Here is a 47,478-nt window from a genome sequence, read left to right on the forward strand (position 1 = left end):
GCCGTACCGGCCGCGCCGGCGCCGGGCAGCATGAGGGCGGCGAGCGGGAACAGCGCGGCCAGCGCGACGGCGGCCCCGGCGAGCCTGCGGATGCCCCGGGTCTCCCAGTCCCGCCCGTAGACGTGCTGCGCGACGCGTTCCAGCTCGTCGACGAACGCAGCCGCGCCGTACGGCCGGTGTTCCGGGTCCTTGGCCATGCCCCGGGCGACCAGCGGACGCAACGGCTCCGGCACCGTCTCCACCGGGACGGGCGCGGTCAGGTGCGCCGCGCGCAGCGCCTCCGGGTTCCCGCCGAACGGCCTGCGGCCGCTCACGCACTCCACGAACACGCACGTCGCCGCGTACACGTCCGCCGACGGCGAGGCGATCTGGCGGGCCCACTGCTCGGGCGCCATGTAGAGCGCCGTGCCCTCCCCCTCGGCGACCTGCCCGGCGGGGATCGCGATGCCGAAGTCGACGAGCTTGCTGCACCCGTCCTGCGGGACGACGACGTTGGCGGGCTTGTAGTCGCGGTGGACGACGCCCAGTTCGTGCGCCGCCGCCAGCCCCAGCAGCGACCCCTTGAGGACGGTCAGCGACGCCTCGGGGCCCAGCGCCCCGTGCCGCGCCAGGATCTCCTTCAGCGACGCGCCGTTCACGGCCTCCATGATGATCGCGGTGCCCTCGGGACGTTCGACGAGCTGGTAGAGCCGGGCGACGTGCGGGCTCTGCACGCGTCCCAGCATCTGGGCCTCGTGCCGCAGCCGCTCCCGGGCCTGCTCACCGGCGTCCGCCGCCAGGTACTTGATCGCCACCGGGGTGCCGGTCTCGTCGTGGACGGCCAGCACCACCCGGCCCTGCGCCCCCGCACCGAGCTGCCGCACCTCACGGAACCCGGAGACCTGCCACTGCGCCGTCACGCGCCCTCCTCTGCCAGCCGATCGACCGCACCGGGACTTAAAGACGACATGAAAGCCGTGTCGGTTCGATCTTGCAGGCGCGGTTTCGGCGGCCGGCCGTTCAGAGGACCTCGGCGGCGGCGCCCCGGAGGGCCTCCAGGGCGGCGCGCAGGGCGGGGCGGCGGGCGGCCTCCTCCCGCCACAGCCCGTAGACGCGGCGGGTCAGCGGCGTCTCCAGCTCGACGAGCCGCACGCCCTCGGGCACGTCGCAGCGGCCCAGGCGGGGCAGGATCGTGTTGCCCAGCCCGGCCGCGACGAGGGCGAGCTGGGTGGCGAACTCGTAGGCCATGTGGTCGATGCGCGGCTCGGCGTCGATGGACCGCAGGGTGGTGGTGAGCCAGTCGCAGCAGATGCTGCCGGGGGTGGAGGCGATCCACGGGTCGCCCGCCAGTTCCTTCAGCTCGACCCGTCCGCGTCCGGCCAGGGGATGGTCGGCGGGCACCGCGACGTCCGCCACGTCGTCGCAGATGGCGCCCTTGTGCAGCCCGTCGGGGATGGGCAGCGGCGCGTTGTTCCAGTCCTGGACGATCGCCATGTCGAGGTCGCCGCGCAGCACGAGCGGGATGCTCTGCATGGGGTCCTCCTCGCGCAGCCGCACCCGCAGCCCCGGGTGGTCGGCGCGCAGGCGGCGCAGCGCGGCGGGCAGCAGCCCGCGCGCGGCCGTGGGGAACGCGGCGACCGTCACCTGCCCGACCACGGCCCCGCGATGCGCCTCCAGGTCGGCCTGCGCCCGCTCCACCAGCGACAGGATCCGGTCGGCGTGGTCGACCAGCAGTTCGGCGGCGTCGGTGAGGCGCACGCCGCGCCCGTTGCGTTCCAGCAGCTTCTGCCCGGTCTCCCGTTCCAGCTTGGCCAGCTGCTGGGAGACGGCGGAGGTCGTCACGTGCAGGACGTCGGCGGCGGCGCTCACCGACCCGTACGTGGCGACGGCGTGCAGTGCCCGCAACCGTTCCAGGTCAAGCATGAAGCAATGCTAAACCGTCGAACCGTCGACCGCTAGACGAACCTAAACTCGCCGCGCCGCCGCCCGGCGGAACCGCCCGGCCACCGTGTGGAACGCCTCCTTCGGCTCCCAGTGCCACGCGGACTCGGGATCGAACGGCTCGTCCCGGATCGTCTTCACCAGGCTGTATCCGGCCATGTCCAGGTCGTAGCGCGGCTCGGCGCGGTGCGGCAGCTCGGGGCTGACGAACTGGTAGACCATCGCCGCGTACAGGCTCATCGAGTCGAAGACGTCGAGCACCTGGCCGAGGTATTCGGCCTGCGTCCGCTCGCTGCGCACCAGATTCCCCCGGATCTCCGGCTCCGGCTTGGTGTAGTCGATGGCGTACCAGCCCATGCCGCCGTCCTGCGGCGCCCCCTCGTACGTGCACGACCCGCACTCGGAGATCGCGACCGGCTTGCCCCAGCGCCGGTGGTTCCGCAGTTCCCGGACGTAGTCCTCGCGACGCTCGTGGTAGGCGTAGTAGTTGACGCTGACGACGTCGAACAGGCTCCAGTCGACCTCGTCGTCCGCGGCCGCCCCGTACGTCAGCGGCCCGTTGAACACCGACCTGCCGACCGCCGCCGCCCGCGCGATCACCTCGCGCAGCCGCCGCGCCATGTGCTCGGGATCGAAGTTCCCCTTCATCACGTTCTCGACGCGTTCGAGAACGTTGTCGCCCGGCACGATCCCCGGCACGAAGAGCAGGAACTCGGCGCCGACGCTCAGATGGACCCCGGCGCCCTGCCGCCGCATCCGCTCGGCGACCCGGCCGGCCTCCGCCAGGTGCTCCATGATCTCCGTCTCCGGACGGTCCCCGAGCCGCGGCTGCAGCCACACGTTCAGGCCCCGCTCCGCCGCCTCCGAGGCCGTCGCGGCGAGCCGTTCGACGCCGTTCCCCGCGATCACCACGGAATCGGCGTGCAGCCCGTGCCTGATCGCCCGCATGTCGCGGCGCATCCGCACGGCGTTCCACGCGGTCGCCGCGGACTCGCCGTCCCCCACCTCGTAGAACACGCCCCGGTAGGTCAGCCCGCGCCGCGCGCCGTCGGCCGCCGCCGTCCCGCCGCCGAAAGCCCCCGCCGCCGCCGCGCCTCCGACGACCGCCGCCGCCCCGGCCAGGAACCGCTTCCGGCTGATCCCCTCGTCCCGCACCCGTGCCTCCTCGGACGTCACGTCTCATGACGCGACCCAGCCTGTTGTCCGGGGGCGCCGCCGGGCGTCGGCCGAAGGTCTAGCACCGCGGAACCAATGGACGATCTCCCGCATCCCAACGGGCAGGCCCATGGTCGACGTTCGTCGGCCGAGTCCGGTGGCCGCGGCGGCCGGCGCCGCACGGTCACCATGGCGGCCTTGCCGAACAGGAAAGGGCGGTGAACGCGAGTGCCCCCCGTGCAGCACAGCTTCCACGTGGATCTGCGCGGAGTCGTCGATCTGCTCAGCCGCCATCTCTACAGCAGCCCTCGCGTCTACGTGCGGGAACTGCTGCAGAACTCCGTCGACGCGATCACCGCGCGCCGGCGTGCCGACGCGGCGGCGCCGGCGGTCGTCCGCATCGAGCCGCGTGAGACGACCGGCGACGGATCGCTGCGGATCCACGACACCGGCATCGGCCTCACCGAGCCGCAGGTCCACGAGCTGCTCGCCACGATCGGGAACTCCGCCAAGCGCGATCCGCTCGGATTCGCCCGGCACGACTTCCTGGGGCAGTTCGGCATCGGCCTGCTGTCCTGCTTCCTCGTGGCCGACGAGATCGAGGTGATCACGCGCAGCGGGGACGCGGAGACGGTCGTGTGGCGCGGGCACGCCGACGGCCACTACACGGTGGAGCGCGGGCCGGCGCGGGAGGAGCCGGGCACCACCGTCGTCCTGCGGGCGCGCCGCGACTTCGAGCACTGGCTCGGCGCCTCCACCGTCACCGAGCTGGTGCGGCACTACGGCGCGCTGCTGCCCTACGACGTGCGGGTCGGCGACGAACCGGTCACCGACGGCACGCCGCCGTGGCAGGCGGAGCATCCGACCCCGGACGCCCGCCGGGACGCCCTGCTGCGGTACGGCGAACGGCTCATCGGCACGGCGCCGTTCGACGTGATCGACCTGGCGGTCCCCGAGGCGGGCCTGACCGGCGCCGCGTTCGTGCTGCCGCACGCGACCGACCCCGGCGAGCGGGCCCGGCACCGCGTCTACCTCAAGCGGATGCTCCTCGGCGACCGGGTCGACGCGATCATGCCCGACTGGGCGTTCTTCGTCCGCTGCGTGCTCAACACCGACGAGCTGCGTCCCACCGCGAGCCGGGAGCAGCTGTTCGAGGACGACCTGCTGGCCGCCGCGCGGGAGGCGCTCGGCGCGCAGCTGCGCGCCTGGCTGGTGCGTCTCGCGGCGACCTCGCCCGAGCGGCTGTCGGCCTTCCTGGGCGCCCACTACCGCGGCGTGATGGCGCTGGCCCTCCACGACACCGAGATGCTGCGGATCGTGGACGAGTGGGTGGAGTTCGAGACCAGCGAGGGATCGGTGCCCCTCGGCGAGTTCCGCCGGCGTCACCGGACCATCCACTACACGCCGAGCATGGAGGAGTTCCGGCAGCTGGCGGGCATCGCGGCCGCTCAGGGCATGGGACTGGTCAACGGCGCCTATACCTACCACGCCGACATCCTGCGGCGGCTCCCCCGGCTCGACCCGGATCTCGTCGTGCGGCGGCTGGACCCGGACGACCTGGCCACCCGGTTCGCCGCCCTGGACGCCGCCGCCGAGTTCGCCACGCGGGACTTCCTCGCCGCCGCCCGCGCGGCCCTGGCGTCCCGGGACTGCGAACCGGTGCTGCGTTCCTTCTCTCCCGCTTCGCTGCCGGTGCTGTACCTGGAGGGCTCGGACGCCCGGCTCGCCGCCGACATGCGCGCCGCCCGCGAGGAGGCGGACGGCGTCTGGGCCGAACTCATCGAAGCGGACGCCCCCGAACAGGACGAGCAGGCCCGGCCCCTGCTCGTGTTCAACTACCGCAATCCGCTCGTCGCACGCCTGACCAGCACCGTGGACACCCGGGTCGTGGAGCTGTCGGTCGAGGCCCTGTACGGGTACGCGATGCTGGCGGGCAACCGGCCGCTGCGTCCCGACGACGTGGCGGGCGTCAACCGCGCGTTCCTCGGCCTGGTCGAGCACGCCATCCACCCGGGACGGTGACACGATGCTGCTCGACCGGAACGAGATCGAGGCCAGGCTGGAAGCCGCCGGAAAACTGGACTCCGAGGACGGCGGCCCCGGCGGCGAGGTCTACGTGGAGGCGATGCGCGACATCCTCCCCCACGCCGAGGCCCTCGGCGATCCCGACCTGCTCATGCACGCCAGGCTGGGTTTCACGTGGGCGACGCTGCGCTCGGACAGGGAGGCCCAGGAAGTCTTCCGCGTGATCCTGCCCGTGCTGCGACGCTGCCTGCTGGACTGGCACGCCGCACCGCACCGCTTCCGTCCGGGCCTGGTCGAGGCCATGTGGAACCAGTTCTTCAACATCTGCGACTGCTACGTCCGTCTCTTCCCCGAACCGGCACGGCGGATCCACCGCTTCCTGGACGAGCTGGAACGGTACTGCCCGCCGACCCGGCGATCGACGCGCTACGCCATCGACCAGTACCGGATGAAGGTCGAAGCGCGCCGCGGGGACCGCGACGCGGTGGAACGGCTGTGGCGGGAACTGCGCGCCCAAGGCGAGCCGGAAGAGCACTTCCACCTGGACGGCAAGATCGGCGGCGATGCCTTCATGTGGCAGCGACTCGGCCGTGACGACAGGGCCGTCGAGGTGATGGCCCCCGTGCTCGCCGGACAGATCGAGGTGCGGAACGGCCGGAACCGTTCCGACGCGCTGCTCCTGCCGTACCTGCGCGCCGGACGCCTCGACGAGGCGGTGGCGGCGCACCAGTCCACCTACACCCGGCACCGCATGAGACTGGAGGAGCTCGGCGCGCATCTCCAGTTCTGCGCGCTCACCGGCAACGAGGAACGCGGGCTCGACGTACTGGACCGCAACGTCGACCGCTTCTTCACGCGCACCGGCGGCGTCGAGTGGCTGTGGACGGCGGCGGCCGCCGTGCTCCTGTGCCGCCGCGTCATGGAGAAGGATCTCGACCGGCAGTGGTTCCGGTCCTGCGAATGCGACGAATCGCGATGCCACCACGGCGCGGTCATGTCCTACGCGGATCTGGGCGCGCGGCTGCGCTGGGCGGTGGTGGACTTCTCCCTCGAACTGGACGAGATGGACGAGTCGACCTTCATGAGCGAGCAGGTCTCCAAGATCATGCACGCCGAACCGATCATGGAGAGCCTGGCCCTGCCGCCCGGCACCGCGGTCCCCCGTCACCACGAGACACCACCCGCCGCGCACCTCCCCTCCGGCACGGATCCGGCCCGCGCCCTGGACGAGGCCGCCACGCTGGACACCTGGACCCGGTTCATCCGGCTCCAGCGGCTCCTGCGGGCCACCCCCGCCGGGGACGAAACGGACATCCGCCTCGCGCTTCTGGACGAGCTGATGTCGCCGGAACTCCACGCGGAGACCTCTCACTGGCGCCACCAACTGTTCGCCACCCTCGCCGAGCTCGCCCGGTCGCATGACGCGCACCCGTCGCTGCTCGGCGCCGACCGCCTGGACCGGATCTGGCGTGCGGTGCCCTTCACCCTGGACAGCGTCCTGACCCACCCGACCGTGCACGCGGCGCAGATCCGCGGGCTCCTGCGCACGCTGGAGCCGCACTGCCGCCCCGGCACCGACGACCTGCACCACCTGCGCTGGTTCGCCGTCGAACTGCAGGTGCGACGCGGCGACCTGGACGCGGCCAGGGCCGCGTGGGCCGCGTTCGCCGACCTGCCTGCCAGCGACGCCTACACCACCCGGCCGAACATCCTGCGCCGCACGCTCTGGTGGCTCGACCTCGGGTGCGACGACGAGGCGGTCGATTCCATGGCGCTCCTCCTGGACGCCCCACCCGGCGCGGAGGACAGGGAGGACTACCTCCTGCTGCCCTACCTGCGCGCCGGCCGGCTCGACCGGGCGCGTGAGGTCCACGAACGCACCTACCGGACGGCCCTAGGGGCACCCGAACTGGCGGCGCACCTGGAGTTCTGCGCCCGGACCGGCGAACTCGACCACGGGCGGGAGCTCATCCAGCGCCACCTCGGCTACTTCCACGCCTGGCGGGCCGACCACGACTGCCCCATCGACCGCGTACGGGCCTACGGGGCGGCGGCCCGGCTGAGCGACCGCCTCGTGGCGGACGGCCTCGACGAGACCTGGACGCGCCCCGCCGACGAGTGCTGTGAGGCCGAGGACGGCTGGAGCTACGCGAGGTTCGCCGCGTCCACCCGCTTTGAAGGCGATCTCTTCGTCACCCGATGGGACGAGCTGATGGGCACCACCGCCACCCGGACGCTGGTCGCGCGCTTCGACCACCCCTGAGCACGGCCGGCTCGCCGTCCCGCCCGAAAGCACGGTTATCCTGCGAGAACACAGCCCCCCGGCCGATGTCGCGCATGGGAGCGGGGGCGATGACCACCAAGCCCTTCGACTACGAGGCGCTCCTTTCCACCACACCGACCAGGTGGCGGGAGCTGGGCCTGCACTGGCACTGTTACACCTGGCGCGGCACCGGTGAGGAGTGGGACGACGAGGCACAGCGGCAGGACCTGTCCTCGTCCCTGCCGCCCACCGCGGTCAGGGGCTGGCTCGGCAAGCCCGCCAGGATGATGCGCGCCGTCGAGCACACCCCCGAAAGCGCCGTCGCCTGGCTGCGCGCGCAGTGGACCCCGCTGACGCCCGACGCCCTCCACGGCGACCCGGAAGGCTTCCTGACCAGCGAGACCCGCTGGCGCCTCGCCCTCTACGACCTGCGCTCCGGCGTGGACGTCTACTGGACCCTGTGGACCACGGGCCCCTCCCTCCACGCCTTCGCAGTCATCGGCACGTCCACCCCCTGCCACCCCACGTGGTCAAGAGCCCGTTGACCCTGTCTCGTCCGGCGAGGCCGCGGCGGGCGGTGAGCGCCTCCTGAAGAAGGCCGCTGTAGGAGCGCTAAACGGTGGGGTCGACGGATTCTCGATTGTCCTCAAGAGCGGCCGCGAGGACGATCGACGGCATGACGTTGTGTGGGCTGCATGTGCCCGTGGTGACGCCGTTCACGGCCGCCGGGCGGGTGGACGCCGGGTCGCTGGAGCGGCTGGCGCGGCGTTGCCTGGACGCGGGCGCCGAAGGGCTGGTCGCGCTCGCCACCACGGGCGAGGGCGGGCTGCTGGACGAGGGTGAGCGGCGCCAGGTGCTGGAGGTGTGCCGGGCGGTCACGATCGAGTACGGGGCGATCCTGACCGTGGGCGCGGGGACCATGGGCACCGAGGAGTCGATCGCGCAGGCGCGGGAGCGGGCGGCCATGGCCGACGCGCTGCTGGTGGTGGTCCCGTACTACCTGCGGCCGACCGACGAAGGGGTGATCGACCACTTCGCGGCGGTGGGCAAGGCCGTCGACGTGCCGTTGATCGCCTACGACATCCCGTACCGGACGGGTAAGCGGCTTGAGCTCGACTCGCTGCTCCGCCTGCTGGATCTGGAGTGCGTCGCGGGCGTCAAGCACTGCCCGGGGGCCATCGGGCACGACACGCTGCGGCTGCTCGCGGCGCGGACCGGGAAGGCCGTGCTGTGCGGGGACGACGCCTACGTCCACCCGATGATGCTGCTGGGCGCGGCGGGAGCCGTCACCGCGTCCGCGTGCCTGGTGCCCGACGCCTACGCCGCGCTGGCGGGAGACCTCACCCCGGGGTGCGGCAGGAACACCGAGTTGCACGACGCGCTGCTGCCGTTGGTGGACGCGTTGTTCAGCGAGCCGTCCCCGAGCGTGCTCAAGGCGGTGCTGGCGGAGACGGGCGTGATCGAGCACCCCCACGTGCGGGCGCCGCTGCACGCGCCCGCGCCCGGAACGGTGTCGCGGGCGCGGGCGTGCCTGGAGGCGGTGGAGGAGATCAGCGGGCGGCCGCGGCGGCCGCGGCCGCGGCGTGCGGCAGGGCGTCGATGATCCGCTCCAGGGCCTGGTCGTCGTGGGCGGCCGACAGGAACCACACCTCGTACGACGAGGGCGGCAGGTAGACGCCGCGTTCCAGGGCGGCGTGGAAGAACGCCGCGTACGCCTTGGCGTCCTGGCGCTGGGCGGCGGCGAAGTCGCCGACGGCCTCGTCCGCGAAGAAGATCGAGAACAGGTTGCCCGCCGTCTGCAGCCGGTGCGGGACGCCCTCCTTGGCCAGCGCCTCGGACGCGGCCGTCGACACGATGGAGGCGGCCCGGTCGATCGCCGCGTACACCTCGTCGGTGGCGCCGCGCAGCGTGGCCAGCCCGGCGGCGGTGGCGAGCGGGTTCCCCGACAGGGTGCCCGCCTGGTAGACGGGGCCGGCGGGCGCGAGCCGGTCCATGATCTCGGCGCGGCCGCCGAACGCGGCGGCGGGCAGGCCGCCGCCCATGACCTTGCCGAACGTCATCAGGTCGCCGGCCACGCCCTCGACGCCGTACCAGCCGGAGCGGGACGCGCGGAAGCCGGTCAGCACCTCGTCGATGATCAGCAGCGCCCCGCTGCGCTCGCACAGCGACTTCAGCAGCGCGTTGAAGCCCTCCAGGGGCGGCACCACGCCCATGTTGCACGGCACCGCCTCGGTGATCACGCAGGCGATCTCGTGGCCGTGCTCGCCGAACGCCTCCTCCACGGCGGCGATGTCGTTGTACGGCAGCACGATCGTGTCGGCCGTGGCGGCGCCGGTCACCCCGGGCGTGTCGGGCAGCCCGAACGTGGCGACGCCCGAGCCCGCCGCGGCCAGCAGCGCGTCCACGTGCCCGTGGTAACAGCCGGCGAACTTGACCACCTTGGAGCGTCCGGTGAAGCCCCGGGCCAGCCGGATCGCCGACATCGTCGCCTCGGTGCCAGAGTTGACCAGCCGCACCTTGTCGACGGGAGCGCGGTCGACGATCTCCTCGGCCAGCTCCACCTCGGCGGGCGTGGGCGCGCCGTAGGAGGTGCCGCGCGCGGCCGCCTCCCGCACCGCCTCCACCACGGCCGGATGCGCGTGGCCGAGGATCAGCGGCCCCCACGAGCAGACCAGGTCCACGTACTCGGTGCCGTCGGCGTCGGTGAGGTACGGGCCGCGTCCGGCGGTCATGAAACGGGGGGTCCCGCCCACCGCGCCGAAGGCCCGCACCGGGGAGTTCACTCCGCCCGGAATCACCCGGTTCGCACGGTCGAACAGCCCTTGGGAGTATTGGATGTCGGTCACCGGTACAGTCTCTCAGTTGCAGTTTGGCGACTCGGCTTGACCCGGCCCGTTTGCTGCCGATATTCCACCAAGTACGCGGTGCCGGAGCGGACGGACGGCGTCGCGGATGTCACCGGCACCGGCCGTAAGCGGACCTATTCGAAAGGGATGGCGCGCCAAGTGGTTGACGGCTGGACGGTCCCGGGCTTCACCCACGTGCGAGAGCTGGGCAGTGGCGCCTCGGGCCGGGTGGTGCTGGCGGTGGACGACGTGACCCAGACCAAGGTCGCCATCAAGTACCTCGACCGGAGGCTGGACGGGGACGAGGCGTTCCTGTCGCGGTTCCGGCTCGCGGCCCGCCGGCTCGCCCAGATCGAGGACCCCAACCTGGTGGACTTCTACGACTTCGTGGAGGCGCCGCATGGTGGGGCCGCGATCGTCATGGAGTGGGTGGACGGCGTCAGCCTGCGCCGGGTGGTGGACGCCCAGGGCCCCACCGGGCCGCTGGCCGCGCTGTCCATGCTGGGCGGCGTGCTGGTCGGCCTGGCCGCGGCGCACGCCAAGGACCTGGTGCACGGGTCGCTGCGCCCGGCCAACGTGCTGGTGGACGGCGACGGCAACGGACGCCTGGTCGACCTGGCGCTGGCCCCGCCCGGCACCGAGGCGCAGAGCGGCCCGGTCTACGCCGCGCCCGAGCTGTGGGACGGCGTGGCCGCCGGCCCGGCCAGCGACATCTACGCGGCCACCGCGATCTTCTACGAGTGCCTGACCGGGCACCCGCCGTTCTCCGGGCGCAGCCAGTCCGCGCTGGCCAAGGCGCACCGGGAGGCGCCGGTCCCGGCCGACGAGGTGCCCGGGCCGCTGCGCGACCTGATCCTGGCGGGCCTGGCCAAGAAGCCCTCGGAGCGGCCCGCGTCGGCCGCCGACTTCCTGGGCGCGGTGGAGGAGGCCGCCGTCGCCGCGTACGGGCCCGCCTGGGAGGCGCAGGGCCGCAGCCGCATCACCGAGCTGGTGAAGCAGACGCAGGCCCTGCCCGAGCCGGCCCCGGCCCGCGGCGGGGGCCGCGCCCCGGCGAAGGCGCCGGCCGCCAAGAGCGGCGGGCGCGGACGGCTGGTGGCCCTGCTGGTCGCGGGCGTGGTGGTCGTCGGCGGCGCGGGAGGCGCCGCGGCGCTCACGCTCGGCGGCGGCGGTGACGACGACAAGAAGACGGTCCAGCCGCCGCCCTCCCCCGCGACGTCCGGCACGCCGAGCCCCGCCCTGCCCGCCGGTCCGGGGCCGGTGAACCCCGCGGCCGCGGCGGCGCTGGCCACCCAGGTCGAGCAGGCCGTGGCACGCACCCCGAGCGGCGCGTTCAGCTACCGGCGCACGGGCGGCGCCGCCATCAAGGCGCAGGGGTCGTTCGCGCTGGCCGCCGCGGCCTCGCCCTCGTACCAGATGTCGGTGTCGGGGCAGGGCGCGGACGTGCGGCGCCCCGCCCAGGCACGGCTGGTCGCCGACACCACGTACCTGCGCTCGCGCAACACGTGGCGTCCCGCCGGCGCCAATCCGCGCACGCGCGGCTACGTCAACCTGGTGTCGCACGTGCGGTGGAGCAGTTCGGTGTCGAACGTGACGACCCTGCTGCGGACGAGCACGTCCCTGCGCAAGACGGGCGCGTCGACCTACCAGGGTGCGGTTCCGCTGGCGCGTCTGGCGCAGGCCCCCGGGCTGGGCCCCCTGTACGCGGAGGTGGCCAGGGCGACCGGCGCCCAGCAGGTGACGTTCGTGGTGCAGTTCGACAGCGCGATGCGTCCCCTGCAGATACGGGTGAGGGCGGCGGGCTCCGGCGCCAAGCCCCGCTCCCAGTTGCTGCACACCAGCTACTCGCGGTGGGGCCAGAAGGTCTCGATCCCCGCCCCTCGGGGCGCGGGCTGACCCTGCGGTCTCGCCCCTGGGGTCCCGGGCACGGGCCCCAGGGGTCGCGCAGGTCTCAGATGGCCTCACAGCTGTCGGAGAGGACCTCCAGCAGCCGCAGGGGGTCGGGCAGCGGGGAACCGTCCGGTGGGCGCACCCAGGTCACCTCACGCCCGTACGGGAGCACCGAGGGCGGCGCCACCACGTAGCTGTCGCGGCAGTGCCAGCGCATGCCGGGCGTCTCGGTCACCGTCTCGGGGAAGCAGTCCAGATGGCACGACCACCACTCGTCCTCGTCCACGGGCGCGCCACGGGTGGCCACGAAGAACAGGTACCGGTCGTCGCCCATCGCCGCCACGGGGCCGACCGGCAGGCCCTCCCGGGCGATGCGCGCCAGGGCCATCACCCCGGCGGCGGCGGGCACGTCGAACACGTCGAAGACGCGGCCGGTCGGCAGGATGATGTTGGCGTCGGGACGTTCGCTCCACCAGCGGTTCAGCACCTCGGGGTCGACGCTGGCCTGCATCGCCCACGTCGCCGCCACCGGGTGCGCCGCCGGGTCGGGACACCCGATGCGGTCGCACGAACAGGCCCGGTCACCTACGGCGCTCGGATGTGCGCCCGGGCTGCACGGCCAACCCAGCCCCGCGTAGTCGCGGGCCGCCGCCGCCATGTCGCGCTCGCGTCCGCGCTGGCGTTTGCCCCCCTGCCGTTTACCGGCCTTGCCGCCCTGCCGTTTCCCCCCGGAGACCGCCAGCATGATGCCCCCCTCACCCAACGCCGTACACGGGTCGTTGCTATCGATGATGCCGTTCACGCCGAAAGGCGGAGACAGCAACCCCCCGCAAACGACCCCAATTGACTAGGCAGGCCTAACCAGGCGGGCAGGCGGGCCCAAGGGCGCGGGCCCAAAGCGCCCGCGTCCCGGGGGCTCTGGGGCCCAGCGCACAGTGGGGGTCAGAGGCCGCGCAGGCGGCGGGCCACCTCGGTCGCCCAGTAGGTGAGGATGATGTCGGCGCCGGCCCGGCGGATCGAGGTCAGCGACTCGTCGATGGTGCGCTCGCGGTCCAGCCAGCCCTTCTCCGCGGCCGCCTCGATCATCGCGTACTCGCCGCTGACCTGGTAGGCGGCCACCGGCACGCGCACCTCGTCGCGGACGCGGCGCACGATGTCCAGGTACGGACCGGCGGGCTTGACCATCACCATGTCGGCGCCCTCGTCCAGGTCCAGCAGCACCTCGCGCAGCGCCTCGTCGGCGTTGGCCGGGTCCTGCTGGTGGGACGAGCGGTCGCCGAACTGGGGCGCGCACTCGGCGGCGTCGCGGAACGGGCCGTAGTACGCCGAGGAGTACTTGGCCGAGTACGCCAGGATCGCCACGTCCCGGTAGCCCGCGGCGTCCAGTGCCGAGCGGATCGCGCCGACCTGGCCGTCCATCATGCCGGACGGCGCCACCACCGCCGCCCCGGCGTCGGCCTGCGCCACCGCGATGGAGGCGTACCGCTCCAGGGTGGCGTCGTTGTCGATCTCACCGCGGGGGGTGAGCAGGCCGCAGTGCCCGTGGTCGGTGTACTCGTCCAGGCACAGGTCGGTCATGACGACCATGGCGTCGCCGAGGTCGGAGGCCAGGTCGCGCAGCGCCAGCTGGACGATCCCGGCGGGGTCGTCGGCGGCCGAGCCGGTCCCGTCCTTGACCGCGGGCACGCCGAACAGGATCAGCCCGCCGACCCCGGCCTCGGCCGCCTCGTGCGCGGCCTTGCGCAGGCTGTCGCGGGTGTGCTGGACGACGCCGGGCATGGACGGCACCGGCTGCGGCTCGGTCACGCCCTCCTTGACGAACATCGGCAGCACCAGGTCCGCCGGAGCGAGCCGGTGCTCGGCGACCATGCGGCGCAGCGCGGGCGTGCGGCGCAGCCGCCGGGGCCTGGCGACGGGGAACTGTGCGGACATCTTCTCCTCCAGGGCCGCGGGGACGGCGCCCGGCGGCCCGGGCTCGATCTGTGGACCGGGGCGGCTACCTGCGGCGGCGCGCACCCCGGCGCATCTGGCTCGGCTTGCGCAGCGGCGCGCCCGACTCGATCTGGGCCGCCCTGCGATTGGCACCGTACTCGGCCAGCGCCTCGGCCAGGGCCGAGACCGACGGTCTGGGCGCCATCACGTCCACGCGCAGCCCGTACTCCTCGGCGGTGCGGGCGGTCTGCGGGCCGATGCAGGCGATCACCGTGACGTTGTGCGGCTTGCCCGCGATGCCGATCAGGTTCTTCACCGTGGACGAGGAGGTGAACAGCACCGCGTCGAAACCACCGCCCTTGATCGCCTCGCGGATCGGGGCGGGCGGCGGCGCGGCCCGCACGGTGCGGTAGGCGGTGACGTCCTCGCACTCCCAGCCCAGCTCGGTCAGCCCGGCGATCAGCGTGTCGGTGGCGATGTCGGCGCGCGGCAGCAGCACCCGGTTGATCGGGTCCAGGTCCTCGTCGTACGGCGGCCACACCTTGACCAGGCCCTCGCTGGACTGCTGCCCGGACGGCACCAGGTCGGGCTGCACGCCGAACTCCACCAGGGCCCTGGCGGTCTGCTCGCCGACGGCGGCGACCTTGAGCCCGGCGAACGCGCGCGCGTCCAGCCCGTAGGCGGCGAACTTCTCGCGGATGGCCCGAACGGCGTTCGTGGAGGTGAACACCACCCACTCGTAGCGGCCGGTGACCAGGCCCTTGACGGCCCGTTCCATCTGCTGCGGGGTGCGCGGCGGCTCCACCGAGATCGTGGGGACCTCCTCGGGCACCGCGCCGTACTCGCGCAGCTGCTCCGACAGCGAGGCGGCCTGTTCCTTGGTGCGCGGCACCAGCACCCGCCAGCCGAACAGCGGCTTGGTCTCGAACCACGACAGGGTGTCGCGGCGGCGCACCACGTCCCCCACGATGATCATCGCGGGGGACTCCATGCCCTTGGTGTCGGCGGCCAGCCGCTGCAGGGTGGACACCACGGTCTCCTGCTCGGTGGTGGTGCCCAGGCTGGTCATCGCGGCGGGCGTGGCGTCGGGACGGCCGACCGCCATCAGCCCCTTGGCGACCTCGCCCACGGCGCCCTCGGCGCCGAGGATCACGAGCGTGACGTCCGGGGCGGCGAACCGCTCCCAGTCCACGCCGCCGGCGGAGGCGTCGACGATCCGCACCTCGCGGTGCTCGGGGTCGGTCAGCGGGATGCCCGCGTAGCCGGGCACGCCGGTCACGGCCGACACCCCGGGGACGATCTCGAACGCGACGCCGGCCCTGGCCAGCGCGTCGCCCTCGGCGGCCAGGCCGCAGCCCAGCCCGGGGTCGCCGTGGAACAGCCGGACCACGTACGCGCCCTCGCGGGCGCCGCGCACCGCGGCCTCGACGGGGTCGGCCTCGGCGGTGTCGGCGATCTCCACGTCCGGGCGGCAGTGCGAAAGGATCTCCGCCGGGCAGTACGCTCGGTTGACGACGACCAGGTCGGCGCGCTCCAGCGCGGCGACGGCACGCAGCGTCAGCAGGCCCGGGTCGCCCGGGCCCATGCCGACCAGGGCGACGCGGCCGGGGCCGGCCGTCCTGTCGTCGGCCCGCTCGTCGGCCCTGTCGTCGGCCCGGCCGGCCGCGTCGGTCTTCCCGGCCGGGTCGGCGCCGGCCGGGACGGTCGCGGTGACCGCGGTCTGCTCATCGGGGTTCAATGTCGCGTTCCCCCATCACCTGGTCGGCTCCCCGGTCGAGCAGCCGGGCGGCGAGCTCGCGCCCCAGCTCCTCGGCCCGCTCAGGGGAGCCGCTTGCGGACAGCCGGATCTGGCGGCTGCCGTCGTGCGCCACGACGGAGGCGGTCAGATGCAGCTTTTGTTCTACTTCGGCAGCGTATGCTCCCACAGGTGCCGAACATCCCGCTTCCAGCACGGCCAGCACCGTGCGTTCGGCGGTGACCGCCGTCCGCGTCGCCGGGTCGTCGACCGCCGCCAGCAGCTCGCGCAGATCCGCCCGGTCGGCCCGGCACTCCAGGGCCAGCGCGCCCTGCCCGGGCGCGGGCAGCATCTGGTCGGGCTCGAACACCTCGGCCACCTCGTCCAGGCGGCCGATCCGCCGCAGCCCGGCGTAGGCGAGCACCACCGCGTCCAGTTCCCCAGAGCCGACCTTCCGCAGCCGGGTGTCGGCGTTGCCACGGATCGGGACGATCTCCAGGTCGGGCCGCAGCGCCCGCAGCTGCGCCACCCGGCGCGGCGAGCCGGTGCCGATCCGCGCGCCGCGCGGCAGGTCGGCCAGCTTGGCGGGACCGCACAGCGCGTCGCGGGGGTCGTCGCGCCGCGGCGTGGCCGCCAGCGCGATCCCCTCCGGCGGCGTGGTCGGCAGGTCCTTCAGCGAGTGCACCGCGAAGTCCACCTCGCCGGACAGCAGCCGGTCGCGCAGGGCGTTGACGAACACCCCGGTACCGCCGATCTGCGCGAGCAGCGCCCTGGACACATCACCCTCGGTGGTTACCCCCACCAGCTCCACCGCATGCCCCGTACGCTGGGACAACGCGTCGGCGACGAGCCCGGACTGGCTCATGGCCATCAGGCTGCGGCGTGTTCCCAGGCGCAGCGGCGCTCGCTCGTTCACGGCTCGGTTCCTTCGGTGATGTCGGCGCGGGTGACCGCCTCCGGCGCCTTGGGGTCGAGGTCGAACAGACGGCTGAGCGCGTCGGCGTAGGCGTCCCCGCCCGGCGCCGAGGCCAGCTCCTTGACCCGCACGGTCGGGGCGTGCAGCAGCTTGTCCACGACCCGGCGCACGGTGTGGGCGATCTCGCGGCGGTCGCGTTCGTCCAGGTCCGGCAGGCGGCCGGTGAGCCGGGCCAGCTCGGCCTCGACTACCTCGGCGGCCTTGCTGCGCAGCGCCACCACGGTGGGCGCCACGGCGGCGGCGCGGGCGGCGCCGAGGAAGGCGGCCACCTCGTCGGCCACGATCCGGCGCACCGCCTCGACCGCCTCCGGCCCGATCGCGTCGGCGGCCTCCTGCGCGGTGCGCAGGTCGTCCAGCCCGGCCAGGGCCGCGCCGGGCAGCGCCCGCACGGCGGCCGGGTCGATGTCGTGCGGGAGCGCCAGGTCCAGGAAGAACCGGCGCCGTCCGTCGCCGGCGACGCCCTGCAGCTGGTCGGCGGTCAGCACCAGTCCGGTGGCGCCGGTGCAGGACACGACCAGGTCCGCCTCGGCCAGCGCCTCCTCCAGCCGGGACAGTTCCACCGCCCGCGCGGGCACCTGCGCCGACTCGGCCAGCCGCACGGCCCGCTCGTAGGTGCGGTTGGCCACGATGATCTCCCGGGCCCCGGCCCGGGCCAGCGTCGCCACGGCCAGGCCGCTCATCGAGCCGGCCCCGACGACCAGGGCGCGGACGGCGTCCAGCGGCCCCAGGTGCGCGGCCGCGACCTCCAGGCCCACGCTGACCAGCGACGCGCCCGCCTTGTCGATGCCCGTCTCGTGGTGCGCGCGCTTGCCCACGCGCAGCGCCCGCTGCAGCACGTCGTGCAGGGTGCGGCCGATGGTGCCCTCGTCCTGGGCGAGCCGGAACGCCTTGCGCAGCTGCCCGAGGATCTGCCCCTCGCCCACGACCATGGACTCCAGGCCGCACGCCACCGAGAACACGTGCTGGATCGCCCGGTCCTCGTAGTGGACGTACAGGTGCCGCGACAGATCGTCCAGCGGCACCCCCGAGTGCAGCGACAGCAGCTCGGAGATCCGCGAGACCCCGCCGTGGAACTTGTCGACCACGGCGTAGACCTCGACCCGGTTGCAGGTCGACACGATCACGGCCTCGGCCACGTGCGGCGAGTCGCCCGTCTCGTGCAGCAGCTTGACCAGGGAGTCGCCGGACACCGACACGCGCTCCAGCAGCGGAACCGGCGCGCTGCGGTGACTCAGCCCGACCACCAGCACGCTCATCGGCACCCCACCCTCTCGCGGACCCTCGCCACTGTCATAGCTCAACCGCCTCTACGTACTGGGCAGTCCCCGACGGTCGATCGCCGTCGCCCACCGGTTCATAGTCGCCCGGCCCACCGGCCTTGCGCTGCTCGTGGAATGCCAGGATCTGCAACTCGATCGAGAGGTCGACCTTGCGCACGTCGACCCTGTCGGGCACCGACAGCACCACCGGAGCGAAGTTGAGGACGCTGGTCACCCCGGCCGCGACCACCCGGTCGCAGACGCCCTGGGCGGCGGCCGCCGGCGTGGCGATCACGGCGATGGACACGCCGCGGTCGGCGATCACGTCCTCCAGCCGGTCGATGTGCTCCACGGTCATCCCGGCGATCTCCTGCCCGACGATGGCCTCGTCGGCGTCCAGCAGACCCGCCACGCGGAACCCGCGGGAGGCGAACCCGCCATAACCGGCCAGCGCACGCCCCAGGTTACCCACCCCTATGATGGCCACGACCCAGTCCTGGGTGAGGCCCAGCTCACGGGAGATCTGGTAGACGAGGTACTCCACCTCGTAGCCCACTCCGCGGGTGCCGTACGACCCCAGATGCGACAGGTCCTTGCGCAGCTTGGCGGAGTTCACCCCCGCCGCCGCCGCCAGCTCCTCGGACGAGACGGTGGCCACTCCGCGGTCCTGCAGGGCGTGCAGGGCCCGCAGGTAAACCGGCAGGCGTGCCACGGTGGCCTCTGGGATGCCGCGGTCGGCGCGGTCGCGGTTGCGAGTCTGTCGTGGTGTCACGGCCTGCTCTTCGGGGGCTCGACTCTGCGGGCGGGGCCCGCTGGCCCCTGCCCCCAGGTTAAGCCTTTGTGAATACATGCACGAAGTCACCCCCCGGCGGAGCGTTCTACGCCACCTCGCCCTGAAGTGCCGCAAACGCCTTTAACGTGGGGCGTTCCTCATGAGACCGGACGAAACGCTGTGACCGATCGGACATCCGGTTCGGTCACAGAACAACGCCGTCAGCGGCCGCGCAATTCCGCGATCGCCGCGCGCAGCCGGTTCTCGTCCACCCGCCAGAAATCGTGCTGCACCCCATTGATCAACGTCACCGGGATCTGCTCCCAGTAGAGGCGGGTGTCCTCCTCCGACCGGGTGATGTCGCGCTCCTCCCAGCGCACCCCGGTGTCGGCGGCGACCCGCTCGATCACCGCGCGGGCGTCGTCGCACAGATGGCAGCCCGGCTTGCCGAGCAGAGTGATCACGATGTCCATGGGCCTTGGTGCGGGGTCAGGGGAAGTCGGGCACGCCGTGCGCGGACGGCGGCCTGGGCTGGGGCAGCGGCGGCAGCTTGGCGCTGCCGAGCCGCATCTCGATCACGTTGGTCGCGATCACGTGGGTGCGCGACTCGGCCATGAAGCGCCGCAGGTGCGCCTGGCCGCGGTGCGCCGCGAACGCCGCCTCGTCGCGGAACAGCTGGTAGAAGATGCGCTGGGTGGGGGCGCCCACCACCTCGTGGCAGGCGAAGATCACGGTGTCCGGCTCGGCCGCGATGGCCGCCTGCACCAGCTCGTCGGCCAGCCGGTCGAACGCCTCCTCGCGCCCGTCCAGCAGCGTGTAGACGGTGATCTGGCCGCACGCCGCCGACGTCCTGCCGGCTCCGGCCCCCGCCGCCGCGGCGGCCACCGCGTCGTCCACGGTGGAAGACGGGGAGGGCGGCTCGGCGAAGCGGGGCTCCTCGACCTGCTGCTCGGGGAAGCGCAGGTCGCCGCGCTTGGCGGCGGGCGGTGCCGCGGCCGGGGCCTGCTCGGCCGCCGCCGCGCCGTACGCCTGGTCGGCGTAGCCGCGGTCGGAGGCGTCGGCGTAGCCGCGGTCGCCGCGGCCGCGCTCGTCGTACCCCTGGTCGTCGTAGCCCTCGTCGTCGTAGCCGGTGGCGGGCTCCTCACCGTCGTAGGCCTCGTCGGCGTAGACCGGGATGGTGCGCGTCGCGCCGTACCACACCAGCCCGGCGGCGGCGCCGAGGGCGAGGATGGCCAGCGGGGCGGGCAGGAATCCGCGGCTGCCGCTGACGATCAGCACCCCGGCCAGGGCCAGCAGCGCGATCGGGATCAGCAGCTCGCCCGCCTCGCGGTCCTGCTTGCTCGCCAGGACGGCGGTGAACGCGGCGCACGCCACCAGCGCGACGACCGCCACCACGTGCGCGCCGTCCACCAGCAGCAGCGGGATCGCGTCGTAGGTGTCGCCGGGCTTGGGCAGCGACTTGCTGAACGAACCGCGCAGCGGGTCGACCAGCAGGATGACGGTGGCCACCACCGAGTACGACACCGCGAACAGCCAGGCCGCGAACCGTACCTGGACGTAGCGGGCGATCAGCTCGATCATGCCCAGCGCCAGCCAGACCGGCGCCAGCAGCGCCGCGCCGAGCTCGCTCACCCGGAACAGCGGACCGGCCCAGCCGAACAGGAAGCCGATCGCCATGGCCGCCAGCGCCAGGCTCAGGCCGACCATGGTCACCGACCACGCGATCAGGTACAGCGACCGGTCCTTGGAGGCGCGCGAGATCAGCAACCCGGTGGCCACTAAGGCACCCAGGGTCGCCGGCAGCGCGAGAAGAGCATCGACCATCGCGCCCCATGGTGCCCGATGCGGAGCGATGAAGGGTAACCGCTCCCGGGCCGGGCGCACCATTGCCTGTCGTACTGCTCGCTCTCTACAGTGGCTTTTCACGCCGGAGGTCGCGTACGCCCCGAGGAGAACTGCATGAGCAGCTTGACCCTCGATGCCCGAGTGGCAGCGATCCCGTCGATCCCCCGGCTGTCCCGGCGCACCGGCGCGTCCCGGCGCGAGGACGGACTTCGTGCGCGCGGCGCCTTCGGCCACGGCGACGCCTCGGCCTACACCGACGCAATGAAGGCGCTCGTGCTGCGGGCCCGCGACGGCGACGTCGAGGCGTTCGGCGCCCTCTACGACCACTACGTCGGGCTGGTCTACCGCTACGTCTACTACCGGGTCGGCGCGCATCCGCTCGCCGAGGACCTCACCAGCGAGACGTTCCTGCGCGCGATGCGGCGGATGGCCGACTTCACCTGGCAGGGCAGGGACTTCGGGGCCTGGCTGGTCACCATCGCCCGCAACCTGGTCGCCGACCACTTCAAGTCCAGCCGCTACCGGCTGGAGATCTGCACCGCCGAGCTACTGGAGCCGGACCTGCCGCAGGAGGGTCCCGAACGCGCCGTGCTGGAGTCGATGACCAACCGCACCCTGCTGGAGGCGGTGCGGCGGCTCGGCTCCGAGCAGCAGGAGTGCGTGGTGCTGCGGTTCCTGCACGGGCTGTCGGTGGCCGAGACCGCCCTGGTGATGGGCAAGAAGCCGGGTGCGATCAAGGCGCTGCAGCATCGGGCGGTGCGGTCCCTGGCCCGGATGCTCCCCGACGACCTGCGCGCCTGACCGCACGCCGCGGCACAAGTGAGGACTGTCCCAATTCTGGAGGTAAGAACGGCCGCCGGGACGTCGTTGACTAGGCTCGGGCCCATGCGGCTTTTCTGGCAGCGCGGCAAGGACACCGACCACGTGAGCGCGGGCGAGGCGGCCGCGGCGGCGGCGGCCGGTCCCGGGCGCCCGCTGCCGGAGCCGGACCCGTCGTCGGCGGCGTTCTTCGACGTCGACAACACCATGATGCGCGGCGCGTCGATCTACTACTTCGCCCGCGGCCTCGCCGCGCGCAAGCTGTTCACGCTGCGCGACCTGGCGATGTTCGCCTGGGGCCAGGCCTCCTTCCGGCTGCGCGGCACCGAGAACGCCGAGCACATCTCCACCGCCCGCGAGGCCGCGCTGGCGTTCGTGGCCGGGCAGAAGGTCAGCGACCTGGAGGCGCTCAGCGAGGAGATCTACGACGAGGTGATGGCCGACCGCATCTGGCACGGCACCCGTGGCCTGGCGCTGCAGCACCTGGACGCGGGACGGCAGGTGTGGCTGGTCACCGCCACCCCGGTGGAGGTGGCCCGCGTCATCGCGCACCGGCTCGGCCTGACCGGCGCGCTCGGCACCGTCGCCGAGACCCGCGACGGCGTCTACACCGGGCGGCTGGTCGGCAACCTGCTGCACGGGGAGGCCAAGGCCGAGGCGATCCGGGCGCTGGCCCAGCGCGAGGGCCTGGACCTGGACCGCTGCCACGCCTACAGCGACTCGATCAACGACCTGCCGATGCTGACGTCCGTCGGCCACCCGAACGCCGTCAACCCCGACTCGGACCTGCGCGCGCACGCCAAGCAGAACGGCTGGCCCATCCACGACTTCCGCACCGGGCGCAAGGTCACCATGGTGGCGCTGCCCGCGGCCGCCGGTGCGGGCGCGCTGGCCGGGGGCGTCGCCGCGGGCATCGCGCTGCGCAAGCACTACCGCAGCTGACGCCGCGCCCGCTCGGCGCTCCGCGGCGCCCGGGGGACGGCGCGGTCAGAAGAAGGCGGGGCCGCGGCGCAGCAGCGTGTCGTACACCATCTGCTGGACGTTCTCGCGGACGTGGTCGGTGATGTTGAAGACCGTCATCGGGTCGTCGGCGGCGTCCGATCCGTACTCGGCCAGCGTCATGGGCTCACCGAACTGGATCATCCACTTGGACGGCAGCGGCACCAGCCCGGCCGGGCCGAGCAGCGGCCACGTCGGGGTGATCGGGAAGTACGGCAGGCCGAGCAGCCGGGCCAGCGGCCGCAGGTCGGCGATCTTGGGATAGATCTCCTCGGCCCCGACGATCGCGCACGGGATGATCGGCACGCCGGTGCGCAGCGCGGTCTCCACGAACCCGCCCCGGCCGAAGCGCTGCAGCCGGTACCGCTCGGCGAACGGCTTGCCGACCCCCTTGAACCCCTCCGGGAACACCCCGACCAGCTCGCCCTTGTCCAGCAGCCGGGCCGCGTCGGACGGGCAGGCCAGCGTGTGCCCGGCCTTGCGCGACAGGTGCCCCAGCAGCGGCACCTGGTAGATCAGGTCGGCGCCGAGCAGCCGCAGGTCGCGGCCGATGTGGTCGTGCATCGCCACGGTGAGCATCAGCCCGTCCAGCGGGAGCGTGCCCGAGTGGTTGGCGACGACGAGCGCGGGCCCCTGGGACGGGACGTGCTCCAGCCCGAACAGCTCGGTGCGGAACCAGTGCCGGTAGAGCGCCCGCGCCAGCGGCAGCAGCACGGTGGCGTTGAGCTCGGGGTCGAAGCCGAACTCGTCCACCTCGTACTCGCCCACCACGCGGCGGCGCAGGAACGCCAGCCCGGAGGCGATCCGGCGCTCCAGCGACGGTCCTTCGGACGGCTCGGCGTCGTGAACGGCGGCGCCGGCGTGCCGGGCCGAGTCGAGCCGGATCACCCGCGCCCCCTCGGCGGCGTCCGCCGCGTCCGAGACGTCGTCGGCCGTCGCGGGCGCGTCCGGCGGGACACGCCGGTCGTCCTGGTCGTGCTGCGCGTTCATTCGTCGGGGACCTCCCTCCGCACGAGCCGGGACCCGCGCCTCCGGCCCATCGTTCCCCTCGGCGCCCGCCCGTGAACGCCGACCCCCGGCACCGTCGCGCCGGTGCCGTCCGTCAGTGCCGTACCAGCGCCGCGCCGAGCCGCTCGAGCAGGCCGAGCGGGCCCGGCTGCCCCATGCCGTTGGCCGACAGGAACTCGGCGAACGCCGCCTCCGTCGAGTGTTTCGGCCGCCACGACAGCTCGGCCACCAGCCGGGAGTTGTCGACCACCCGCCCGTACATCAGCAGCCGCAGCAGCTCCGGGGAGAACCCGGTCTGCCCGGCGAACCTGCGGCCCATGTCGCCCAGCACCGACAGCGACTGCGCGGGCATCGGCACGAAGGGACGCCCCGCGCGGCGCAGCGCCTGCGACAGCAGCAGCACGCCGTCGCCCGCCACGTTGAAGGTGCCGGGATGGTCCTCCACGGTCATCCGGCGCAGCACCTCGATGCCGTCGTCCTCGTGCACGAACTGCAGGCGCGGGTCGAACCCGAGCACCGTCGGCACCACCGGCATCCGCAGGTACCGGGTGAGCGGCGAGTCCACGCCCGGCCCGAGGAAGTTGACGAAGCGCAGCACCGACACCGTCAGGTCCGACCGGCGCCGCTGCAGCCCGCGCACGTAGCCCTCGACCTCGACGGCGTCCTTGGCGTACCCGTGGGCGGGCGCCTCGACCGGCTCGTCGCGCTCGGTGAACACCGCCGGGTCCATCGGCGAGGAGCCGTACACCGCGGCCGAGGACCGCACGACGAGCTTGCGCATGTCCGGCGAGCGCTGGCAGGCCGCCAGCAGCTGCATGGTGCCGATGACGTTGAACTCCTTCACCTTCGACCGCGGAACCGACTGGGCGGTCACCAGGCTCAGGTGGACCACCGTGTCGACCCCGGCCGAGGCGATGACCTTCGCGATGCTCGGCGTGCGGATGTCGACGCGCACGAACTCGGTGCGTCCGAGCGGCGTCGTGGGGGGGACCGTGTCCACGCCGATGACCCGCTCGATGCCGGGATCGGCCTGGAGGGTGCTTGCGACCCGCGCTCCCAGGAACCGGGAGACTCCCGTGACGAGAACCACACGGGCCGCGGCGGTGGGCATGGATGACACTGTGCGTCCCACCCCTTACGGCTGAATGGCCAGCGTGTTTACTTCTTGTTGCGCCGCTGGATGCGTGTCTTCTTCAGAAGCTTGCGGTGCTTCTTCTTGGCCATCCTCTTGCGGCGCTTCTTGATGACGGAGCCCACGGGACCTCGCTCGGCGAATCGGGTGACAGGAAAGAAGGGCCGTGCCGCCACCCGGCCCCATGTCCCATGGACGCCCGGCGGTCGCGCACGGTCCGCTGACAAAGGGTACCGCTGTGCCGCCCACGCTCGGCCCCCCGCCCACCGGCGTGCCCGTACCCGGGCCGTTGCCGGGCCGTTGCTCGCCCGTCAGTACCAGGTCGCCCGTCCACGCGAGGTCGCCTGTCCACGCCAGGGCGTCCGTCTGCGCAATGGTGCTCGTCCGCATCACGGCGCGCGCCTCCGCGGAGTGCCGCGTCGGGAGAGGCTTCGCTCCGGCGTGGTGACGTGCGGTCACGGCGCTGGGGTGGTATGGCCCGGCGGGCATGCGGACATGACGAACCGCGGGCCCGGCGCGTACCCGCCTGCGGCCGGCGGCGCGCCCGGCGCACACGTCGGTGCGGCCGCGCCCGCCGACGGCGAGGTCGGCGCGGACCCCGCGATCACGGTCACCGATTCCGGCGGCCGGGTGGCCGCCGGCCTGTCGGTGTCGTGTCGTGCCCTGTCTCCTCGGCTTTCCTGCCCCCGTGCTGGCGCCCCCTGCACGACCGGATACCGGGTGAACGGCGAGGTCATGGGTCATGACCCCGCCCTACCCCGTTATCCGGCTTCGATGAACGCGTCGCGCAGATAGTCGTGAACGGCCTGCTCGGGAACCCGGAACGAGCGGCCCACCCGGATCGCGGGCAGCTCGCCTGAGTGGACGAGGCGGTAGACGGTCATCTTGGACACCCGCATCACCGCCGCCACTTCGGCCACAGTCAGGAACCTGACCTCGCTGAGAGGTCGCTCGCCTGAGCTCATCGGACGCCCTCTTCCACACGTGCCGCGCACCGGCCCTTTGGGTGACTTTGATCACGCACGTGTACTTCCCCCAGCGTAAATCGTGTACCGACAGTCGCAAGAGGGGAGTTCCACCCATTTGCGTATCCCGACCTGTCTTGATGGCCACAGTCTGGTTTCGCCCCGAGGGTCACACGGTGGCACGGGCGGTTTCGCGGCCATCGGATGTGAGCCGGGACCCGGCGGCGACCGGCGACCCAAACACCAACGCACACCCACGAACGACACATTCGCCCCTCTACCGTGCTTCTGTCACAACCAGTGACATGCGCAGCGGGGGCCGGGAGGCGGTTCCGAGGGTCAGACGAGTCCGGCGCGGTGCAGCAAATAGGCGGTCAAAGGGGCGTAGTGCTGGGAAGATATGCCGTCGTCCAGCGGCACCACCGTGTGGATCTTGCCCTCGGCGGCGCCGGCGAACAGCGCGGGGTCGTTACAGTCCGCGAACCCGACGGCGTCGATGCCCGCCTGGCCGGCCGCCCCGGCCCAGCCGTGGTCGGCGATGGCCAGATCCGGCCAATTGTCTGATTCGGCTGCGAGCTCGCCCAGCATCGCCTCCATGGGGGCGGCGTCGTGGGTGTGGTGGGTGCGGCCGCCGTCGTCCTCCAGCATCGCCACGCCGCCCGGCGCGTAGACGATCCGCCGCCGCTCGACGCCGCCGTAGTCCTGGTCGATCTCGTACGTCCAGCCCGCCGCCGGCGTCAGCACCGCGCAGCCCGCCTCCCGCAAAGCCTCGGACACGGCCTGGTAGATCGGGGTGAGCGTGGCCGGGTGCCCGGTGGCCAGCACCACCCGCTCGCGGCGCCGCGCCGCCTGGCCGATCCGGTCGCCCATCGACTCCAGGGCGTCGATGGTCAGGTCCGGGTCGATCGTGTCGTCCCCGTAGACGTGGCGCGGGTCGGGGTTGACGCCGCAGCGCTCCACCATGAGCGCCAGCACGTCGGCCTCGGTCCACGACCGCTTGAGGTCCAGGCCGAACTGGTAGTACGGGTCGCCCGCGACCATCCGCCGGTAGTGCCGGAGGTTGTTCTGGCGGGGCGTGGCCACGTCACCGGCGATCATCGTGTGGACCAGATGGGCGCGCAGCTCGGCGCGGGACGGGGGCGTCAGGGTTTCACTCACGTTCTCGCTCACGGGTTCACTCAGGGGACGGTCACGGGGGCGCGGGGGCGGGGTCAGGGCGGACGGGTCACGGCGGACGCGGGGCGGCGGTCAGGCGTACATCAGCGGATCCAGGCCGTGCTCGGGGAAGACCTCCCGCCGGGTCGCCAGCACCGCCTGGTCGACCGGGTTCGCCGGGTCGTAGCCCTCGGCCCAGGTGCGCACCTCGACCACGCTGGTGCCGTCCGTCATCCGCAGCGGCGCGATCTCCTCGGTCCGCAGGCGGACGAACTCGCGCCAGTCCCGGGGGGTGGGCGTCTCGGGCGGGATCGGCCGTCCGGACGCCTCGGCCAGCAGGTGCGTCCAGGCGCGCGGCACCACCTGGACCAGCTCGTAGCCGCCGCCCCCGGTGACGACCCACCGGCCGCCGGCGGTCTCGTGCGCCAGCCGGTGCAGCATCGCGTACGCGGTGCGCTGCCCGTCCACGCTGAGGATCAGGTGGGCCAGCGGGTCGAGCGCGTGGCTGTCGCAGCCGTGCTGGGTGACCAGCACCTGCGGGCGGAACGCGCGCAGCAGCGGCGGCACGACGGCGTCGAAGGCGCGCAGCCAGTTGGCGTCGCCGGTGCCGGGCGGCAGCGCCACGTTGACGGCCGAGCCCTCGGCGCCCTTGCCGCCGGTCTCGGTGGGGAAGCCGGTGCCGGGGAACAGCGTGCGCGGCGTCTCGTGCAGGCTGATCGTCAGCACCCGGGGGTCGTCGTAGAAGGCGGCCTGGACGCCGTCGCCGTGGTGGACGTCGACGTCCACGTAGGCGACCCGTTCGGCGCCCTGGTCGAGCAGCCAGGCGATCGCGACGGCCGGGTCGTTGTAGACGCAGAAGCCGCTGGCGGCGCCCGCCATCGCGTGGTGCAGGCCCCCGGCGATGTTGGCGGCGTGCGGGCTGCGGCCGGTCCACACGGCGCGGGCGGCGGCGACCGAGGCGCCCGCGACCAGGGACGACGCCTCGTGCATGCCGATGAACACCGGGTTGTCGGCGGTGCCGAGGCCGTGCCGCAGGTCGGCGCGGCCGGTGGCGCCCGCCTGCCGGACGGCGGCGATGTAGGGCGCCTCGTGCACCAGCCCGAGCAGGTCCTCGTCCGCGGGGTCGAACTCCTCCAGCCGCACGCCGGGCGCGTCCAGCACCTTCAGCTCGCGGGCCAGCGCCATGGTCAGCTCGACGCGCACGGGGTTGAGGGGATGCCCGGCGCCGAAGTCGTAGGAGACGAGCTTGTCGTCCCAGAAGACCCGGAGTCCGCAGCTGTCGGAGGCAGGAGACGGCGCGGGGCTGCTCATGACGTTCACGGTATCGCCCCGCCCCTGGTCAGGCCGTGTGGCCTGAATCACATGCGCGCGGATCCGCCCGCGCCGTCGCGGCTGCGCCGCCCCCGGCGGCGTCACCTGCGGGAACTTCCCTGTGACCTACCTGACATTGGACTGTGCTTTACGTAACATGGGCGAAACCTGACTTTTGGGATGCGCATGGACAAACATCTCATTGCTGATGATGTACCCGAGCCGCCGGACGAATCCGGGTCCGGCGGGGCGTCGGACGGTGCGCTTCCCGGCGGGCTCGCCCGGCAGGCGATTCATCAGCAAGCGGTTCCTTACGACGGCGGCCCCAGCCCCCTCAGCCGGGCCATCTCCGGCACGCTGCGGCTGACGCTCGGCCCGATCGTGCACCACGTCCCCGGCCACTCACTGATCATCCGGACGGCCCGCACGACGGTCGACATCGCGTCCCGGCTGGTCAGGGCCGACCCGCGCGTCCGGGTGCGCCTGGCCGACGACCTGCCCCGCGAACCCGGCCGGCACGGCACCGGCCGCGTCCTCGGCGAGTGGGTGGAGCCCCGCGACCCCGGGGACGAGCCGCTCGACGGCGCCATCCTCTACCTGCACGGCGGCGGTTACGTCGTGTGCTCCCCCCGGACCCACCGGCCGATCACCGCGCGCCTGGCCGCCGACACCGGCCTGCCCGTCCTGGTGCCCCGGTACCGGCTCGCGCCCGAGCATCCGTTCCCGGCGGCGCTGGAGGACGCGCTGGACGCCTACCGGCTGCTGCTGGACCACGGCGTCCCTGCCGACCGCGTGGTCATCGCGGGCGACTCGGCGGGCGGGCACCTGGCCGCCTCCCTCACCGGCGAGCTGTGCCGGACCGGCCTGCCGCGCCCCGCCGGGGTGGTGCTGTTCTCGCCCTGGGTGGACCTGACGTGCGAGCTGTCGACGCGCGAGCAGCGGCTCGCCCGCGACCCGTACATCAGCGCGTCCACCGCCCGGCGCGTCGCCCGCCTCGTGGTCGGCACCGCCGACCTGCAGGACCCCAGGCTGGCCCTGCTGGCCTGCCGCTGGACCGACACGCCGCCGGTCCTCATCCAGGTCGGCAGCCGGGAGGTGCTGCGGCCCGAGGCCGAGGCGCTGGCCGGGGCCATCAGCGAGGGCGGCGGCGACTGCCTGCTGCAGGTGTGGAACGGCCAGATGCACGTGTTCCAGATGCTCAACCGGGTGCTGCCCGAGGCGGACGCGGCGATGAGCGAGACCGCCCGCTTCGTCCGCTCGGTCCTCGCCGCGCCCGCCGCACGGGGCCGCACGCCGGGCAAAAGCCGCACGGCCGGCCGAGGACGCACCGCCGCGCGAGGCCGCCGCGCGAACGGAGGCCGCGGCGGCGACGGGGGCCAGTCCGGTGCCGAGGCCGTCGCATGACGGCCCCCGGACGGCCGCCCGGCCACAGGACTTGAGGCTGCCTCCGCACACCCGCCTGGTGCACAAGGCCGCGGGAGTGCGGAGGCGCCTCGCCAACCTCGGCCCGCGCCTCGCGAAAGGCCCTCGCACGGGAAGCCCTCGCGCAAGACCCTCGTACGGGAAGGCCCAACGCCCTCGTCAGGCGCCGCGTCAGCCCTCCGCGGCCGCCTCGGGCCGTTCGCCCGGCCGCCGCGACGAGCGCCCCACGGTGAGGAACCCCGCCAGCGCGGCCAGCGCGGCGACGCCCTCGCCGACCAGGCTGGCGGTCTTCTCGCCGTACCAGACCGGCTCGTACATGTTCGGCAGCGGGCCGAGCGCGCCCACGTCGACGGCGTAGTAGAGCAGCAGCGCGCCGACCGCGCTGCCCGCCACCAGGAACGCGACCGCGTACGTCCAGCGGCGCGCCAGCACCAGGACCAGCACCGCCGCCAGCGCGGCGGCCACGGCCTGGACCCGGAACAGCACGTCGCCGCCGATGCTGCCGCCCTCCACGAACTTCATGTCGGGGGCGAACCGCCAGTGCACGAAGGCGTCGACCGCCAGTCCGGCGGCCACGAGCAGGCGAAGCGGGATGTCCATGTCCCTAACACGGTCGCCGGGGCGCATCGGCTCAAATTCGGCGCGATCCGGCCCGGATTCGTCCGGCGGTCAGCCGCCGGCGAGCTCGCGGCCCCGGTCGCGGGCGGCCTCGATCGCCTCCAGGACGGCGGCGCGCACCCCGTGCTTCTCCAGCTCGCGGATGGCGGCGATCGTCGTCCCGCCTGGCGAGGTCACCGCCTCGCGCAGCAGCACCGGGTGCTCGCCCGAGTCGCGCAGCATGACCGCCGCCCCGACGGCCGACTGGATCACCATCTCCAGCGCGGCCGCGCGCGGCATGCCCAGCAGGATGCCCGCGTCGACCATGGCCTCGACCAGGTAGTAGAAGTACGCCGGGCCGCTGCCGGACAGCGCGGTGGCCGCGTCCTGCAGCGACTCGGGGATGCGCAGCACCTTGCCGACCGGGCTGAGCAGCTCCTCGGCCAGCTTCAGGTGCTCCTCGCCGGCATGCGAGCCCGCCGAGATCACGCTCATCGCCTCGTCCACGAGCACGGGCGTGTTGGACATGACCCGCACCACCGGCAGGTCGGCGGGCAGCCGGTCCTGGACGAACGACGTGGTGATGCCGGCCGCCATGGAGATCACCAGCCGTCCGGACGGCACGTGCGGGGCGATCTCGTCCAGCAGGGCCCCCATGTCCTGCGGCTTGACGGCCAGCACCAGCGTGCTCGCCGTCCGGGCGGCCTCCACGTTGGTGACGATCTGGACGCCGTAGCGTTCGCGCAGCAGCGCCCCGCGCTCCTCGCGGCGGACGGTGGCCATCAGCTCGGCCGGGCGGCGGCCGGCCCGCAGCACGCCGGACAGCAGCGCCTCGCCCATCTTCCCGGCACCCAGAATCGCGATCATTTACGCACCTTGACGTGGGGTTTCTCCTGACCACGCCAGACTATCGAGGGGCCCCGCGGCTAGGAGCGCGTGGCCACCGAGCGCAGGAAGAAGCGCAGGTTGGCGGGCTTCTCGGCGAGCCGCCGCATGAAGTAGCCGTACCACTCGCCGCCGTAGGCGACGTACACGCGCACCCGCTCGCCCTCGGCGGCGAGCCGCCGCTGCTCCTGCGGCCGGATGCCGTACAGCATCTGGTACTCGTAGCTGCCCGGGGCACGATCGTTGACCAGCGCGAACGTGGCGGCGATGCTGATCAGCCGCGGGTCGTGCGTGGCCAGCATCGGGTAGCCCTTGCCGTTCATCAGGATCCGCATGCACCGCACGTACGACCGGTCGATCTCGGCCTTGTCGGTGAACGCGACGTGCTCGGGCGCGGCGTAGGCGCCCTTGCACAGCCGCACCCGCGACCCCTCGTAGGCCAGCTCGGCGCAGTACTCCTCGGCGCGGCGCAGGTACGACTGGATCACCGCCCCGGTGTCGGGGTGGTCGCGCCGCAGCTCCTGCAGGATGCGCAGGGTGGAGTCGACGGTGGTGTGGTCCTCCATGTCGAGGGTCACCGTGGTGCCGGCCGAACGGGCGGCGGCGCACACCCGCCGGGCGTTCTCCAGCGCCAGATCCTCGTCCAGGGCCTGGCCCACGGCGGTCAGCTTCAGCGACACCTCGGCGCGGCCGCCCAGCCCGGTGTCGGCCAGCCGGCCCAGCAGCTCGACGTAGTGCTTGACGGTGGACTCGGCCTGGCCCTTGTCGTGGACGTCCTCGCCGAGCACGTCCAGGGTGACCGCCAGCCCCTCGCCGGTCAGTTCGCGGGTGACCCGCAACGCGTCGTCGATGGTGTCGCCCGCGATGAAGCGGCGCACCACGTCGCGGGTGAACGGAGCGGTCTCGACGAGCCTGCGTACGCCGCCGCGGCGGGAGGCGACCAGAAGAGCCTGACGAAGCACTGGCAACCCCTTCTCCGGTGGGACGACACTGTCCGCTGTCCCGGCGTCTCCAGGTTAACGCCCGGAGAAGGAGTCACGATCACGACACGGTTCCGGTCCGGTTGACCCCTCCGTACCGCTGCACGTACTCGGCGATCTTGGCCGTGCGCACCGCCTCGAACAACGCCTTCCCCTTGGTCCGGTCCAGGAGCACCACGCTCTGCTTGCCGCGCATGGCGCTGCCCTTGTTGGGGACGGTCATGAACACCACGTCCGAGGCGCGCACGCCGCGCATGCTCAGCGCCAGCGACCGCAGGTCGCCCGCGGACACCTTGTCGTCCACGCTGATCGACTTGGTGAACGCGGTGAGGAAGCGGTCGAGCTTGAGCGGGTTGCTGATCGTCCCGCTGTCGGCGGCCTTCTGGGCGAGCGCGCGCAGGAACGCCTGCTGCCGCTTGATCCGGTCGAAGTCGCCGTTGGGGAGGTTGTAGCGCTGCCGGACGAACAGCAGCGCCTTCTCGCCGTCCAGCTTCTGCCGGCCGGCCTCCCAGCGCATCTTGCGCGCCGGGTCGTAGACGCTCTGCGCGATGTCGACCTCCACGCCGCCGAGCGCGTCGGTCATCGACTTGAACCCCTCGAAGTCGATGGCGCCGAAGTGGTCGATGCGGATGCCGGTGAGGTTCTCCACGGTCTGGATCAGCAGCGGCGGGCCGCCGAACGAGAACGCCGCGTTGATCTTCTGGTTGCCGTAGTCGGCGATGTCCACCCACAGGTCGCGGGGGAAGGAGATGATGTAGGCCTTGCTGCGGTCGGCGGGCAGGTGCAGCAGCATGATCGTGTCGGACCGCTGCCGGCCCGGCTTCCACACCCCGCGCCCCTCGCCGGTGGTGCCCATGTCGGCGCGGGTGTCCGAGCCGACCAGCAGCCAGTTCTCGGTGCCGGTCACGTTGGGGCCGGGCCGGTTGCCGGTGGGCATGGCCCCGGGCATCCGGTCGATGTTGCCGTTGTAGGACGACTGCCGCTGCCAGACCAGCCCGGCGACGCCGGCCACGGCCAGCAGGACGAAGACCACCACGCCCGCCAGCACCCGCGGCCAGCGCTTCTTGCGTCGCCGTCCCTCGCCGTGCCGCCCGGTCCCCTCGCCCAGGGGGAACTCGTCATCCGGGCCGTTCGGGCCCTGGGGGCCGCTCGGGCCGTTCGGTCCGCTCGGGCCGTTCGGTCCGTGCGGGCCGTTCGGTCCGTGCGGAGGGACTCCGTGCCCGGCCGCCGCTCGTCCCGGCGTCCCTCCCTGGCCCGTGGGGGCGGAGGGCGCGAACGGGTCGTCGTCGTGCTGCCTGTGCGCCTGGGGGCCGGGGTGGTCTTCGGGGGTCATGGCGCCGGAGATTATCAGGCAAGTCACCCCAGACAGGCAGGTTTACCTCGTATGACGTCCGGTGGCGGTCAGCGCGCGTGACGTTGGTTACGGCCCGCGTCGGCGGGACGTCACGGCGTGCTCCGGCCGGGCGTCACGGCGTGCGGCGGCGCAGGGTGGCCGCGCCCAGCAGCAGGGCCAGCAGCGTGCACCCGGCGATGACCACGATGTCGCGCACCAGCTCGCCGCCGACGTCCGGCTCCCGGCTGACCCGCTGCATGGCGTCCACCGCGTACGTCAGCGGCAGCGCGTTCGAGATCGCCTCCAGCCAGGACGCCATCTGGTCGCGCGGCACGACCAGCCCGCACAGCAGCGTCTGCGGCAGTACGAACGCGGGCATGAACTGCACCGCCTGAAACTCGCTGCGGGCGAACGCGCTGGCGAACAGCCCCAGCGCCATGCCCAGCAGCGCGTCCAGCACCGCCACCAGCACCAGTGCCCACCCGGACCCGGCCAGGTCCAGGCCGAGCCAGGTCAGCGAGATCGCCAGCACCACGCCGACCTGCGCCAGCGCCAGCACGCCGAACGCCAGCGCGTAGCCGACCAGCAGGTCCAGGCGGCCCATCGGCAAGGTCATCAGCCGCTCCAGGGTGCCGCCGGCGCGTTCGCGCAGCGTGCCCACGCTGGTCACGATGAACATGATCACGAACGGGAACAGGCCGAGCAGCATCGGCCCGATCCGGTCGAACAGCGCCGGCCGGTCGAACACGTACCGCAGCAGGATCATCAGCACGGTCGGCACGCCGACCATCAGCCCGATCGTGCTGTGGTCGTGCCGCAGCTGCGCCAGGATCCGCCGGGTGGTGGCCAGGGTGATCACCAGGCTCATGACGTCCGGGCCTCCGTCCGCTCGTTGATCAGGTGCAGGAACGTCTGCTCCAGGTCGTCGGTGCCGGCGGCGGCGCGCAGCTCGGCGGGGGCACCGTCGGCCAGGATCCGGCCCTCGCGCATCAGCAGCAGCCGGTCGGTGCGGCCCGCCTCGTCCATGACGTGGCTGGAGACGATCAGCGTGACGCCGCGATCGGCCAGCCGCCGGAACAGCGCCCACAGCTCCTGGCGCAGCACCGGGTCGAGGCCGACGGTCGGCTCGTCCAGCACCACCAGCTCGGGCGTGCCGAGCAGCGCGGCGGCCAGGTTGACGCGGCCGAGCTGCCCGCCCGACAGGGTGGCGACGAGCTGGTCGCGCTGGCGTTCGAGCCCCACCTCGGCGACCACGCGGTCCACGTCCTGCCGCGGGGCGCCCAGTACGGAGGCGAAGTAGCGCAGGTTCTCGGCGACGCTGAGGTCGGCGTAGACGGCGGGCTTCTGGGTGGCGTAGCCGACGCGGCGCCGCAGCGAGGGACGGCCCGCGGGCTCGCCGAGCACGGTCACGGTGCCGCTCGTGACGATCTGCACCCCCACGATGGCCCGGATCAGCGTCGTCTTGCCGCATCCGCTGGGGCCCAGCAGGCCGACGATCGAGCCGCGCGGCACCTCGAAGGTGACCTCGTGCAGCACTTCCCGGCCGCCTCGCCGCACCCGCAGGCCGGCGACGCGCACGGCCGGAGGCGAAGAATTCATCATGTGTTGAAATTAAGCCCGCACGCGGCCCGGGTCAAGGAGCCGTCAAGAGGTCAGGAGGGTTCGTCGAAGTAGCGCTGGATGGTGGGGGCCAGCAGCTCCACCAGCTCCTCGCGGCCGGCCGAGGCGATCGGCTCGACGCGCAGCACGTACCGCAGGAACATCACGCCGATCATCTGGCCGGCCGCCGCGTTGAGCCGCAGCCTGGGGATGCCGCCCAGTTCCGCCACCCGGCCGAACAGGGCCGAGGTCACGAACTCGCGCACCGCCACCGCGGCCCGCTCGTTGGTCATGGCCGAGCGCAGCATCGCCAGGATCGGGGCCCGCCGCGCGTCGTCCTCCCAGACCGTCAGGAACGTGCGGACCATCGCCTCGCCGAGCCGTTCGCGGGGCGTCGCCATGATGCGCGGCAGGAATTCACCGGGGTCCACCGGGAACCGCATGGCCGCGGTGAAGACCCCCTCCTTGTTGCCGAAGTAGTGGTGCACCAGCGCCGGATCGACCCCCGCCGCCCGGGCGATCGACCGCAGCGACGTGGCGTCGTACCCCTTCTCGGCGAACAGCGCGCGGGCCGCGTCGAGGATCTCGTCGCGGGTCTCGGTCGGCCCCGGACGCCGCCCCGGACCCCGCCGCGCGCGCCCGCGCGGCCGCTCACCCGCGTCGCCCGTGTCACCCGGGTCGCCCGGGTCGCGTTCGGGGCGCGCGACCTCGGTCATCGCGCTCCCCGCGGGGAGATCTCACCGCCCGGAGTGACCTCCCAGGTGCGCGTCCGCTCCTCCAGGGCGGCCGCCGCCAGGTGCAGGCGCGCGAACGCCAGGGCCTCGGCCAGGTCCTCCATGCGCTCGGCGCGGCTGTTGGCGCGGCGCGTGTTGACCTCCAGCACGATGTGGCCGCGGTAGCCGTCGTCGGCGAGCCGCTCCAGGAACGGCCCGCACGGCTGGTTGCCCCGCCCCGGCACCAGGTGCTCGTCCTTGTTGGTGACGCCGACGCCGTCGGCCAAGTGGACGTGGCGCAGCCGCTCGCCGAGCCGCCCGGCCATGTCCAGCGCGTCCGAGCCGGACACCGCGGTGTGCGACAGGTCCAGCGTGACGTACGGATAGTCCTGGTCGATGGGGTTCCAGTCGGGGGCGTACATGCCCGCCTCGGCGCCCCGGGCCTTGAGCGGGAACATGTTCTCCACCGCGAACAGGACGTCCGTCTCGTCCTGCATGCGGGCCAGCCCCTGGACGAACTCGCGCGCGTACTCGCGCTGCCAGCGGAACGGCGGGTGGACGACGACCACGTCGGCGCCCAGGGCCTCGGCCACCTCCTTGGACCGCACCAGCTTGCCCCACGGCTCGCGCCCCCACACCCGCTGCGTGAGCAGCAGGCACGGGGCGTGGATCGAGCGGATGGGGACCTGGTGGTAGTCCGACAGGCGGCGCAGCACGTTGAGGTCCTGCGAGGACGCGTCCGTGGACACCATGATCTCCACGCCGTCGTACCCCAGCAGCGCCGCGATCTCGAAGGCGCTCGGCACCTTCTCCGGGTAGACCGACGCGGTGGACAGCGTGATCGGCGCGTCCGGCACGCGAATCGCGGGCGGAACGGCGCCGTTGTGCTGCGGGGTCAAGGCTCCCTCGCCATAATTTCGCTCGGCAGTATGTCGCTCGGGTGTCCGTCGTGCGCTCCGCCGCACGGACCGGAGCAGCGGGCCCGTCCTGGGTCCGCGGTCCCGCGCCCTCGGGTCGTCCTCCCGGGGCCGGACCGGCTTCGGCGGCCCCTGGCCCCGGTCCGGGGCTCCGCTCCGCCGACGGCGCTCACGCAACGCAAAGCCTATGCGCCCGAACGCCCGAAGTTACCCTCCGACCCAGGTGATCTTATTTGGCGCGGCGCGGGATGACTACGCTCTGTCCTCGTGGCCGAGATCGCTGCGGGCGCCGTGCCCAGCCCCAACATCTGGAACTCCCCCCAGGTCTACGAGATCGAGAACCGTGCCGTGGACCCCGACGGCACGCTGGAGTCGGCGATGTGGGCGATCCGCCCCTGGGCCGGTGCGACGGTGCTCGACCTGGGCTGCGGCACCGGCTTCCACTTGCCGCGGTTCGCCCGCGAGGCGGCGCGGGTGATCGGCGTGGAGCCGCACTCGGCGCTGGCCGCCGCGGCCCGGCGGCGGGTGCGCGACGAGCCGAACGTCACGGTCCGCGTCGGCGTCGCCCAGTCCATCCCGCTTCCGGACGCCTCGGTGGACGTCGCGCACGTGCGGTGGGCGTACTTCTTCGGCCCCGGCTGCGAACCGGGGCTGGCCGAGCTGTCCCGGGTGGTACGGCGCGGCGGCGCGATCTTCATCATCGACAACGACGCCACCCGCTCGACGTTCGGCCGCTGGTTCCGGCGCGGGCTGCCCTCCTACGACCCGGCCGCGGTCGAGCGGTTCTGGTCCCGGCAGGGCTTCGCCCGTGAGCCGCTGATGATCCGCTGGTCGTTCGCCGACCGGGACGACCTCGCCGCCGTGCTGCGCATCGAGTTCCCCGCCGAGCTGGCCGCGGAGTTCCTGCGCGAGCACGAGGGCTGCGAGGTGGACTACGCCGTCAACCTCTGGTGGCGCCGCACCTGACGCCCCGCCGTCTGACACGCCCCGCCTGACGCGCCCCGCCTGACGCGCGCCGCCGTACCGGAGGGCGTCGAGGACGTGGCGCCGAGGTCACCGCCCGGTTACTGACTGGTTGGTCACACCCGTCCGGCGGGTCTGGCCGCCAATGGACGCGCTGTACAACAATTCAACCGCCATCGCATCCCGACGGGAGGGGACCCGACATGGGCCGTACCGCACGGACGAGCCGAGCCATCCTCACCGCCACCGCGCTGGGCGCGGGCGCCGCCGGCGTCGGGCTGGCCGCCCAGCGCCGCGCCGTACGCCGCCTGCGCCTGCGTCCCGACCCCTACGCCGCGGAGCCGTTCGGCTCCCTGCGCGGCCGCCCCGTGCCCGTGCGCGCCGACGACGGCACCCGTCTGTACGCCGAGATCGACGGCGAGGACCGCACCGACCTGGCGGTGGTGTTCTGCCACGGCTGGACGCTCACCCAGGACTCCTGGCACTTCCAGCGCAAGGCCCTGCGCGGCCGCGCCCGCCTGGTGTTCTGGGACCAGCGCGGTCACGGCCGCTCCGACGGCGGCGACCGCGACGGCTACGGGCTGCCCCGCCTGGCGCACGACCTGGCCGCCGTGATCGACCAGACCGTCCCCGCCGAGACCCCCGTCGTGCTGGTCGGCCACTCCATGGGCGGCATGACGATCATGCGCTACGCCGACGAGTACTCCGACCGGATCGGCCGCAAGGTGGTGGGCGTCGGCCTGGTGTGCACGTCGTCCGGCGCGCTCGGCGAGGCCCCGCTGGGCCTGCCCGCCGTCCTGGCGCGCACCACGCAGCGGGTGATCCCCCGCGCCCTGCGCGCGGCCGGCGCGGGCTCGGCCCTCATCGAGAAGGTGCGCCACCTGGGCCGCGACGGCTCCCTGCTGGTCGAGGACCTCATCGCGTTCGGGCCGGACGCCAGCCCGGCCGCGCTGGAGTTCAGCGAGCAGATGCTCGCCGAGACCCGCATGGACGCGCTGTTCGACTTCCTGCACTCGATGATCAACACCGAGGTCATCAGCGAGTGCGCCACCCTGGCCCCCGCCGAGACGCTGGTCATCGGCGCGGAGAACGACCGCCTCACCCCGGTCGAGCACAGCATCAAGATCGCCGACTGCATTCCGTCGGCGCGCCTGGAGGTCGTCCCGACGACCGGTCACATGGCCATGCTCGAACGTCCGGACGTCGTCTCCGGCTACCTGGGCGACCTCATCGAACGCGTCCGCGAGTCCGCCGCCGCCTGATCCGCGCCGCGGCCTGAGCCGGGCGCGTGGCCCGGCTCAGGCCAGGTTCCTCCTGTCCAGCCTGCTCCTGGCCAGGACGCCCACCACGCGGTCGGCGACCTCCCGCATGCCCGCCGCGTTGGGATGCACGGGTGCGGCCACGCTCGACGGCAGGATGCCCTCGACCCACCTGCGCCCGGCCGGGGCGCACATGTCGTGGCCCTCGCCGCCCTGGTAGGCGTCGACGAAGTCGGCGCCGTGGGCGCGCGCCCGCTCGGCCAGCACCCGGTTCAGGTCGCGTTGCAGGTCGTTCAGGAACGCCAGGTCGCCCCGGGCCACCGGGACCAGCGGCCAGCAGCCCGGCGCGTCGGGCAGCAGCCGCAGGTAGCCGACGACCATGACGCGGGCGCGCGGCGCTCGGGCGCGGATCTGCCGCAGCACGTCGCCGACCAGCGGACGGATCTTGTCGGGCCGCTCGTTGTAGGTGTCGGCGTACCGGCCGGCGCACGGCGCGCCGAGCGGGTTGGTGGTGCTCGCCAGGCCGCAGGCGACAGAGATCGATTTGAACCCCAGGTCGTTGCCGCCGATCCCCACGGTGACCAGGGCGGTGTCGCGCGTCAGCGCGTTCAGCTGCGGCGGGTTGGTGCCGAGCGGGGTGCGCTGCGACGCGGACAGGTCGCGGACGCGGGCGCCGGTGCAGCTGACGTCGGTGAGCCGCAGCCGCAGCCGCGCGGCGACCAGCGCCGGGTAGTTGCGGTTGGAGCGCAGGCATCCGGCCGGTGTGCCGTACTGGCGCGGGATGACCGGCCCGGCGGTGAAGGAGTCGCCGAGCGCCACGTACCGCTCGCCCGCCGCCGTCCGGGCGGCGTGCCCGGCCGCCGCCGGCGTGCCCGCCAGCAGCGTCGCCGTGAACGTGCCGACCCCCAGAACCCGTTTCCCCCGCATGATCACCGGTCCTCTCGATCGAGCCGCGGACGATCACGCGGCCTTCGTCCAGGAGCACACGACCGGACCGACCCTACGCGATCAACACACGCAAAGTCATCAGTCGATTACCGAGGGCGATGCGATCCTTTACCGCCGGGCAAGGTCGGCGAGGGCACCGGACGCGCGGAGTGTCGGCCGCGGCCCGTACTGTTCGGGCCATGGCGAAGGCGAAGACGGCGAAGGCCACCTACCGCTGCTCGGAGTGCGGCTGGCAGACCTCCAAGTGGGTGGGCCGTTGCGGCGAGTGCCAGACCTGGGGTTCGGTCGGCGAGGCGGGCACGGCCGCGCCGCCCCGGGTGGTGACCGCCGGGCCCGTCAGCGCGCCCGCCCGGCCCATCGGCCAGGTGGACGTGCGGACGGCGCAGACCCGTCCCACCGGCCTGGACGAACTCGACCGCGTGCTCGGCGGCGGCATGGTGCCCGGAGCCGTGCTGCTGCTCGCCGGCGAGCCGGGCATCGGCAAGTCCACGCTGCTGCTGGAGGTCGCCGCGCTCGCCTCCACCGGCGCCGACGCCCGCGAGTCGGCCGACGGCGCCGTCCCCCGGCAGGACGGCACCCCGGCCGTCCCCCGGCAGGGCGGCCCTGCCGACGCCCGCTCCCCCGAGGGCGGCCGCACGCCCGTGCTGTACGTGACGGGCGAGGAGTCGGCCGAGCAGGTGCGGCTGCGCGCCGACCGGGTCGGCGCCATCACCGACGACCTGTACCTGGCCGCCGAGACCGAACTGTCGGCGGTGCTCGGCCACATCGAGGCCGTCGAGCCCACGCTGCTGGTCGTCGACTCCATCCAGACCATCGGCAGCGCCGAGGTGGACGGCGCGCCGGGCGGCGTCACCCAGATCCGCGAGGTCACCGCCAACCTGATCCGCGTGGCCAAGGAACGCGGCATGACCGTGGTGCTCGTCGGCCACGTCACCAAGGAGGGCGCGATCGCCGGGCCGCGGCTGCTGGAGCACCTGGTCGACGTCGTCCTGTACTTCGAGGGCGACCGGCACAGCCGGCTCCGCATGATCCGCGCGGTGAAGAACCGCTACGGCCCCACCGACGAGCTCGGCTGCTTCGACCTGTCCGAGGTCGGCATCGTCGGGGTGGCCGACCCCAGCGGGCTGTTCCTGACCCGCCGCGACGAGCCCGTCCCGGGCACCTGCGTGACGGTGACGCTGGAGGGCCGCCGCCCGCTGGTCGCCGAGGTGCAGGCGCTGGTCGCCAAGTCCTACCTGCCGTCCCCGCGCCGCGCGTCCTCCGGCCTGGACTCCTCGCGGGTCGCCATGGTCCTGGCGGTGCTGGCCCAGCGCTGCAAGATCTCCATGCACGAGCAGGACGTGTACGTCTCCACGGTCGGCGGCGTCCGGCTCACCGAGACCTCCGTCGACCTGGCGCTGGCCCTGGCGGTCGCCGGGTCCACCGTCGAGCAGGCGCTGTCGGCGCAGCTCATCGCGCTCGGCGAGGTCGGCCTCGCCGGCGAGGTGCGGGTCGTGCCGGGCGTCCAGCGCCGCCTGGCCGAGGCCGCCCGGCTGGGGTTCAAGTACGCGGTGGTGCCCCGCGGCTCCCTCGAACTGGGCGACGGCACGCCCCTCAAGCGCGCCGATCCGCAGCTGACCAGCTACGAGGGCATGAAGGTCATGGAGGTCGACAGCCTCACCCAGGCGCTGCAGGTCGCCTTCACCGCCCCCTGACCGCCCCCGGCGATCAGTTCAGGGGGGCATGACCGGGACGTCAGGACCCGCGTAATATCTCCAGGGCCGCCGAACCGGCGGCGACGGCCTGTGGAGACCACGGAGGACCGCGACGCGGCGGCCCGGGGTCGGCGAAGCAGGACCCGCCCGCGGCCGCCAGTACGGCGTGACGGGCGGCATCCCCCTCGGCCCGGAGGGGGACAACCAACCACGGGAGAAACCCGTCCGCGGGCTCCTCGATAAACTGACGCCGACCAGAGACCTCCGGGGGCCAGGTGCCAACACACGACAAGGGTCATGACGAACGACGCCGCGCCACGCTCGCCGCGGTAGCCCCGGGCACCGCGATACGAGACGGACTGGAGCGCATCCTGCGGGGGCACACCGGAGCCCTGATCGTCCTCGGCTACGACAGGCTCGTCGAGGACCTGTGCACCGGCGGGTTCGAGCTGGACGTGCAGTTCTCCGCCACCCGCCTGCGCGAGCTGGCCAAGATGGACGGGGCCATCGTCCTGGACGACACGCACACGCGGATCGTGCGCGCCGCGGTGCACCTGGTCCCCGACTCGACGATCCCCACCGAGGAGTCCGGCACCCGGCACCGCACCGCCGAGCGGGTCGCCCGGCAGACCGGCCACCCGGTGATCTCGGTGAGCCAGTCGATGCACATCATCGCGCTGTACCTCGACGGCACCCGCTACGTGCTGGAGGACTCGGCCGCGATCCTGTCCAAGGCCAACCAGGCGCTCGCCACGCTCGAACGGTACAAGCTGCGGCTGGACGAGGTGTCCGGCACGCTGTCGGCGCTGGAGATCGAGGACCTGGTCACGGTGCGGGACGTCAGCGCGGTCGTCCAGCGCCTGGAGATGGTCCGCCGCATCGCCGACGAGATCGAGGGCTACGTGGTCGAGCTCGGCACCGACGGCCGGCTGCTGTCGCTGCAGCTGGACGAGCTGGTGTCCGGGGTGGACGTCGACCGCGAGCTGATCGTGCGCGACTACCCGTCCGAGGACGCCCGCGCCCGCGGCGTGGCCGCGGTGCTGGCCGCGCTGGACGGGCTGTCGGCCAACGAGCTGCTCGACCTGTCCACGGTCGCCGAGGTGATGGGCTTCGCCGGCCCGGACGCCCTCGACCTGCCCGTCAGCCCCAAGGGCTACCGCCTGCTGGCCAAGGTGCCGCGGCTGCCCGGCCTGGTGGTCGAGCGGCTGGTCGAGCACTTCGGCGGCCTGCAGAAGCTGCTGGCGGCCGGCATCGACGACCTGCAGGCGGTCGGCGGCGTGGGCGAGTCCCGGGCCCGCAGCGTCCGCGAGGGCCTGTCCCGCCTCGCCGAGTCCTCGATCCTGGAACGCTACGTCTGACGTCCCGGCCGTCCCCGAGACGGCCGGCCGCTCCCGCGTTCCGTCCGCTCAGCGCAGATGGAACACCCGCCTGGCGGGCTGGAGACCGTCCGCCCGCACCGTGGCGACGTAGGTGCCGGGCCGCGCGGGCAGCCCCCTGACCCGGCAGTCGCCCGACGAACGCCTGCGGTCCCAGGTCACCGTCTCGACGTGCGGGATGCCGCGGCGCAGCGTCCGCTCGGCGGAGCCGCGGCGGGCGCAGCGGGCCGACGACCAGACCCGGTCGGGCCCGGACGTCACCCGCACGTCGAGGACGCCGTCGAACGTGCACGCGCCCGGCCCGGTGTTGACGACGGTCGCGGTGAACCGCGGCCGCTGCGCACCGGCGTAGGTGTCGCGGGCCGTGGTCAGCCCCACCACCAGGTCCTCCCCGGCGCAGGCGTCCCCCTCCGGCCGGGCGGGTGCGGCCGGGACGCGCCGCGTCGCGGTCACCGTGACGGTCGGCGCCGCGCTCGGAATGGTGGGCGCGTCGGTGGGGCCGTCGGCCGCGTCGCCCGTCGTGCCGTCGTCCCCTCCGCAGCCGTAGGCCAGCACCACCAGGACGCCGAGCACGACGGCGAGGACGGTGGCCCGCCGCCGCCAGTACCGGTCGACCACACCGTCGTCACGTCCGGTGTCAGCGCCCATGCGGACAGTATGCAGAGTCGGCGCGGGCCGGACCGGCGACCCGCCGTGCGACAATGGCGAGTCGTCATGGAGACCACCTACACCGAGCCGATCCTCGACTGGTATGCCGACAACGCCCGGGACCTGCCGTGGCGCGCCCCGGACGCCACCCCGTGGGGCGTCCTGGTCAGCGAGATCATGCTGCAGCAGACCCCCGTGGCCCGCGTCCTGCCCGTCTGGCGGGAGTGGATGGCGCGCTGGCCGCGGCCGGCGGCGCTGGCGGCCGAGCCGTCCGGCGAGGCGGTGCGCGCCTGGGGCCGCCTCGGCTACCCGCGCCGGGCGCTGCGCCTGCACGAGAGCGCCCGGGCGATCGTGGAACGGCACGGCGGACGGGTCCCCGAGTCGCACGCGGATCTGCTGGCACTGCCCGGCATCGGCGCCTACACCGCCGCCGCCGTGGCCAGCTTCGCGTTCCGGCAGCGGCACGCCGTGCTCGACACCAACGTCCGGCGGGTGCTGGCGCGCCTGGTCTCCGGCGAGGAGTACCCGCCGCGCTCGCAGACCGCCGCCGAGGTCCGGCTGGCCGAGTCGCTGCTGCCCGCCGACGCCCCGACCGCGGCCCGCTGGTCCGTGGCCGTCATGGAGCTGGGCGCCCTCGTCTGCACGGCCCGCACGCCCCGCTGCGTGGACTGCCCGGTGCTGTCGTCCTGCGCCTGGCACGCCGCCGGCCGTCCCGCCTACGACGGCCCGCCCCGGCGCGGCCAGACCTACGCGGGCACCGACCGCCAGTGCCGGGGCCGCCTCCTGGCCGTCCTGCGCGACGCCGACGGCCCCGTGGAGAAGTCGGCGCTGGACGTCGTGTGGTCCGATCCCGTCCAACGGGAACGCGCCCTGGACGCCCTCGTGGCCGACGGCCTGGTGGACCCCCTGGACGACGGCCGCTACGCCCTCCCCGCCTAGCCCTGGCCCGCCGAGGCGGGTGCACGCGCAAGGGCCCGCGCCGTTCCGAGGGCGCTTTCTAACGGTTGTCGCAACACATCGCCGTAGAGATCACCCCGGCCTAGAAACGGTCCGCGTGCTCCTTCGCCCACTCGGTGAACGTACGTGCTGGACGACCGATCACCCGTTCCACCGTGTCGTCCACGGTCGTGGCGGCATCACCGGGCTCGGCATACCAGCCGATGACAAACTCGGCGTCCGCCCGGGACACACCGGTGGCCATCAGCCTGTCGATCGCCTGTTCGTGCGTTATCGGCTCGAAGGCGATGTCGCGGCCGATCACCCGGGACAGGATCGCGATGCGGTCAGTCGGTGTCAGCGGTTCGGGCCCGGTGAGGTTGTAGGACCGCCCTGCGTGGCCGTCATCGAGCAGTGCGACGGCTGCCACGGCCCCGATGTCGGCCTCGTGCACCAGCGCGCTGGGGAGGTCGTACGGTTCCCGGACCACTCCCTCGGCTCGGATCGATTCGGCCCAGGTCAACGTGTTGGACATGAACTCCTGTGCTTCCAGCCGTGTCCATTCCACGCCCGAGTCCGCCACCGCCTGCTCGACCGGGCCCACCCAACCGCCCCACAGCACGGTGATGCGTTGGACGCCCGCGGCGACCGCCCGCTGGACCAGCTCGGGCCCCACCTCGGCCAGTCCCGCCGTCACCGTGATGTGCAGCCGGCTGACACCCTGGAGCGCGGTGTCCAGCGTTTCCGGTGCGTTGTGCGTGCCGGCCACCAGCTCCACCTCGGCCGGAAACCTCCCGGCGTTCGCCGCCGGGTTTCGCGTCAGGGCCCGAACCCGCTCTCCACGGCGAACCAGCTCTGCCACAACGTGCCGACCAGTGTTCCCGGTGGCACCTGTCACCAAAGTCGTCACAGTCGAGTTTCCTTAGGTCATCTTGTCCGGAGGAGTCACAGAGGAACCTAGAACCTCAATCACTCTTGAGGTCAAGAAGCCCGCTCGACTGCCGGTGCGCCTGCCGGGCCGCTGGTCACCTGACCCGGTGATCTCGACCTAGATCGGTCTGTCGGTGGCGAGGGTGAAGGCGCTGTGGGAGCCCATTTCCGATCCCTGGTCCCAGGTGAGGGAGGCGGCCGCGCACGTCTAGGGGCGCCACCGATGCGATCGGTGGCGCCCCTAGACGTGGTTGCCGGTCCTCCCAGATCTCCAAGTCCATGAGAACCGGGGAGCTGCGCGGGCCCTTCGTCGGCTCGCGTGACGGGCGTCAGTCCTTGTTGAAGTTGACCGCGCCCTCGATCGGCGGCGGGCTGTCGGGCACGCCGGACGGCTTCGGCACACCCCGGAAGGTGAACTTCGCGTCCTCGCCCTCACCCTCGGTGCCGACGATCACGATCTGGCCGGGCTTCAGCTCGCTGTAGAGGATCTTCTCCGACAGCGCGTCCTCGATCTCCCGCTGGATCGTGCGGCGCAGCGGACGCGCACCCAGCACCGGGTCGTAGCCGCGCTCGGCGAGCAGCTGCTTGGCCTCGGGCCGCAGCTCGATGCCCATGTCCCGGTCGCGCAGCCGCTCGTCCACCTTGGCGATCATCAGATCCACGATCTGGATGATCTCCTTCGGGGTCAGCTGGTGGAACACCACGGTGTCGTCGACACGGTTGAGGAACTCGGGCCGGAAGTGCTGCTTGAGCTCCTCCTGCACCTTCGCCTTCATCCGGTCGTAGGACCCCTGCTCGTCGCCCTGACGCGCGAACCCCATGGACACGCCCTTGGAGATGTCCCGGGTGCCCAGGTTCGTGGTCATGATGATGACGGTGTTCTTGAAGTCCACCACCCGGCCCTGGGCGTCGGTCAGCCGACCGTCCTCCAGGATCTGCAGCAGGCTGTTGAAGATGTCCGGGTGCGCCTTCTCGATCTCGTCGAACAGCACGACCGAGAACGGCTTGCGCCGCACCTTCTCGGTGAGCTGGCCGCCCTCCTCGTACCCGACGTAACCGGGCGGGGAACCGAACAGCCGCGAGACGGTGTGCTTCTCCATGAACTCGCTCATGTCCAGCTGGATGAGCGCGTCCTCGTCCCCGAACAGGAACTCCGCCAGCGTCTTGGACAGCTCGGTCTTACCGACACCCGACGGGCCGGCGAAGATGAACGAGCCACCCGGACGCTTGGGGTCCTTCAGCCCGGCGCGGGTACGGCGGATCGACTGCGACAGGGCCTTGATCGCGTCGTGCTGGCCGATGACGCGCTTGTGCAGCTCGTCCTCCATGCGCAGCAGCCGCGAGGACTCCTCCTCGGTCAGCTTGAACACCGGGATGCCCGTGGCCGTGGCCAGGACCTCGGCGATCAGCTCCTCGGTGACCTCGGCGACGACGTCCATGTCGCCGGCCTTCCACTCCTTCTCCCGCGCGGCCTTGGCGGCCAGGAGCTGCTTCTCGGAGTCGCGCAGAGCGGCGGCCTTCTCGAAGTCCTGGGCGTCGATCGCCGATTCCTTCTCCCGGCGCACACCGGCGATCTTCTCGTCGTACTCGCGCAGGTCCGGCGGCGCGGTCATGCGGCGGATCCGCATCCGCGACCCGGCCTCGTCGATCAGGTCGATCGCCTTGTCCGGCAGGAACCGGTCGGAGATGTAACGGTCGGCCAGCTGCGCGGCGGCCACCAGGGCGCTGTCGGTGATCGACACCCGGTGGTGCGCCTCGTACCGGTCCCGCAGCCCCTTGAGGATCTCGATGGTGTGGCTCAGCGACGGCTCCGCCACCTGGATCGGCTGGAAGCGCCGCTCCAGGGCGGCGTCCTTCTCCAGGTGCTTGCGGTACTCGTCCAGCGTGGTGGCACCGATGGTCTGCAGCTCACCGCGCGCCAGCATCGGCTTGAGAATGCTGGCCGCGTCGATCGCGCCCTCGGCGGCGCCCGCGCCGACCAGCGTGTGCAGCTCGTCGATGAACAGGATGATGTCGCCGCGGGTGCGGATCTCCTTGAGCACCTTCTTCAGGCGCTCCTCGAAGTCACCGCGGTAGCGGGAACCGGCGACCAGGGCGCCCAGGTCCAACGTGTAGAGCTGCTTGTCCTTGAGGGTCTCGGGCACCTCGCCCTTGACGATCTTCTGCGCCAGGCCCTCGACGACGGCGGTCTTGCCGACACCGGGCTCGCCGACCAGCACCGGGTTGTTCTTGGTGCGGCGGCTCAGCACCTGCATGACCCGCTCGATCTCGGTG

The 47,478-nt window shown here is 73.0% G+C and carries 43 protein-coding genes; 13 read left to right on the top strand and 30 right to left on the bottom strand.

Annotated elements, in window-relative coordinates:
* The 3 genes from ABD811_RS20975 to ABD811_RS20985 all read right to left on the bottom strand — a co-directional run.
* Window positions 1–899, bottom strand: an 899-nt coding sequence (locus tag ABD811_RS20975; RefSeq protein WP_344950184.1) for a serine/threonine-protein kinase, incomplete at its 3' end; no start/stop codon positions are given.
* 100 nt (window positions 900–999) lie between these two features.
* Window positions 1,000–1,902 carry a LysR family transcriptional regulator gene (locus tag ABD811_RS20980; protein ID WP_344950187.1) on the bottom strand — a complete coding sequence of 301 codons (903 nt, stop codon included), beginning with the start codon at window positions 1,900–1,902 and terminating at the stop codon, window positions 1,000–1,002.
* A gap of 42 nt (window positions 1,903–1,944) precedes the next feature.
* Entirely contained in the window at window positions 1,945–3,096 is a 1,152-nt protein-coding gene (locus tag ABD811_RS20985; RefSeq protein ID WP_344950190.1) for a glycoside hydrolase family 113 protein, read from the bottom strand.
* A gap of 207 nt (window positions 3,097–3,303) precedes the next feature.
* On the opposite strand from ABD811_RS20985, the gene ABD811_RS20990 reads away from it, so the two are divergent.
* The 4 genes from ABD811_RS20990 to ABD811_RS21005 all read left to right on the top strand — a co-directional run bounded on the left by ABD811_RS20990 (window position 3,304) and on the right by ABD811_RS21005 (window position 8,966).
* The gene (locus tag ABD811_RS20990; RefSeq protein WP_344950193.1) at window positions 3,304–5,097 is read left to right on the top strand and encodes an HSP90 family protein; all 1,794 of its coding nucleotides are present in this window, start codon (window positions 3,304–3,306) and stop codon (window positions 5,095–5,097) included.
* Window positions 5,098–5,101: 4 nt separating this feature from the next.
* The gene (locus ABD811_RS20995; protein ID WP_344950196.1) at window positions 5,102–7,363 is read left to right on the top strand and encodes a hypothetical protein; all 2,262 of its coding nucleotides are present in this window, start codon (window positions 5,102–5,104) and stop codon (window positions 7,361–7,363) included.
* An 89-nt stretch (window positions 7,364–7,452) separates the two neighbouring features.
* Window positions 7,453–7,908: a hypothetical protein gene (locus tag ABD811_RS21000; RefSeq protein WP_344950199.1), complete on the top strand. Its 456-nt coding sequence runs from the start codon at window positions 7,453–7,455 to the stop codon at window positions 7,906–7,908.
* A gap of 131 nt (window positions 7,909–8,039) precedes the next feature.
* Window positions 8,040–8,966: a dihydrodipicolinate synthase family protein gene (locus ABD811_RS21005; RefSeq protein ID WP_344950202.1), complete on the top strand. Its 927-nt coding sequence runs from the start codon at window positions 8,040–8,042 to the stop codon at window positions 8,964–8,966.
* Here the strand turns inward: ABD811_RS21005 and hemL are convergent.
* Window positions 8,914–10,209 (bottom strand): glutamate-1-semialdehyde 2,1-aminomutase, encoded by a 1,296-nt coding sequence (gene hemL, locus ABD811_RS21010; RefSeq protein WP_344950205.1) that lies wholly within the window; start codon window positions 10,207–10,209, stop codon window positions 8,914–8,916. The genes ABD811_RS21005 and hemL overlap by 53 nt on opposite strands.
* 147 nt (window positions 10,210–10,356) lie before the next feature.
* On the opposite strand from hemL, the gene ABD811_RS21015 reads away from it, so the two are divergent.
* Window positions 10,357–12,102, top strand: a complete 1,746-nt coding sequence (locus tag ABD811_RS21015; RefSeq protein ID WP_344950208.1) for a serine/threonine-protein kinase — start codon at window positions 10,357–10,359, stop codon at window positions 12,100–12,102.
* A 55-nt stretch (window positions 12,103–12,157) separates the two neighbouring features.
* On the opposite strand, the gene ABD811_RS21020 is transcribed toward ABD811_RS21015, so the two are convergent.
* From ABD811_RS21020 to ABD811_RS21055, 8 genes are all read right to left on the bottom strand, one after another.
* Window positions 12,158–12,841, bottom strand: coding sequence for a bifunctional DNA primase/polymerase (locus ABD811_RS21020; RefSeq protein WP_344950211.1), 684 nt, complete (start codon window positions 12,839–12,841; stop codon window positions 12,158–12,160).
* A gap of 197 nt (window positions 12,842–13,038) precedes the next feature.
* A complete protein-coding gene (gene hemB / locus ABD811_RS21025; protein ID WP_344950214.1) occupies window positions 13,039–14,028 on the bottom strand; it encodes a porphobilinogen synthase in 990 nt (329 codons plus the stop codon).
* Between the two features lie 64 nt (window positions 14,029–14,092).
* Complete coding sequence (locus ABD811_RS21030) at window positions 14,093–15,613, bottom strand: bifunctional uroporphyrinogen-III C-methyltransferase/uroporphyrinogen-III synthase (RefSeq protein WP_344950296.1); 1,521 nt, start codon at window positions 15,611–15,613, stop codon at window positions 14,093–14,095.
* Between the two features lie 139 nt (window positions 15,614–15,752).
* Window positions 15,753–16,679, bottom strand: coding sequence for a hydroxymethylbilane synthase (gene hemC / locus ABD811_RS21035; RefSeq protein WP_344950216.1), 927 nt, complete (start codon window positions 16,677–16,679; stop codon window positions 15,753–15,755).
* The gene (locus tag ABD811_RS21040) at window positions 16,676–17,995 is read right to left on the bottom strand and encodes a glutamyl-tRNA reductase (protein WP_344950219.1); all 1,320 of its coding nucleotides are present in this window, start codon (window positions 17,993–17,995) and stop codon (window positions 16,676–16,678) included. The genes hemC and ABD811_RS21040 overlap by 4 nt, the downstream gene beginning before the upstream one ends.
* 34 nt (window positions 17,996–18,029) lie before the next feature.
* Window positions 18,030–18,770: a redox-sensing transcriptional repressor Rex gene (locus tag ABD811_RS21045; RefSeq protein ID WP_344950221.1), complete on the bottom strand. Its 741-nt coding sequence runs from the start codon at window positions 18,768–18,770 to the stop codon at window positions 18,030–18,032.
* Window positions 18,771–18,991: 221 nt separating this feature from the next.
* The gene (locus tag ABD811_RS21050) at window positions 18,992–19,243 is read right to left on the bottom strand and encodes a glutaredoxin family protein (RefSeq protein WP_344950224.1); all 252 of its coding nucleotides are present in this window, start codon (window positions 19,241–19,243) and stop codon (window positions 18,992–18,994) included.
* A 16-nt stretch (window positions 19,244–19,259) separates the two neighbouring features.
* On the bottom strand, window positions 19,260–20,594 hold the full coding sequence (locus ABD811_RS21055; protein WP_344950226.1) for a putative quinol monooxygenase: 1,335 nt from the start codon (window positions 20,592–20,594) through the stop codon (window positions 19,260–19,262).
* Window positions 20,595–20,729: 135 nt separating this feature from the next.
* Between ABD811_RS21055 and ABD811_RS21060 the strand changes: the two genes are divergently transcribed.
* Together ABD811_RS21060 and ABD811_RS21065 are read left to right on the top strand one after the other, a co-directional pair.
* On the top strand, window positions 20,730–21,416 hold the full coding sequence (locus tag ABD811_RS21060) for a sigma-70 family RNA polymerase sigma factor (protein ID WP_344950228.1): 687 nt from the start codon (window positions 20,730–20,732) through the stop codon (window positions 21,414–21,416).
* A gap of 84 nt (window positions 21,417–21,500) precedes the next feature.
* Window positions 21,501–22,376, top strand: coding sequence for an HAD family hydrolase (locus tag ABD811_RS21065; RefSeq protein ID WP_344950230.1), 876 nt, complete (start codon window positions 21,501–21,503; stop codon window positions 22,374–22,376).
* 45 nt (window positions 22,377–22,421) lie between these two features.
* Here ABD811_RS21065 and ABD811_RS21070 read toward each other — a convergent pair whose 3' ends face one another.
* The 6 genes from ABD811_RS21070 to ABD811_RS21095 form a co-directional block, all read right to left on the bottom strand.
* Window positions 22,422–23,423 carry a lysophospholipid acyltransferase family protein gene (locus ABD811_RS21070; protein WP_344950234.1) on the bottom strand — a complete coding sequence of 334 codons (1,002 nt, stop codon included), beginning with the start codon at window positions 23,421–23,423 and terminating at the stop codon, window positions 22,422–22,424.
* Window positions 23,424–23,535: 112 nt separating this feature from the next.
* The gene (locus ABD811_RS21075; RefSeq protein ID WP_344950237.1) at window positions 23,536–24,552 is read right to left on the bottom strand and encodes an NAD-dependent epimerase/dehydratase family protein; all 1,017 of its coding nucleotides are present in this window, start codon (window positions 24,550–24,552) and stop codon (window positions 23,536–23,538) included.
* A gap of 47 nt (window positions 24,553–24,599) precedes the next feature.
* On the bottom strand, window positions 24,600–24,698 hold the full coding sequence (locus ABD811_RS21080; RefSeq protein WP_018654693.1) for a 30S ribosomal protein bS22: 99 nt from the start codon (window positions 24,696–24,698) through the stop codon (window positions 24,600–24,602).
* A gap of 636 nt (window positions 24,699–25,334) precedes the next feature.
* Window positions 25,335–25,538 (bottom strand): helix-turn-helix domain-containing protein, encoded by a 204-nt coding sequence (locus tag ABD811_RS21085; protein ID WP_026414196.1) that lies wholly within the window; start codon window positions 25,536–25,538, stop codon window positions 25,335–25,337.
* Window positions 25,539–25,877: 339 nt separating this feature from the next.
* Window positions 25,878–26,684, bottom strand: a complete 807-nt coding sequence (locus tag ABD811_RS21090) for a phosphatase (protein ID WP_344950299.1) — start codon at window positions 26,682–26,684, stop codon at window positions 25,878–25,880.
* A gap of 102 nt (window positions 26,685–26,786) precedes the next feature.
* Entirely contained in the window at window positions 26,787–28,004 is a 1,218-nt protein-coding gene (locus tag ABD811_RS21095; protein WP_344950240.1) for an acetoin utilization protein AcuC, read from the bottom strand.
* Window positions 28,005–28,190: 186 nt separating this feature from the next.
* On the opposite strand from ABD811_RS21095, the gene ABD811_RS21100 reads away from it, so the two are divergent.
* Window positions 28,191–29,408 (top strand): alpha/beta hydrolase, encoded by a 1,218-nt coding sequence (locus tag ABD811_RS21100; protein ID WP_344950243.1) that lies wholly within the window; start codon window positions 28,191–28,193, stop codon window positions 29,406–29,408.
* A gap of 189 nt (window positions 29,409–29,597) precedes the next feature.
* Here the strand turns inward: ABD811_RS21100 and ABD811_RS21105 are convergent, their stop codons facing one another.
* The 8 genes from ABD811_RS21105 to ABD811_RS21140 all read right to left on the bottom strand — a co-directional run bounded on the left by ABD811_RS21105 (window position 29,598) and on the right by ABD811_RS21140 (window position 36,432).
* On the bottom strand, window positions 29,598–30,026 hold the full coding sequence (locus ABD811_RS21105) for a hypothetical protein (RefSeq protein ID WP_344950246.1): 429 nt from the start codon (window positions 30,024–30,026) through the stop codon (window positions 29,598–29,600).
* A gap of 69 nt (window positions 30,027–30,095) precedes the next feature.
* The gene (proC, locus tag ABD811_RS21110) at window positions 30,096–30,890 is read right to left on the bottom strand and encodes a pyrroline-5-carboxylate reductase (protein ID WP_344950250.1); all 795 of its coding nucleotides are present in this window, start codon (window positions 30,888–30,890) and stop codon (window positions 30,096–30,098) included.
* A gap of 59 nt (window positions 30,891–30,949) precedes the next feature.
* On the bottom strand, window positions 30,950–31,870 hold the full coding sequence (locus tag ABD811_RS21115) for a proline dehydrogenase family protein (RefSeq protein ID WP_344950253.1): 921 nt from the start codon (window positions 31,868–31,870) through the stop codon (window positions 30,950–30,952).
* A gap of 79 nt (window positions 31,871–31,949) precedes the next feature.
* Window positions 31,950–33,221 carry an LCP family protein gene (locus ABD811_RS21120; protein WP_344950255.1) on the bottom strand — a complete coding sequence of 424 codons (1,272 nt, stop codon included), beginning with the start codon at window positions 33,219–33,221 and terminating at the stop codon, window positions 31,950–31,952.
* Window positions 33,222–33,354: 133 nt separating this feature from the next.
* Entirely contained in the window at window positions 33,355–34,089 is a 735-nt protein-coding gene (locus ABD811_RS21125) for an ABC transporter permease (RefSeq protein ID WP_344950258.1), read from the bottom strand.
* Window positions 34,086–34,823 (bottom strand): ABC transporter ATP-binding protein, encoded by a 738-nt coding sequence (locus ABD811_RS21130; RefSeq protein ID WP_344950261.1) that lies wholly within the window; start codon window positions 34,821–34,823, stop codon window positions 34,086–34,088. The genes ABD811_RS21125 and ABD811_RS21130 overlap by 4 nt, the downstream gene beginning before the upstream one ends.
* Window positions 34,824–34,873: 50 nt before the next feature.
* Window positions 34,874–35,536 carry a TetR/AcrR family transcriptional regulator gene (locus ABD811_RS21135; protein ID WP_344950264.1) on the bottom strand — a complete coding sequence of 221 codons (663 nt, stop codon included), beginning with the start codon at window positions 35,534–35,536 and terminating at the stop codon, window positions 34,874–34,876.
* Entirely contained in the window at window positions 35,533–36,432 is a 900-nt protein-coding gene (locus tag ABD811_RS21140; protein ID WP_344950267.1) for a sugar phosphate isomerase/epimerase family protein, read from the bottom strand. Before ABD811_RS21140 ends, ABD811_RS21135 begins: the two co-directional genes overlap by 4 nt.
* Before the next feature lie 285 nt (window positions 36,433–36,717).
* Here ABD811_RS21140 and ABD811_RS21145 point away from each other — a divergent pair, with 285 nt between their 5' ends.
* Complete coding sequence (locus ABD811_RS21145; protein ID WP_344950270.1) at window positions 36,718–37,416, top strand: class I SAM-dependent methyltransferase; 699 nt, start codon at window positions 36,718–36,720, stop codon at window positions 37,414–37,416.
* A gap of 200 nt (window positions 37,417–37,616) precedes the next feature.
* Window positions 37,617–38,675 (top strand): alpha/beta fold hydrolase, encoded by a 1,059-nt coding sequence (locus ABD811_RS21150; protein ID WP_344950273.1) that lies wholly within the window; start codon window positions 37,617–37,619, stop codon window positions 38,673–38,675.
* A gap of 36 nt (window positions 38,676–38,711) precedes the next feature.
* On the opposite strand, the gene ABD811_RS21155 is transcribed toward ABD811_RS21150, so the two are convergent.
* Window positions 38,712–39,599 carry an SGNH/GDSL hydrolase family protein gene (locus ABD811_RS21155; protein WP_344950276.1) on the bottom strand — a complete coding sequence of 296 codons (888 nt, stop codon included), beginning with the start codon at window positions 39,597–39,599 and terminating at the stop codon, window positions 38,712–38,714.
* 200 nt (window positions 39,600–39,799) lie between these two features.
* On the opposite strand from ABD811_RS21155, the gene radA reads away from it, so the two are divergent.
* Both radA and disA read left to right on the top strand, forming a co-directional pair.
* Window positions 39,800–41,314, top strand: coding sequence for a DNA repair protein RadA (gene radA, locus ABD811_RS21160; RefSeq protein WP_344950279.1), 1,515 nt, complete (start codon window positions 39,800–39,802; stop codon window positions 41,312–41,314).
* Window positions 41,315–41,589: 275 nt separating this feature from the next.
* A complete protein-coding gene (gene disA, locus ABD811_RS21165; protein ID WP_344950282.1) occupies window positions 41,590–42,672 on the top strand; it encodes a DNA integrity scanning diadenylate cyclase DisA in 1,083 nt (360 codons plus the stop codon).
* A gap of 48 nt (window positions 42,673–42,720) precedes the next feature.
* Here disA and ABD811_RS21170 read toward each other — a convergent pair whose 3' ends face one another.
* Window positions 42,721–43,338: a hypothetical protein gene (locus tag ABD811_RS21170; RefSeq protein ID WP_344950285.1), complete on the bottom strand. Its 618-nt coding sequence runs from the start codon at window positions 43,336–43,338 to the stop codon at window positions 42,721–42,723.
* 66 nt (window positions 43,339–43,404) lie between these two features.
* On the opposite strand from ABD811_RS21170, the gene ABD811_RS21175 reads away from it, so the two are divergent.
* Window positions 43,405–44,277, top strand: coding sequence for an HhH-GPD family protein (locus tag ABD811_RS21175; RefSeq protein ID WP_344950287.1), 873 nt, complete (start codon window positions 43,405–43,407; stop codon window positions 44,275–44,277).
* Window positions 44,278–44,377: 100 nt separating this feature from the next.
* Here the strand turns inward: ABD811_RS21175 and ABD811_RS21180 are convergent, their stop codons facing one another.
* Both ABD811_RS21180 and ABD811_RS21185 read right to left on the bottom strand, forming a co-directional pair.
* Window positions 44,378–45,184, bottom strand: coding sequence for an NmrA family NAD(P)-binding protein (locus ABD811_RS21180; RefSeq protein WP_344950290.1), 807 nt, complete (start codon window positions 45,182–45,184; stop codon window positions 44,378–44,380).
* Window positions 45,185–45,533: 349 nt separating this feature from the next.
* A partial coding sequence (locus ABD811_RS21185; RefSeq protein WP_344950293.1) for an ATP-dependent Clp protease ATP-binding subunit occupies window positions 45,534–47,478 on the bottom strand: 1,945 nt, incomplete at its 5' end.

The organism is Actinomadura miaoliensis, from assembly GCF_039536785.1.
Lineage (GTDB): Bacteria > Actinomycetota > Actinomycetes > Streptosporangiales > Streptosporangiaceae > Spirillospora > Spirillospora miaoliensis.

What these genes read in the sequence shown, in the direction of transcription:
- ABD811_RS20980 (WP_344950187.1), bottom strand. Translation starts at nt 1,902, where the DNA reads ATGCTTGACCTGGAACGGTTGCGGGCACTGCACGCCGTCGCCACGTAC.
- ABD811_RS20995 (WP_344950196.1), top strand. Translation starts at nt 5,102, where the DNA reads ATGCTGCTCGACCGGAACGAGATCGAGGCCAGGCTGGAAGCCGCCGGA.
- ABD811_RS21000 (WP_344950199.1), top strand. Translation starts at nt 7,453, where the DNA reads ATGACCACCAAGCCCTTCGACTACGAGGCGCTCCTTTCCACCACACCG.
- ABD811_RS21005 (WP_344950202.1), top strand. Translation starts at nt 8,040, where the DNA reads ATGACGTTGTGTGGGCTGCATGTGCCCGTGGTGACGCCGTTCACGGCC.
- ABD811_RS21015 (WP_344950208.1), top strand. Translation starts at nt 10,357, where the DNA reads ATGGCGCGCCAAGTGGTTGACGGCTGGACGGTCCCGGGCTTCACCCAC.
- ABD811_RS21020 (WP_344950211.1), bottom strand. Translation starts at nt 12,841, where the DNA reads ATGCTGGCGGTCTCCGGGGGGAAACGGCAGGGCGGCAAGGCCGGTAAA.
- hemB (WP_344950214.1), bottom strand. Translation starts at nt 14,028, where the DNA reads ATGTCCGCACAGTTCCCCGTCGCCAGGCCCCGGCGGCTGCGCCGCACG.
- ABD811_RS21030 (WP_344950296.1), bottom strand. Translation starts at nt 15,613, where the DNA reads ATGGGCCCGGGCGACCCGGGCCTGCTGACGCTGCGTGCCGTCGCCGCG.
- ABD811_RS21040 (WP_344950219.1), bottom strand. Translation starts at nt 17,995, where the DNA reads ATGAGCGTGCTGGTGGTCGGGCTGAGTCACCGCAGCGCGCCGGTTCCG.
- ABD811_RS21050 (WP_344950224.1), bottom strand. Translation starts at nt 19,243, where the DNA reads ATGGACATCGTGATCACTCTGCTCGGCAAGCCGGGCTGCCATCTGTGC.
- ABD811_RS21055 (WP_344950226.1), bottom strand. Translation starts at nt 20,594, where the DNA reads ATGGTCGATGCTCTTCTCGCGCTGCCGGCGACCCTGGGTGCCTTAGTG.
- ABD811_RS21060 (WP_344950228.1), top strand. Translation starts at nt 20,730, where the DNA reads ATGAGCAGCTTGACCCTCGATGCCCGAGTGGCAGCGATCCCGTCGATC.
- ABD811_RS21065 (WP_344950230.1), top strand. Translation starts at nt 21,501, where the DNA reads ATGCGGCTTTTCTGGCAGCGCGGCAAGGACACCGACCACGTGAGCGCG.
- ABD811_RS21070 (WP_344950234.1), bottom strand. Translation starts at nt 23,423, where the DNA reads ATGAACGCGCAGCACGACCAGGACGACCGGCGTGTCCCGCCGGACGCG.
- ABD811_RS21075 (WP_344950237.1), bottom strand. Translation starts at nt 24,552, where the DNA reads ATGCCCACCGCCGCGGCCCGTGTGGTTCTCGTCACGGGAGTCTCCCGG.
- ABD811_RS21085 (WP_026414196.1), bottom strand. Translation starts at nt 25,538, where the DNA reads ATGAGCTCAGGCGAGCGACCTCTCAGCGAGGTCAGGTTCCTGACTGTG.
- ABD811_RS21095 (WP_344950240.1), bottom strand. Translation starts at nt 28,004, where the DNA reads ATGAGCAGCCCCGCGCCGTCTCCTGCCTCCGACAGCTGCGGACTCCGG.
- ABD811_RS21100 (WP_344950243.1), top strand. Translation starts at nt 28,191, where the DNA reads ATGGACAAACATCTCATTGCTGATGATGTACCCGAGCCGCCGGACGAA.
- ABD811_RS21105 (WP_344950246.1), bottom strand. Translation starts at nt 30,026, where the DNA reads ATGGACATCCCGCTTCGCCTGCTCGTGGCCGCCGGACTGGCGGTCGAC.
- proC (WP_344950250.1), bottom strand. Translation starts at nt 30,890, where the DNA reads ATGATCGCGATTCTGGGTGCCGGGAAGATGGGCGAGGCGCTGCTGTCC.
- ABD811_RS21120 (WP_344950255.1), bottom strand. Translation starts at nt 33,221, where the DNA reads ATGACCCCCGAAGACCACCCCGGCCCCCAGGCGCACAGGCAGCACGAC.
- ABD811_RS21125 (WP_344950258.1), bottom strand. Translation starts at nt 34,089, where the DNA reads ATGAGCCTGGTGATCACCCTGGCCACCACCCGGCGGATCCTGGCGCAG.
- ABD811_RS21130 (WP_344950261.1), bottom strand. Translation starts at nt 34,823, where the DNA reads ATGATGAATTCTTCGCCTCCGGCCGTGCGCGTCGCCGGCCTGCGGGTG.
- ABD811_RS21135 (WP_344950264.1), bottom strand. Translation starts at nt 35,536, where the DNA reads ATGACCGAGGTCGCGCGCCCCGAACGCGACCCGGGCGACCCGGGTGAC.
- ABD811_RS21150 (WP_344950273.1), top strand. Translation starts at nt 37,617, where the DNA reads ATGGGCCGTACCGCACGGACGAGCCGAGCCATCCTCACCGCCACCGCG.
- ABD811_RS21155 (WP_344950276.1), bottom strand. Translation starts at nt 39,599, where the DNA reads ATGCGGGGGAAACGGGTTCTGGGGGTCGGCACGTTCACGGCGACGCTG.
- radA (WP_344950279.1), top strand. Translation starts at nt 39,800, where the DNA reads ATGGCGAAGGCGAAGACGGCGAAGGCCACCTACCGCTGCTCGGAGTGC.
- ABD811_RS21170 (WP_344950285.1), bottom strand. Translation starts at nt 43,338, where the DNA reads ATGGGCGCTGACACCGGACGTGACGACGGTGTGGTCGACCGGTACTGG.
- ABD811_RS21175 (WP_344950287.1), top strand. Translation starts at nt 43,405, where the DNA reads ATGGAGACCACCTACACCGAGCCGATCCTCGACTGGTATGCCGACAAC.